The sequence below is a fragment of the Sinomicrobium oceani genome, assembly GCF_900119185.1.
Classification (GTDB): Bacteria; Bacteroidota; Bacteroidia; order Flavobacteriales; family Flavobacteriaceae; genus Sinomicrobium; species Sinomicrobium oceani.
This window is the reverse complement of sequence record NZ_FPJE01000005.1, coordinates 115343-173013: the sequence shown is the minus strand read 5'-3', so window position 1 is coordinate 173013 and position 57671 is coordinate 115343. Positions and strand designations below refer to the sequence as shown.

Here is a 57671-nt window from a genome sequence, read left to right as displayed (position 1 = left end):
CCGAGGGTTTTGGGGATCTCCTCGATAAATTCTTCCAGTTTGCTGTCTATAATAGGGTCGACCTTTCCTGCGAGTTCCGAACGGGTATGAAGGACCTCTTCCAAGGCCTTTATTTTGTTGGCAATGGTTTCTGCATACTCCCTGTCATCGGTAAGGAGAATATCTTTGAGGATGTTTAATTTGTCGTTCTCATTCATCATAAACATAAAGATAATTGCAGGTCAAACCTGTTGTAGTATACAAACTATCTGAAAACAGGTAATAGGCTCACCCCGGAAGATGGCCAGCTCGTTGTACGGATACCTACCGGAGTATGTATCTCCAAATTAATTATCCTTTATTTTTTCTCCAATTTGAATGAGGAGTTTTCCCAGCGTGGCTTTGTCCACTTTGTTCTGGTCAAGCGTATCTGCTTTTTCCTGTAGGGAATTCTCAAGTTCGGTGATCCTGATGTTGACATCCGTGCCGAGACTGTCAATAGTCTGCATAAGCTCTGTGCGGGTATCTTCGATCAAAGTCTCCAGTTCTTTTTTCTTCTGAAGGATGTCTTTTTTAACGGATTCGAATTCGGAATTATATTCCTGTATGTTCTCACCGAATATGAGATTCCTGATCGCGTCTATCTTCGACATAGGATCTACGGAAGCGCCATTGGCTTCAGGGTGATTTTTTTCCTTAGACATGGTTGTACGGTATGAATTTGGGGCAAAGTTAGCAAAAATCAGATAACAAAGAGTCAATTCCCTTTAAATATGGGACTTAACCATGAATTCTTCCAGTTTGTCAACCATTTTTGTACTTCCGCAGAAAAAAGGAGTGCGCTGATGAAGCTCGTCCGGTTGGATATCGAGGATTCTTCCGAAGCCGTCACTGGCTTTTCCGTTGGCCTGTTCCGCAATGAAAGCCATGGGGTTACATTCGTAGAGTAACCGCAATTTCCCGTTCTGAGATTTGCTGCTTTTTGGATAGAGGTAAATACCTCCTTTGATCATGTTCCGGTGAAAGTCGGAAACCAGCGAGCCGATATATCTCGAGGTGTAAGGGCGGTTGTCTTCCTCGGCCTGGCAATATTTGATGTAGTCTTTGACTCCCTGTGGGAAATGGATATAGTTGCCTTCGTTTACCGAATAGATATTACCGTTTTCGGGGAATTGCATGTTGGGATGAGACAGGTAAAAAGTGCCTATGGCAGGATTGAGCGTAAAACCGTTGACTCCGTGCCCGGTCGTATACACCAGCATGGTAGAGGTGCCGTAGACCACATAGCCTGCGGCAACCTGATTTCTGCCGGGTTGCAGGAAGTCTGCCATGGTAACCGGCGTGCCTATGGGAGTGATACGCCGGTAAATGGAAAAGATAGTGCCGACAGAGACATTGACATCAATGTTGCTGGAGCCATCAAGAGGGTCGATAAGCACAACATATTTGTTCTGATGGTTCTGGTCGTGGCTGTTTATAGTAATAAAATCGTCTTCCTCTTCGGAAGCTATACCACATACAATTTCTCGGTTGCTCAGGGTCTGAATGAATTTTTCATTCGCCATGACGTCCAGCTTCTGCTGGTCTTCGCCCTGAATATTAGTGTCTCCCGATGCGCCTATAATGTCTACCAATCCGGCTTTATTGACTTCGTGATTTACCACCTTGGCCGCGAGCCTGATCGCGTTGATGAGTTTCGACAATTCACCTGAGGAATATTTGAACTCAGCTTGCTTCTCAATGATAAACTCTCCTAAAGTCTTGTTTTTTTTCATAAGTATATGTTTCGAAATCAGTTTTGGTTTTACGGTTATCAATAACTGGTTAAACGGGAGAAGACGTCGGTAAGAATATAAAGGAGTCCGGGGCGTCGTCGTGGTTTTATCTTATTCTTAGGGGAATATTCGGTACACTTTGTACGCTCCATGTTTCCGTTTTATATTTTGGTTTTTCCGGACTTTGGGGTATGTGGAAATTACAAACGTCGATTAGGTCACAAATATCGGTAAAATTGTGAAACGAAAACGTTTTCGTTGGGTTTTTATTTCAGGTTAGAAAAACCTTATATAACTTTGTGTTATATTTGGAACACTTACAAAACGAACACAATAATATGGTATCACACACAATCAGGGATGCTGTTATCCGTGATATGCCAGGTGTGCTGGCATTGATACGGGAGCTGGCCCTGTATGAAAAAGAACCCGATGCCGTAGAGATTACGGTAGAAGACCTTGAGCGTGACGGTTTCGGGGACAATCCGGCCTTTCATTGCTTTATAGCGGAGGTCGATGGAGAGATTGCAGGGATTGCCCTGGTGTATCCGCGCTATTCCACGTGGAAAGGTATCGCTCTTCACCTGGAAGACCTTGTGGTTTCAGAAAAATACCGGGGGAAAGGTCTGGGAAAGGCACTCCTTTCGGAAGTGGTCCGGTACGGTAAGAAACTTGGTGTACGAAGGGTGAACTGGGAAGTGCTGGACTGGAATGAACCCGCGATAAAATTTTATGAGCAGCACGGAGCACAAGTCATGAGAGAATGGAATGTCGTTCAGCTCGATGAACAGGGGATAGAAAACTATCTGTCCGCATTGTAATGATACGGGCCAATAAGGTGTATTTAAAAAGTGATCCCCTGCAAACAGGCAATTACAGAGAGGGTTCACGAAGAATAAAGAGACGAGAAATCTATGAAAATATTTAAATTCGGAGGGGCATCGGTCAAAGATGCAAAAGGCGTAAAGAATGTGGTGAAAGTACTGGAAACAGTGGGGTATGACAATACGCTTCTGGTTGTTTCGGCCATGGGAAAAACAACAAATGCTTTAGAGGAGGTTATCAAAAATTATTTCCAGAATAAAGACGAATTACAGAGTTCCATTCAGGAAGTCAAAAAATATCATAATGAGATACTGCTGGAGCTTTTTGAAAAAGAAAGCCACCCGGTCTTCTGGAAAGTAGACGGCCTGTTCGCTGAGTTAAGTTCGTTTCTCGGAAGAAACAAGTCGCCTAACTACAATTTTGTCTATGATCAGGTTATTGGGTTTGGCGAGCTGATATCTACGACGATCATCAGCCAGTATCTTCTGGAAACGGGAATTAAAAACACCTGGCTCGATGTCCGGAATTTCATAAAGACTGATGCTACGTATCGCGATGCGAATGTGGACTGGGAGAGTACACAGCAGAATATCAACGAAGGTGTGAACAAAGGATTACTGAATATAACGCAGGGCTTTCTGGGCAGCGATCCCAATAATTTTACAACCACCCTGGGGCGGGAGGGCTCCGATTACACGGCAGCTATCTTTGCCTATTGTCTCAATGCGGAGAGCGTAACGATCTGGAAAGATGTTCCGGGGGTTTTAAATGCAGATCCAAGGTATTTTGAGAATGCACGCCTGCTCAACCAGATATCCTATACCGAAGCTATAGAGCTGGCTTTCTACGGGGCGTCCGTAATACACCCGAAAACCCTGCAACCGTTGCAGCGCAAAGAAATTCCGCTTTATGTTAAGTCGTTTATCAATCCCACGGGAGCAGGAACAAGTGTAAGTAAGGGGCAGGATCTGGAGCCTAAAGTACCCTGCTTTATCGTGAAAAAAGACCAGGTACTGATATCGCTTTCTTCACTGGATTTTTCTTTTATCGTAGAAGAGAATATCAGCGAGATCTTTAAGCTTCTGCACGATCACCGTATGAAAGTGGATGTCATTCAGAACTCCGCGATCAGTTTCTCGGTATGTGCGGACAACAAGTTCAACAATCTGAAGGACCTGCTCAATATCCTGAAGGCCAAGTTTAAGGTAGATTGTGAAGAAGGGGTTTCTCTGTATACGGTAAGACACGCTACCCAGGATTCTCTGGAAGAACTGGAAAACGGTAAGGACATTCTCTTAAAGCAACGGCTTCAAAACACCGTACAATTGGTCACCCGTTGATGTATTTCGGAGAGATTGCCGGGCCATTTGTTTTTGTACCTTTATGCAAAACAAATTTTGCAGCATCGTGAGAGTAGCTTATACCAATGCCCTGATTTTTACCGGAACTTCAATAGAAAAAGATAAAGCCGTCCTGGTCAGGGACGGCTTTATTATTGACCTCGTTCCGGACGGGGAAATACCTGCGGATTATACAAAAGATGACCTGGACGGGCACTATCTTGTTCCGTCTTTTATAGATCTCCAGATTTACGGCGGTGATGGCAAGCTGTTTTCCGACGAGCTGAGTGTGGCATCGCTGGAAGCTACATACCATTATGCCTTGCGGGGCGGATGTACCCGCTTTATGATCACACTTGCCACCAATACCCGGGAGAAATTTGTACATGGGCTGGAAGTGGCTGCAGCATATGTGAAGAACGGTGGAAGGGGATTGCTCGGTGTACACCTGGAAGGGCCTTATATTAACCCTGAAAAAAAAGGAGCGCACATAGAAGATTGTATAAGGGTACCCGACCCTGATGAAATACGGCTTTTTGCCGAAAAAGGCAAAGGGCTTTTCAGGATGATGACCCTGGCACCGGAGCAGTGTCGTGATGATATCATCGGGCTCCTGCAGGAGCTCGGTGTTGTGATTTCTGCCGGGCACAGCAACGCCACATATGCCCGGGCTATGAGAGGTTTTTCTGTGGGAATACCCGCCGCCACTCACCTGTTTAACGCCATGTCCCCTTTTCATCATCGGGATCCGGGGCTGCCTGGGGCTGTCATGGACCATCCTTCGGTTATGGCAAGCATTATCTGTGATGGAGTCCATGTGGATTATGCTACAGCCCGTATTGCGAAAAAAGTAATGGGAAACCGGCTGTTTTTTATAACCGATGCGGTTACCGCTGCCTCCGGGGGAGAGTATCCGCATCGTCTGCAGGGAGACCGGTATGTGTTGCCGGACGGAACGCTGTCCGGATCTGCACTCAGTATGGTACAATGCATCCGCAATGGCGTGCGGCATGTGGGAATACTTCCGGAAGAGGCCTTCCGGATGGCTTCGGCCTATCCTGCAAGACTTATCGGGGACGATACCCTGGGATATATTGCTCCGGGGTATCATGCCGAAATGGTCGTGCTCGATCATCAACTGGAAATTAGACGTGTTATCCTGTAAGCTCAGTAAGGAAGAAACCTCTAAAACAGAGAATATATTTTTTTAACGTTGCTTTTTATACCTTTGGTGAGGTTGTATGTGATGGACATAAAAGATCCGATCTTATACCTGTCGGTCATATAGTCTTTAATATCACTGAGCGGATCGGAGATAATGTATGTTTCTTTCTCATACCCCGACTTCAGACGCCCCACATTTCTCACTGATATTCCGACAGACAGGGTTATTCTTTCGTATTTGCCAAAGATTATACTCGGGCCTGCAAAGAAATTGCTTAGTTGTATTTTTCCGTTAACCACATCTATTCCCAGTCCTGCGCTGCCTCCCCAGGTAACGTATTCGGGGCTTCGGTGGCTGACTGTAAACATGCCTATGAGCGAGGGTACAGCCTGATAATCGCTTTGCTGTGTGATGATGATCTGATCATCGTCATTGCGTCCTAACTCATGGCGAGCCCTATGCCCAGGTCTGTCCGGATCCCGCCTTTGGTAAATTCCTCGTGACGGAATTTTCTGGGTTTCCGGGTGTCCTGGTGGTCATTGTTCTTTTTTTTGATCTCGACATCAAATATCACCACATCCTTGGTCGCCTGAAAAGGGGTAGAAATCCATTGGTAAGTATCTTCATGGGAAAGACTTCCGGCGGTGTACTGTATCCCGGCGATCTCTTTTTTGAGTTTGTCACCTTCCACCTTCGAATTCATGTTGTCGGCTCTTTTTTTCAATTGATTGACCCTGTCGTGCATCTTGTCCCAGCCCCCCTCTTTAAGCATATTTCGAAGTTCGTAGTTGTATTTCATTTCGTCATAATTATGGACCAGATCGTAATACACCTCTTTAAAGAGGTCGATTTCGTTGCTGAGCCATGGTAAGGAGCTGGTTATTTCGGTACAGTATTCCTTGTGTTTTTGGGTGAACCTGTCGTAAGTCAGTTGCGGGTCGTTGGCAATAGTGTACAGGCTATAGCTGTACTCCTTGATCCGGATTAAGTTCCGGTAATGGCCTCTTAACTTTTCGAAATTCTTTATTACAAGGTCAGCATTAGTCATAAAAATCTTTACGCCTTTTTCTGTAGTTTCCAATGATTTTAACTCTTCTTCCCGGGTTTTTATAAGGGAATCTTTCAGTAAGATATCTTGTAGCCTATTACGCAGTAAGACAAGACTGTCGTTTTCCTCAGCGCTCTTCGGGGATGCGATCTCCCGATCCAGTTCCTGAACGGATTGTTTCGGGTCGGTAAGGAGTGCAGCGTTTTGTGACAGCAGGCTTTCCTGTAATCGTTTGAGTTGTGAACGGAGTTCCTCGATGTAATTGCGTTCTGCCTGAGCCCTCAGTGCCTGATTAAGGAGTTTTACATAATCTCCCTTTTGTGTGGTGTTGTTTTTATCCGTATCATCCGATAAATCTTTTTCACTGAGTAGCGGAGAGCTTTCCTCGCCGGGTGAAGTATTTTTTTTCTCGCCGTCTTCGGGTAGGATGTTATCGTCCCTGGAAAGTTCCTTGCTGAGTTCTTCCATGGAATAGGAAAGTGCGAGTACGGAATCTCTGAGCTTTATATCGATATCATAGGCCCAGCGATTAATGTTTATAATCCTGAAAACTGTCGGAACATGAACTTTAAGCGGGATGTTGTTGTTTTCATAAACCCCGGTCCTGAAATTGTATGTCACCTCATACGTATTGGTTTTTGAGTGATCCACACTCCGGTTGACCTTATTCTCTTCCGTGTTTAACGGAGAGGTGTCTTTTGGTGATTTTTGGGTGTGCTGTGCCGAGCAGACTGAAGATAATAAAGCGGGCAAAAGAAGGAGTAGTAATTTTTTCATGATGTTGGTTTTAAGAGTTGTACCTGATTTATCGGTTATGCGTTGGTGAAGATCGTACCCGGTACTGCCAATAACCTTAAATACGGGTGTTTCCGTGCTGTTTCGGAGCACGCGGGTGTAGATCTTACGCGATAAAATGTCTGATGAATAAGGAAAAGGGGAGTGGGGAAAATATGAGATCGAAAACCGGGTATGCAGTTTTACATCTTTTGCTATCAGAAATTACAAACTTTATGACAAAGATTTTAAAATCATACGAGGTAATCAATACCCTTTTTAGGGTATTTTTTTACGGAAAAATTGTTTTTTATGCATTTTGCGATTATTTTAACATGCTCAACCAACCAACTCATACATTCATGGAAAGGCTTATTTTCGATGAAGCTCAGAAAATATGGAGTGAAATAGCTAAAAATAAGACACCTGGTGATTTTAAACTCGAAGTGGAACTTTACAGGAAGTTGCTCAACGTATTCCAGGTAGGGGAATATTATTATATGGTATTTAATCCTCCTGAAATGATTATCGAATATACCAGTCCGGGCATTGCCCGGGTGTTGGGTTATGAACCTGAAATGTTTTCACTGGAACTGCTCACGGAAATCATTCACCCGGACGATTTGCCTTATTTCATGGATTTCGAAGCTACGGTGACAGCGTTTTTTACACAGCTACCCCCGGAAAAAGTAATGAAATACAAATCGCGGTATGACTATCGTCTTCGGACCCGGGATGGTAGTTTTAAGCGTGTTCTTCAACAGATAGTAACCATTCAGAGCGATGAGGAGGGAGCCGTTCTCAGGACTTTCGTGGTGCATACCGATATTTCGCATTTAAAGAAAGATAACCGTATGGTACTGTCGTTCATCGGGCTTGAAGGAGAGCCCTCGTATGTGGATGTACAGCCTATCCGGAAATTTATACCCGCCGCAGAAATTTTTACCAGAAGAGAAAAGGAGATCGTATATTATCTTTCGGAAAACCGCAGGACCTCCGAAATAGCTGAACTATTACATATAAGTCCCCAGACCGTAGCTACACACCGGAAGAATATTTTCCGAAAAGCCGGAGTGAATTCGGTCTTTGATCTCATAGCACTTACGGTAGAAAAAGGCTGGTTGTGATATGCGGGTAGGGAAGACAGCTCCTGCAGCTCCCGTAATATAAGCGATTACCCTTTTATATACCAGTTTCGGGGGTGTCTTATTTTTTTTAGATTTGCGCCCCTGAAATAGGTATAATAACGCTATAAAGATCAAAGTGCAATTATGGGGATGTTCGTCATCAGTAAACGGTATAACGGTAACTATCAGTTTGTTTTTACATCCAGGAAGGGGAAACCTGTTTTTACCAGTATCAGTTGTAAACAGAAATCGGATTGTGAGATGATTATCCATGCAATCCGCGAACATATCGACGTATTTACGATCACCAGAAAGTGTACGGTTTCCGGAAAATTTTTTTTCAGGCTCTCCAAAGGTGGATTGGTCCTGGCAACCAGCCGGAAATACTCTACCGAATTAAGGCTCAGTAAAGGTATAGATGAAATTATGAGAAGTGTTTCGGAGGCGGAAACCCTGGATTTTTCGGTGGATGAACTTATTTTTCCTGAAGAAGAGGTCGCTGCATTGTAGTTGTGCCAATTTCAGAAGTTATGGTATAGCGGCTTTTAGAGGGGGAGATACGGAAAGAGAATCGGCTAAAGACCTGTAGACTGCAACGTATAATGTTTTTTACTCTGCATGGGACAACTTGCACTATGCGGGGTTGATGTATTGCTATTTAAAACTACCCTGGCTACTGCATAGGAGAATTGATATAGAAACCAATAAAAAAACCGTTCCAAATAATTTTAGAACGGTTTTTTTGTGGGCCCTACTGGATTCGAACCAGTGACCCCCTGCTTGTAAGGCAGGTGCTCTGAACCAGCTGAGCTAAGAGCCCGGAAATAATAGATCTGAAAAAAAAATGTGGGCCCTACTGGATTCGAACCAGTGACCCCCTGCTTGTAAGGCAGGTGCTCTGAACCAGCTGAGCTAAGAGCCCTCACATATTACGATCTGTCAAAATACGTATGAACTTTCAAGCACGCAGCGCCTTGAAACGGCTGCCCTTGTTGTAAATCGCGGATGCAAAAATACAATTGTTTTTTACACGTGCAAAATATTTATGCTATTTTTCTATAATATTTCAGCCACTACAAATGTGCTTCCGCCTACATAGATAAAATCCTTTTTTCCGGCCCTGGATAAGGCTGCTTTATAGGCTTGTTTTACAGAGGGGTATGAGGCTCCTTTCAGTCCGTATCCATGAGCCTGTGCCTGTAATTCCTCGGCGGGAAGCGCGCGGGAAATTTCGGGGGCGGCAAAATAATATTCGGCATTTTCGGGGAAAAGCGGGAGGATGAGTTTGAGATCTTTGTCGCGTACCACCCCGATGACTATATGCAATTTTTCAAAAACCTCGTTTTCTACCTGGTTCAAAACGAGTTTCAGCCCTTCCGCATTGTGTGCTGTGTCACAGATTACTTTAGGTTCGGTCCGCAATTGCTGCCACCGGCCTTTGAGTCCGGTGTTGCGTACGACATGAGATAGCCCGGAGACGATATGTGCTCGGGAGATATTGTAATGATCGAGTTGTTCTATAGCGGCGAGGACAGCCTTGATGTTCCGGGTCTGGTATATGCCTTTGAGATCGCTCATTATAGTTTCGGAAGGCAATGCTTCGGCAAGATGCAGCGTCGAACCGTTTTCTGCTGCGATCCGCTGAAAGACGGGAAAGGTCTCCGGATGGTGTTCACTGATCACTACCGGAATACCGGGTTTGATAATCCCTGCTTTTTCTAAGGCTATTTTTTCGAGGGTATCACCGAGTATATCCGTATGGTCATATCCGATATTGGTAATAACCGATACTTCGGGGGTAATGATGTTGGTCGAATCGAGCCGTCCACCCAGTCCTACTTCAATGATGGCTATATCGGTGTGTGCTCTGGCAAAAAAATCGAGAGCCATTCCAACGGTCATTTCAAAAAAAGAAAGTTCGTGGGCTTCGAGAAACGCTTTGTTCCGGGTGATAAACTCCACGACAAAATTTTCGGGAACGTCAATGCCGTCAATCTTGATCCTCTCCCTGAAATCCTTGAGGTGCGGAGAGGTGTAAAGTCCGGTTTTATATCCTGCTTCCTGTAATATGGAAGCCAGCATATGGCTTACCGATCCTTTTCCATTGGTTCCGGCAACGTGTATGGTTTTGAGTTGTTTTTCCGGATTTCCGAGGTGATCACAGAATTCACGGATATTGTCCAGTTTATGTTTTAATGCGGTTTTTCCCTGTTGCTGATACATAGGAAGTCTGCCAAACATCCATTGCAGTACTTGCTGGTATGTCATAAAAGGAAGATTTTTAGTGTTGAAGTCTTATTCTCCCAGTTTAAAGTTTATCACTACAAAACCGATCTGTCTTGAGGGAGCATCGGAGTCCTGGTTCCATTTAAACATCAATGCGGTTTTCTTGGCAGGTTCGAGCAGACAGGGATGATTGTTTGTGGTTCCTTTAACCCCGGGAGTTGCTTCTATAACGTTTCCGTTTTTATCTACTTCTATCCGGACCACTACACGTCCTTCTTCATTGCAGTCCTGTTGTACTTTTCCCCTCGATAATAAGGAGCGTCCGCTCAGTCCGTATCCGACGCCGCCGGACCCGGCGCCGGGTGTCCCGTAGTAACTGCTGGCATAAGGGTCTCCATCGGGATTCCCCTTGTCTCCGGGCTTGTCGTCATTGCCTTCGCCCTGCGTTTCTTTACCGTCCGATTTTTTGCTGTTGAGGATATTGGAAACAGCATCTGCAGTTGATTTTGAGGGTTTCTTAGGCTCTTCCTTAGGTTTTTCTTCTACAGGCTTGGGCGTGGTTTCTTTTACTACCGGTTTTTTAACTTCTTTTTTCGGGGGAATAACAGGAACGTCCTCGGCCTTATCATTGGTGAGGACTTCCTCCTGGGGCTTCTCTACTTCGGCTGGTGTTTCGTCCGCCGGTGTTTCCTGTGGTTGCTGCTCCTGAACCTTTTCCTGAGGGGCAGATTTTATTTTTTCGAGCGGTTGTACGTTACCCGAACCGTATTCGGTCATTCCGAAATTTACCGTGATACCGTTTTCGGGGGGAGGGTCCATATACCGGAGTCCCATAAAAAACAGCAGCACCACGAGCATGGCAAGCAATACCGTGGTAAGGGTGAAAGATTTCTTTTTATGTCTGGTATCGAGAAATGACATAGGTTCTATTTAGGTCTTACCGCCAGGATCACTTTATAGTTATTTCTGTTGGCTATATCCATAACGTCAACAGCCTTTTCTATCGGGACTCCTTCTTCGGCCCGGAGAATTATGGTAGGTGTTTCCTGGCCTTTCAGTTTTCGCTTGAGTTCGGTCTCCAGAAATTCCGGATTTACTTTCTGACTGTCCATGTAATACTCCAGCTTCTTGTTGATGCTAACCGATACGTTCTGTACGTTGGTAGATTTCCCTTTGGCCTTGGGCAGGAGCAGGTCGAGCGCATTGGGAACACTTGAAGTAAGCATGAAGAATATGAGCAGCAGGAATACGATGTCTGTCATAGAGGACATGCTGAATTCCGGTGACACTTTATTTCTTCCTTTTAATTTCATTTATTTAAATTTTTCTGACTGCAGAATGATCTGCCAAAAATTTATGCACCTTGAGACACCGTATGATGTTTGCCGGTTAAATCCTTTTGAGGATTTCTGTGAAAAAAAACATACGTATGGCTTTCATATTGTGCCGGACGTTCCGATGATATTCTCCGGGTCCGTACAGTATTGCAGCGTTGTCTATGCCGGTTCGTCGAGCAGGTCGAGAAACTCGACGGCATTGGCTTCCATCTGGTGGACCACCTTATCCGTACGTACCACGAGGTGGTTGTATCCTATGTAGGCTATAATCCCTACAACAAGTCCTGCAACGGTTGTGGTCATAGCTGTATAAATACCCGATGCCAATGCGCCTATCTCGGCCTGTCCGCCACTGGTGGCCATTTCGTGGAATGCAATAATCATACCTATAACCGTGCCGAGAAATCCTATCATCGGGGCCGCACCGGCTACCGTGGCAAGAATACTAACATTTTTTTCGAGTTTATAAACTTCGAGCGTACCGGCATTTTCTATGGCTTTATTGATATCTTCCAGGGGTTTCCCGATACGGGAAATGCCTTTTTCGATCAGCCTGGCTACAGGGGCATCGGTCTGGGCACACAGAATTTTGCCTGCTTCCAGTTTGCCGTTACTCACATGATCCCTGATCTGGTTCATGAAATTCTTATCGATCTTCGAAGCCGCCTTAATGGCAAATATCCGTTCGAAATAGATGTAAAGTGCGATGAAAAGCAGTATAAAAAGAATCAGCACGATTATAATACTCCCGGGGCCACCGCCTACGATGAGGTCGGCAATAGAGAGGGTCTTCTCCTCGGAAAGCGCTTCTTCAGCTACTTGCTGAGCAACGTCTTGAAATAGCATCATAGTTTATAAAGTATTTTTGATAATAAAACGATAAAGTGTGTATAAAATTATATATCCTGAAATATCCGGGATCACGATCCGGAAAACAGCAATAGTAAAGTTAATTATATACGACTTCCGTGGACCAAAGATAATTAAAAAGAATTGCCCCCGTACAGGTGCGGGGGCAATTCTTTCGATAGTGATGTTAGAATGAAAAAGTGCGTTACACCAACTGGCGCAGTGCGATTTCAAATGCCGTGCTGCTGATGTTGGTTTTGGCCGCACTTTGTCTGAAAGTTTGTAACAGGGCTTTTCTCACAATCCCGGAGGTATCTTCGAAAATGGCACGGTCATCCATAGCAACCCTTCTTTCCATAAAATACGCAAATACTCTGGCCATACCGCAATTCGAGATGAAGTCCGGTATAAGGCTTACCTGTTTGTCGGTGTATTCCATGATAGGGCCGAAGAAAATCTCTTGGTCTGCAAAGGGAACATTGGCACCACAGGAAATAACTTCGAGGCCTGATGTGATGAGTTGTGTGATCTGGTCTTTGGTGATGAGTCGTGATGCCGCGCATGGTGCAAAGATTTCGGCATGAAGTCCCCAGATCTTTTCGTCCATTTCTTCGAAAGAAATGGCTTCGGGGTGTACCAGGCTATTCCCGTTTTTGTCCAGGAACATAGACCTGATCTCTTCAAAAGAGAAGCCTTCTTCACGGATGACGCCCCCGGAGATATCCATAATCCCGACGATACGGGCTCCCATCTGTGAAAGGTAAAAGGCCGCCGCGGCGCCAACATTACCGAACCCCTGAACAATAGCTTTTTTGCCTTCTACGGTGCCACCGTAAATATCGTAATAATGCTTTACCGCTTCGGCCACGCCATAGCCGGTGATCATATCTGCAACAGTGTATTTCCGGCGTATATCCGGAGAAAAGGTGTCGCTCTCTATCACTTTGATAACGCCCTGGCGCAATTGGCCTATCCTGTTTATCTTATCGGCTTCGGACGGTTTGAAGTGCCCGTTGAATACACCTTCCTGCGGGTGCCATACTCCGCAATCTTCCGTAATGGGAATCACTTCATGGATTTCGTCTACATTGAGATCGCCACCCGTACCATAATAACTTTTCAGCAAGGGGGAAACAGCTTTGTACCATCTTTCCAGGACTCCTTTTTTTCTGGGATCTTTAGGGTCGAAGTTGATTCCCGATTTGGCTCCGCCTATGGCAGGGCCCGAGACGGTAAATTTCACTTCCATGGTTTTGGCCAGTGATAAGACTTCGTTGACGTCGAGCCCTTTTCGCATGCGGGTTCCGCCCCCGGCTGCTCCTCCCCTGAGAGAGTTGATAACGGTCCAGCCCTCTGCTTCCGTTTCCTGGTCCTGCCAGTGAAATACGATCTCAGGAGACTTATTCTCGTATTGTTTAAGTAATTCTTTCATATTATTTTTTGTGTAAGTGTTGATTGTGTATTAAAACTATAAAATTCTTTTGCAAACAGAAAATCCTTCTATTGTTCTTCTTTTCCGTAGGTTTTCCAGAAATCCGCATTACGGATACCGAGTTTTTCCGGATCGAAAACCGGGTCTTTCTTCTGTTTCCGCTGCCGTTCGTAATCTCTGAAAGCCTTTAAGGCGGGTTTTTGTAATATGAGGATGAATATCACATTGATCCAGGCCATCAGTCCCACACCGATATCACCCATAGCCCAGGCGAGTTTGGCACTTTTTATCGTGCCGTAAAATACGGCAAACAGCAAAACGCCACGTAATAACGTTAATCCTATGACCGATCCTTTTTTGTCGAGATAACTCAGGTTGGTCTCGGCAATATAGTAATAGGCCATAATAGTGGTAAAGGCAAAAAACATGAGAGAGATAGCGACAAACGGAGCACCCGCAGTAGGGAAGTGGTGGGCTATAGCGGTTTGGGTATATGCCGGTCCTGCCTTTACTGTAGCATCCAGGTTCTGAACAATGAATTGCCCTTCCCGCTCCGGTTCGGGATATTGCACGTTGTATGAGTTGGTAAAAAGGATCATCAGGGCTGTTGCCGTACAGACAAAGAGCGTATCTATATACACGGAAAACGCCTGTACGAGGCCTTGTTTTGCCGGATGGCTTACTTCGGCGGCTGCGGCTGCATGGGGAGCTGTTCCCTGCCCGGCTTCGTTGGAATAAATTCCCCTTTTGACGCCCCAGGCGATGGCAGACCCGAGAATTCCGCCGAAAATTTCTTCGGTACCGAAAGCCGACCTGAAAATCAGGGAAAACATTTCCGGTACTCTTTCCATATTCATCCCGATAATAATGACAGCCATAATCATATAGCCGAGGGCCATAAAGGGAACGACGATCTCAGCAACTTTACTGATCCTTTTTATTCCACCGAAAATAATAAGGGCGAGCATAACAGATATTCCTATACCGGTTATCCAGGTCGAAATTCCAAAGGCTTCCTGCATCCCTTGAGCTATACTGTTGCTTTGTACGCCTGGCAGAAAAAAAGCAGTTGAAATAATGGTGACAATGGCAAACAAGATGCCGAATGTTTTGGTATTCAGTCCTTTTTCGATATAAAAAGCCGGTCCTCCGCGATATTGTCCGTCCTTAACTTCCTTGTAGATCTGTCCCAGTGTGGCCTCTACGAAGGCAGAGGCGGCGCCGAGAAGCGCAATAACCCACATCCAGAAGATCGCCCCGGGACCTCCGGAAGCAATAGCAGTGGCAACCCCGGCAATATTACCGGTACCGACCCTCCCCGATATTGCTATGGCAAAAGCCTGAAATGAAGTAACGCCCTTCCCGGACGATTCTTTTGAAAAAAGCAGCCTCACCATTTCCCGGATGTACCGGATCTGTAAAAAGCGGGTGGCAACCGAAAAATATATTCCGGCTCCGAGACACAGAACAATAAGTGCATTGCTCCATACAATGCCATCAACGCTTTTGATAATTTCCTCCATATTTGATTCGTTAGTGTAGTTAGTTTTTACCCGGTTTCGTTAAAAAGAACAAAGGGATACTATTTTATATCTTATTTTTAGCAAGATGTAAAGCGGTTTTATTTTTTCCGGCCTAAAATAAAGAAATTTATGCCATATATCGGGATAAGTTCAAATGAGTTCTGTGTAAAAATACCCGTATTTTTTTGTGAAAAATTAATTTTGAAAGGGATGATTTGATATTTTTGTACATATTTTTCATTAATTTGTAAGGTTTGAAACAAAAAAGCAGTATATAAAAATGGATTTTACACTTACCGAAGAACAGGTTATGATCCGCGATGCAGCAAGAGATTTTGCTCGGAATGAGCTGCTGCCCGGTGTTATCGAAAGGGATGAAAAACAAATTTTTCCCGCGGAGCAAATTCGTAAAATGGGAGAACTGGGATTTTTGGGGATGATGGTTTCTCCGGAATATGGCGGTAGTGGCCTGGATACGATATCTTATGCATTGGCTATGGAAGAGATCTCTAAGATCGATGCATCTGCTTCGGTAGTGATGAGTGTGAACAATTCTCTGGTGTGTTGGGGATTGGAGCACTACGGTACCGAAGAACAAAAGCAGAAATATTTATCCCGTTTGGCTTCAGGCGAGGTCATAGGTGCTTTTTGTCTATCCGAACCCGAAGCAGGAAGTGATGCCACGTCCCAGAAAACTACAGCTATAGATAAAGGCGATCATTATATCCTTAACGGAACCAAAAACTGGATTACCAACGGGGGGACCGCAGACATTTATCTTGTGATCGCACAGACGGATACGGATAAAAAACATCGCGGTATCAACGCTCTTATCGTTGAAAAGGGTATGGACGGATTTGAGATCGGGCCGAAAGAACAGAAGCTTGGGATTCGCGGTAGCGATACACATTCCCTTATTTTTAACGATGTGAAAATCCCGAAGGAAAACAGGATAGGAGAAGATGGTTTCGGGTTTAAATTTGCGATGAAAACCCTGGCCGGAGGTCGTATAGGTATTGCCAGTCAGGCGCTTGGTATTGCTTCCGGGGCTTATGAACTGGCCAGGAAATATTCGAAAGAACGAAAGTCTTTCGGAACGGAAATCTGCAACCACCAGGCCATAGCGTTTAAACTGGCAGATATGCATACCCAAATCGAAGCCGCCCGTTACCTCGTGCTCAAAGCTGCGTGGGATAAGGATCAGGGGAAGAATTATGATATGTCCGGTGCCATGGCTAAATTATATGCTTCACAGGTGGCTATGGATACGACTATAGAGGCAGTGCAGATCCATGGAGGTAATGGTTATGTAAAAGAATATCATGTAGAGCGGTTGATGCGTGATGCCAAGATCACCCAGATTTATGAAGGGACCTCTGAAATTCAGAAAATTGTGATTTCGAGGGGACTTCTCCAGGATTAATGTTGGGAACATATAAAAAAACAGGTCGTTCGGAAGAACGACCTGTTTTTTACTGACTTACTCTAATACTGGGATACTTCTTATTTTTGTATCCACTCACCGTTTTCGTTGGCATAAAGTACTCCGGATTGTTCACCCATGGAAATCTCCAGTTTGTACTCTTTTGCTTCGTTCTTATATGCCTTATCTATAGAAGCTCCGGCATAATCTCTTTCTAAAGCCTCGGTAATAGCAGAGGGAACCTCATCAGCGGATATTTCAGTAAATTCTTCCTGGTTAACTGCAATGACAACATTTTCATTAGAATCTATGATTGTTGCTGCCTGGGTTGCAAATCCTCCAAAAACCAATGCTGCGGCTAAAACTAACTTTTTCATGACTATTAAGATTTATAGGTTAAACTTTGTTTGTGATTATTACATTGAAAATTTAATGCCATGACCGGAAGTCAGAGGTGTTTGTTTTTTAATTCATTGATATTCATTGTTTTAATTATTTTTGGGCTTATGCTGAGTATCCGGAAGTGTGTAGTTTTATGTGTATTTATTGTGAATTCGTGTAAAAAATATACAGTATTTTGTTGATTTTTAAATTTTCAAGCAGATGTGTTGTCAATTTTTCCGTAGCTACCTCCTGCCTTTTGTTTCGTTGTAATTATAAACGATGTTCACGTGCTGAAAAGAAAAAATTGTTTTTATCTTTATAACAGGAAAATGATGAGGCCTTGCCGAAGTGTTTTTATACCGGAGCAGGCAAATATATTCTGTCTGTTACGGTGTTGAATGTGGTTTCCCTTAATGAGGAATAAGTGCTCCAGGACTTGAAAATGTGTAAAAATTACCCATGTATTTCCGATCGTTTCCCAGTATTTATACACCGTATAAAATTTTCCTATGAATAGGATTTTTCGTAAATTGTTGTTTTTCAGTATATTTTATTAATATGTTAAAGGGTAGGTGTGGTATGGCACTTATCTTGTGTTTTAGATGAGCCTGAAATAGCCTTATACTCATATACATTAAAATGAAAAAGAATACTAACACCTTATTGGTAAACACCGGATTTTCTGCATTTGTAATGCTTCTGCTCACGCTTTTCGTTACAGGGTGCAAAGAAAAGGAAAAGGAAGACGAAGGAATCCCGCTTCCCGTAATTACACTGGAAGAAGAATCGGCTTCGGCAAAAACACATTATCTCGGATCTGTGGAGGGGGTGGAGGATGTAGATATCCGTCCTCAGGTCGATGGGATCCTGGAAGAGATCTATGTGGATGAGGGGGACTTCGTAGAAAAGGGGCAACCCATGTTCAAGATAAATCAGCAGCCCTATCTTGAAGATTTAAAAAATGCACAGGCTAATGTGCAACTGGAGAAAGCGAAACTCAGAAAAGCCAAGACAGAGCTCGATCGTCTGCAACCTCTCATTGATAATGAGGTGATCTCTGATGTACAGCAAAAAACAGCCCAGGCAGATTACGAGGTGGCCAAGTCCTCACTGGATCGTGCGGAAGCCATGGCGGCAAACATGCGTATTAAAATGGAGTTTACTACGATCAAGGCGCCGGTAAGCGGGTTCGTAGGACGATTTCCCAAATCTGTGGGTAATGTGGTGAAACAGACCGATAGTGAGCCATTAACCGTACTTTCCAATGTTAATGATGTATATGTGTACTTTTCCATGAGTGAATCCGATTACCTTTATTACGAAAGGATGAAAAAGGATTCCACTTCCCGCCGCATGAGTTCGGATGTAAAACTTGTGCTTGCAGACGGATCGATATACGACAGAGCCGGAGTTATAGATGCCACTTCAGGACAGATTAACCGCTCTACAGGCTCGATAACACTTCGTGCAAAATTCCAGAATCCCGATACGTTGTTGAGATCCGGGAATACCGGTAAGATATTAATGGAGCAGATTTATCCTAAGGCAGTGCTTATCCCTCAGGGGGCAGCTACATCGGTTCAGGATAAGAAATTTGTATATACCCTCAGGCAGGACAATACCGTCGAACGAAAAGAGATTGAGATCGAAGGCAGGTCCGGTAAAGAGTATATCATCAAGCGCGGAAGCCTTGTTCCGGGAGATCGTCTGGTAATTTCCGGTCTGGATAAGCTCACCGAAGGGGTCAAGGTGAAACCCATTCAGCAGGGAAGGTTGTTGTCCAGGAATGATCTGGAATAATTCCCGCATTTTTTCTTCTGTGCATCCCGTAATCTGTGCTTTCCTGATATCCTGTAACAAACAGGCCGGAAAACCATAATCTTAAAATAACAAACCCACAAGGTAATAATGATTAAAAAGATTCTTAAAAGGCCAGTACTGGCCATGGTGATATCCATACTCCTTGTACTGGCCGGGGCCGCGAGTATCTTAAAACTTCCCGTTGAACGTTTTCCGGAGATCGCTCCGCCGAGTGTGAGTGTGCAGGTGTATTATCCGGGTGCTAACGCCGAAACTGTGGCCAAATCCGTATTGGTGCCGCTGGAAGAGGCGATCAACGGGGCGGAAAATATGAGTTATATCAACTCCACCGCTACCAGCTCCGGTAGAGGGCGTTCTACCGTATATTTCGAGCCGGGAACAGACCCGAACACGGCAGCCGTAGAAGTCCAGAACCGTATTTCACAGGTTATGGAACAGATTCCTCCGGAGGTAGTGGAAGCAGGTATTGTAGTGCTCAAAAGGTTGAAGGGGACATTGATGACCATCAATATATACAGTGAGGACGGTACGTATGATGAGACTTTCCTGAATGCCTATACCCGTATGAAGATCCGGCGGGAGCTCAAAAGAGTAAGCGGTATCGCAGAGGCCTCCATATTACGTTCCCGGGATTATGCCATGAGGATATGGATCAATCCGGAAAAACTCGCTGTGTACGGGCTCACTCCCCGTGATGTCTACAACCAGGTAAGAGATCAGAGTTTTGAAGGAGCGCCGGGGAAGTTCGGAGAAAATTCCGATGAGGTATTTGAGATCGTATTAAAACACGACGGACGTTTTAGTGAGCCGGAGCAATATGAAAACCTGGTTATAAAAACAGAAAAGGACGGAACGCAGTTGCATCTTAAAGATGTGGCGCGACTGGAATTCGGAGCAACAAACTATGCCAGTGACAATAAACTGAACGGCAAATCGGCCGTGACTATCGATATCGTACAGCAACAGGGAGCAAATGCCGTGGAGATCGACGAAGGTGTACGTGCAGTTCTGGAAAAACAGGCGCAGGCCTTTCCCGAAGGTATGGATTACAGTATTTCTTATAGTGTCCGGGATCAGATCGACGAATCCATGCATCACGTGAAAAAAACCTTGGTGGAAGCCTTTATCCTGGTGTTTCTCGTAGTGTTTATCTTTTTGCAGGATTTTCGGGCCACCATTATTACGGCTATCTCAATTCCGGTCTCACTGGTTGGTACCTTTTTCTTCCTGCAGTTTATCGGGGCTACCATGAATGTCTTGAGTATGCTCTCTATAGTACTGGCTATCGGTATTGTGGTGGATGATGCCATTGTGGTCATCGAGGCCATTTACGAAAAAATGGAAGATCACGGTATGGGGGTTAAGCAGGCTGTAAATGCTGCTATGGATGAAATTACCGGAGCCATTATTTCCATTACTATTGTGATCGCTGCAGTATTCCTGCCCGTAGGGTTTCTCGAAGGACCGGTAGGGGTATTCTACAAGGAATTTGCCTATACCATTATTTTTGCGGTACTCATATCTGCGATAAACGCACTTACCCTCGTACCTGTACTAAGTGCACTGATCCTGAAAAACGGAGAAAAGGAAGAAAAGAATACAGGGAAGTCCACACTGATGCAACGTATCAGTAATTCCAGGAAATTACAAAAAGCCAAAAAAGTAAGAGATAAGGGGTTGAAGAAATTCGATTCGCTTTTCGATAAATTTACGGCCAAGTACCTGAGTATAGTCAAATGGTCCTTGGTACATAAATGGTGGACTATGGGAGCATTGCTCGTGGTAGCTTTGCTGACTGTCTTCCTGTCTGGCCGTACGCCCAAGGGATTTGTGCCTACGGAAGACGATAACTTCCTGATCTTTGCCCTTACCATGCCCGAGGGTTCTTCCCTGCACCGCACCAGTGAAGTGCTCAAAGAGATGGATTCCATATTACAGCAGGAAGAAGCCGTAGCCAGTGTTAACACGGTTTCCGGATACAATATCGTAGACGGGTCCGAAAGCTCCTCCACAGGTTTGGGATATGTGATGCTCAAGGATATTGCAGATCGTGGTAAAATAAGTGATATAGAAGAAGTAATACGGAGCCTTACCGAAAAAATGGGAGTGGTTAGCGAGGCTAAGGTAAATATGTATCCGAGGCCTACCGTTCAGGGATTTGGTGATTTCGACGGGGTGCAGATCGTACTCCAGGATATGAGCGACGGTGATATGGGAGAATTCGGCCTGCTGATCAATGAATTTATCCGTGAACTTACAGACCGTAAGGAGATTGAGAAGGCGTTTACCTCTTTTAACACCAATTTCCCCCAGTTGCGTATTGAAATTGATTATGATAAAGCCAAAGCGTTGGGAGTGAGTGTAAAAGAGATGATGTTTACCCTGCAATCGAACTTCGGACGTACAAGGGTAGGGGATTTCAACCGTTTTACCCGTCAGTATATGGTGTATATGCAATCTGATGTGCAATACAGAGAGACTCCGGAAGCCATCAATTCTATTATGGTTAAAAACGATAAAGGTGAGATGGTGCCCTTAAGTGCTTTCGTACGATTGGAACAGACATTCGGACCGGAAACCGTGTTCCGGTATAACCTCTATAACGCTGCGCGGATCAACATCTCTCCTGCCAAAGGATACAGTACCGGGGATGTGATGGGTGCCATAGAAGAATTGAGTGAGGAAAAACTGCCTGCTAACCTTGGTTTCGAGTGGACGGGGATGAGCCTGGAGGAACGAAAGTCCGGATCCGATACTATTCTGGTATTTATAGTGAGTATTGTATTGATTTACTTTATCCTGTCTGCGCAGTACGAAAGTTTCTGGTTGCCTATGGCGGTGATCCTTTCCCTTCCCGCAGGTATTCTCGGGGTATTTGCAGCCATTAATCTGGCAGGGGTTGATAATAATATTTATGTACAGATCGGTGTGATCATGCTTATCGGGTTGCTTGCCAAAAACGCTATTCTTATTGTGGAATTTGTCGCCCAGAAAAGAAGGGCCGGATTGCAGGTGAGCGATGCGGTCATAGAGGCCTGTGCCCTGCGTATACGCCCGATTATGATGACCTCTTTTGCCTTTACGGCCGGATTAGTGCCACTGATGTTTTCGGTAGGTTCATCCGCACAGGGTACAAGGTCCGTAAGTATAGGTACTGCAGGAGGGATGATATTCGGTATTTTCCTCGGTATCATTTTCATTCCAGTACTCGCTTATATCTTCCAGCAGCTGCAGGACAGGTTTAAGATGGAGATTAAGGATTAAGGATGACGAATAATATAAGCCCGTAGTGTAGTAGTTCCTGAAAAACTAATTGACGATAAAAACAATAAAATACATGTTTTCGAAAAATATAAAAAGATTAGGTGTTGTTGTTTTCCTCCTGGCAGCTGTAACAGGATGTAAGGTAGGAGACCCGTATGAAAGGCCCGATTTTGATGTGCTCCCGGAAGAATATCACGGAAGTTTGAGCAGGTTGGATAGTATTGCCACCGATAGTCTGGATAGCATTCCTATGGCACGTATGAAATGGATAGAATTTTTCGGGGATTATGATCTGGTTTCTCTGATTGATACGGCACTGATTAATAACCTGGATATGCAAAGAGCAGTTCAGGTCCTCGAAATGAGCCGGCAGGATTTGTTACAGGCACGAGCCAATTTTTATCCTTCGCTGGGAGGTGGGCCCGGATATACCAGGGATTACCGGGGTTTTTATCACAATAACTACGGCTCTAACCGCGGGCGTAGAATTCACGGAGAAAATCCGCCGAGAAGCCTGTACACAGAGCGGCTGTCTTATAATATAGGGGTTAGTACCAGTTGGGAGATAGGGCTTTGGGGAAAGCTTCGATGGAAAAAAGATGCTGCCCGTGCGGCCTATATGCAAAATGAGGAATTCAAGAAGGCCGTACAAACTGCACTCGTTGCAGAAGTAGCTTCTACATATTACGAATTGCTTAGACTAAAATCGGAACTGGCCGTGGCCAAAAGAAACCTCAGTCTCAATGAGAATACATTAAAAATCGTAGAACTGCAATACGATGCCGGAGAGGCTACTTCACTGGCGGTACGTCAAACCAAATCCCAAAAGCTGAGATTTGAAGCCCTGATACCACAGATAGAAAGAGAATATGCACTTCAGGAAAACAGGTTGAATGCCCTGTTGGGAAGGGAGCCGCAACCCATTGAAATCCGGGGACATCTGGACAACGCTGCATTTAATGGAAATTACAATACGGGAGTGCCTATGGAGTTGTTGCAAAACCGACCCGATGTTGCGGCTTCGGAATACGAGCTGATAGCGAGTAACGCTGAGGTAGGGATAGCACAGGCTCTGAAATACCCGACCCTGACCATCGATGCCAGTATGGGGCTCGATTCCTATCAGTCTAATAGATTGTTTTCCACCCCGGCCGAATCCCTGTTTGCCTTGATTAACGGGGCTATTTTCCAGCCCATATTTCAACAGCGAAAACTGAAGACTAATTACAAGAAAGCCCTGGCAAGGCGGCAAATGGCTCAGCTCGATTTTAAAGAGAAGATCATTGATGCGGTAAGAGAAGTTTCCGATGCCATGATCACACTCGACAAACTCGAAGAAGAATATGTACTTACAAAAGAACGTTTGAATACGACCCAGAGAGGAGTTACGGATGCCGCACTTCTCTTCAGAAGTGGTTTTGCCAATTACCTGGAAGTTATCACCGCACAAAGTGATGCGCTGGATAGTGAACTCGGACTTATCGATATCAAAATGCAAATACTACTTGCCAATATCGAATTGTACCGGAGCCTGGGAGGAGGTTGGCAATAAGTCACAGAGAAGTAGTATTTTTATCATATATTGGTGAGATAATACGACTTTTGAGATTTAATAATAAAGAAGGATCCATTCAAGTGGATAGTGAATCCTATGGAGAAAAGCAGGTGATTAATCATCGCTTTTCTCCCTTTTTATTTTTAGTAACCTCGTTTTGTTGAGGGGTTGTTGTGTTTTTAGTGTGTTTTTTAGGGGATTTTATTTTTTATTTATAGGGGGTGTTGGGTTTTATTTTGTTTTAAGGAGTGGTAAGTGGTGTTTTTTTGAGGGGTGGTGTTTAAAATGGGGTCTGAAATAGCATATCTGTAATTTCTTCTGTTTACAGTAATGTTTTTAGATTATCGTCAATGATATTTTAAGAAACTCCAATTAATTTGTGTCAATTTTATATTCGTATGCATATATTTATGTATATGTGTTAATTTCGTTGATGATTTTGTAACACCAATCACTCAGAAGATATGAAACTTAAACAGCAAGGACTTTATTCCCCGGAGTTTGAACATGACAATTGTGGAGCAGGTTTTATTTGTAACCTCAAAGGGAAAAGGACCAATGATATTATTCATAAGGCCCTTGATATCCTGATCCGGCTGGAACACAGGGGAGCTGTTAGTGCGGATGGTAAAACAGGAGATGGTGCAGGTATATTGATCGAAATACCCCATGATTTTTTCAAGAAAGCGTGTAGTTTTGAAATTCCTGAATCCAAGGAGTATGCCGTAGGAATGCTCTTCTTACCCAAATCGCCTAACCAGGTCAAGGTATGTACCAGGATATTCGAAGATAATATAGCAAAGCAGGGGTTGAATATCATAGGCTGGAGAAAAGTTCCCGTCGATCACGGTTGTATAGGAACCATTGCCGCAGAGTCAGAACCTACCGTAATGCAGGTATTCGTAGGCAAAAACGGGCAGGAGCTTTCCGAGAGCGAATTCAATGCCAAGCTATATGCGGCCCGGAAGATTGCGGAACACCAGGTTCTTCAGTCCAATTTTTCCGAAGCCGATTATTTTTACTTCGCAAGCCTTTCGACAACAACTATTATATATAAAGGATTGTTAATGCCTCAGGATATTAACAGGTACTATAAAGATCTTAACGAGCCCGATGTAGTTACCAAGCTCGCTCTGGTACACCAAAGGTTCTCTACCAATACCTTCCCTACCTGGGATCTTGCCCAGCCTTTCCGTTATATGTGTCACAATGGTGAGATCAATACCCTCAAAGGAAATCTCAGCCGCATGAAGGCAAGGGAAGAGCTTTTTAAAAGCGAGATTTTCGGGGATGACCTGAAAAATATTCCTCCGATCGTCCTGGAAGGAAAATCCGATTCCGCATCTATGGATATGGTACTGGAACTACTGTTGCAAACCGGGAGATCATTGCCGGAAGCTATGATGATGATGGTGCCGGAAGCCTGGGAGAAACATCAGTCGATGGATGATACCAAAAAGGCGTTTTATGAATACAATGCCTGTATTATGGAGCCCTGGGACGGACCTGCTTCCATACCGTTTACCGACGGAAATTATATCGGTGCACTGCTCGATAGAAACGGACTGAGGCCTTCGCGATACACGGTGACCAAAGACGGTTATGTGGTGATGTCTTCCGAAACCGGGGTTATTGATATAAAACCGGAAAATGTAGAGTATCACGGCCGTCTGGAACCCGGACGTATGTTTCTGGTAGACATGAATGAAGGACGTATCATTGGAGATGAAGAGGTGAAAAAGGAAATCACGTCGCAGCGACCTTACCGTCAGTGGCTGAATGATAACCTGCTGCCGCTTGCGAGTATTCCTTATACCGGAAATAAAACCCCGGTCGAGAAAGAAGATATTCATACCCGGCAAAAACTTTTCGGGTATACGCTGGAAGATATCAAGACCATCATTACCCCGATGGCAACCGAAGGTAAAGAAGCTATCGGATCTATGGGGTTTGATACGCCCCTGGCCGTACTTTCCGAAAAACCACAACTGCTATACAACTACTTTAAGCAACTTTTTGCGCAGGTTACCAACCCACCGCTCGATGGAATACGGGAAGAGATCGTCACCGATATCAGTTTGTCTATAGGAGGTGACCGCAATATATTTGATGTGGTTCCGGAGCAGGCCAAAAAGCTTCGTATACAGAACCCGGTGATTTCCAACGAAGACCTCGACAAAATAAAATATATAGAACATCCGGATTTTAAAGCCAGTTCGATATCCGCACTATACGATGTAGAGAAAGGGCTGAACGGGTTGGAATCAAGATTAGAAGCCATCATTTCCGAAATAGATGTCGCTATTCGCGAAGGGGCAAATGTGATCATTCTTTCCGACAGGAATATAGAAAAAGGCTATGCGCCTATCCCGGCGATACTCGTCTGTTCTTTTGTACATCACTCCCTGAAAAAACTGGGAAAAAGGTCTTCCGTAGGAATTATCGTAGAATCTGCGGAACCGAGAGAACCACATCATTTTGCAATGCTTTTCGGTTACGGGGCCAGTGCCATTAACCCGTATATGGTCAATGAGATCATCGCAGAACTTGTGGCCAATGAGGATATCGTGGCCGAAAGTGCAGAGAAAGCGGTTAAGAACTTTAACAAAGCCATAGGTAAGGGAATAGTGAAGATCATGAACAAGATCGGAATTTCTACGCTGCACTCATACAGAGGATCACAGATATTCGAAGCCCTTGGGCTCAATAAGAAGTTTGTCGATAAATACTTCTGTAATACGGCAACACGGGTAGAAGGTATAGGTCTTTACGAAATAGAGAAAGAAATACGCAAGCGTTACGACAAAGCGTTTGAAAAAGAAAAAATAGCCGCTGATCTCAGCCTGGATATAGGAGGAGATTACCGATGGAGAAGGAACGGGGAGCGCCACATGTTCAATCCTGCTTCCGTTGCAAAACTTCAACAGGCGGTACGGAATAACAAATACGAAAGTTTTAAGGAATACTCGGATATTATCAATGAGCAGAGCGAGCGTCTGATGACACTTCGTGGAATGTTCAAGTTCAGAAACCTGAATCCTATTCCGCTGGAAGAGGTAGAACCCTGGACAGAAATTGTAAAAAGGTTTAAAACCGGAGCGATGTCTTTCGGATCTATCAGTCAGGAAGCTCACGAGAACCTTGCTGTTGCGATGAACCGTATAGGGGGGAAAAGTAACTCCGGAGAAGGAGGAGAAGATCCGCAAAGGTTTCATAAAGATATGAACGGAACCTGGAAGAACAGTGCGATAAAGCAGGTTGCTTCGGGAAGGTTCGGAGTGTCTATAAACTATTTATCCAATGCCAAGGAGATACAGATAAAAATGGCCCAGGGTGCAAAACCCGGAGAAGGAGGGCAATTACCGGGGCCAAAAGTATACCCTTGGGTAGCCAAAGTAAGGAACTCGACCCCGTATGTAGGTCTGATTTCCCCGCCCCCGCATCACGACATCTATTCTATCGAAGACCTGGCGCAACTTATTTACGATCTCAAGAATGCCAACCGGGAAGCCAGGGTGAATGTAAAACTGGTGTCGGAAGTAGGAGTCGGTACTATTGCTGCGGGTGTGGCCAAAGCCAAAGCCGATGTTATCCTTGTTTCGGGATATGACGGAGGTACGGGGGCTTCACCACTTACTTCATTAAGGCATGCGGGGCTTCCATGGGAACTTGGTATTGCTGAAGCACAACAAACTCTGGTACTCAACGATTTGAGAAACAGGATCGTTCTGGAGTGTGACGGACAATTGAAAACCGGTCGCGATGTGGCTATCGCCTGTTTACTGGGGGCCGAAGAATTTGGTTTTGCTACCGCACCGCTGGTTGCTTCCGGCTGTATTATGATGAGAGCCTGCCATCTGAACACCTGTCCGGTAGGTATTGCTACGCAGGACCCCGAATTGCGTAAAAACTTTAAAGGGACCCCGGAACACGTGATCAATTTTATGTATTTCGTGGCTCAGGAACTTCGCCAGATCATGGCGGATCTCGGTTTCCGAAGTATTAATGAAATGGTCGGTAAGAGCGAGAAACTCGATATGAATAGTGCTGTAGAGCATTACAAGGCACAGGGACTTGACTTCTCCAAAATATTGTACAAACCTCAGGTAGGAGATCATGTAGCATTATACAATACCAAAAAACAGGATCACGAACTGGAAAACGTACTGGATTTTGATATTCTGAGCAAAGCACACCCAGCGGTCTACAGAAAAGAAAAAATGGAGCAATGCTTCATTATAAATAATACGAACCGTACTACGGGAGCTATACTGAGTAATGAGATCTCCAAGATACACGGGGCCGAGGGATTGCCTGAAGACACTTTAACTTTGAAGTTTACCGGGTCGGCCGGACAGAGTTTCGGAGCATTCGCTACACATGGACTCACCATGGTAGTAAACGGTAATACCAACGACTATTTCGGGAAAGGACTTTCCGGAGGTAAACTGGTAGTTCGTGTGCCGGAGAAAGCGACATTCAAACCCGAAGAAAACATTATTATCGGTAATGTGGCCTTGTATGGAGCCATAACCGGGGAAGCTTATATCAATGGCATTGCGGGAGAACGTTTCTGCGTAAGGAACTCGGGAGCAAAAGCCGTAGTGGAAGGTATCGGAGATCACGGTTGCGAATACATGACCGGAGGAACAGCAGTTATTCTCGGAAAAATAGGCAGGAACTTCGCTGCCGGAATGAGTGGAGGTATAGCCTATATATACAATGGTTCCAACGATATAGAAGAGCACAGTTTCAACATGGAAATGGTCGGGCTGGAAGAGCCCTCTGCCGATGACCTGACCGAGGTAAGGCAATTAGTGGAAAACCATTATGCCTATACCGAAAGTCCTCTGGCAAAGAGACTTCTGGAAGACTGGCAGGCGCAACAGGGCAAGTTTATCAAAGTGATGCCTGTAGAATACAAGAAAGCGCTTGAAAGACTCGCCAGGGAAAAGGCATTGGACAGTGAAGCATTAATGGCCAATGTAAACGGCTGATCGAAGTTAAACAAGTAAGGGCAAAAAAAGACAACGACCATGGGAAAACTAAAAGGCTTTTTAGAATACGACAGAAAAGTAGAAGATTATATAGAAGTTAAAAAAAGGGTACAGAATTACGAAGAGTTTACCGTAGACCTTACCGAAAGCGAACTCAATGAGCAGGGAGCACGATGTATGGATTGCGGGATTCCGTTCTGCCACAGCGGATGTCCGCTGGGTAACCTGATCCCCGATTTCAATGACGCTGTATACAGGAACAACTGGGTTAAAGCACTTAATATATTGCATTCCACCAATAATTTCCCGGAATTCACCGGAAGATTGTGCCCGGCACCCTGTGAATCCGCATGTGTTCTCGGGATTATCAATCCCCCGGTGTCTATAGAACTCATCGAAAAATACATTGTGGAGCGTGGCTTTAAAGAAGGCTGGATCAAACCCGAACCACCTCAGGAACGCACAGGTAAAACAGTAGCTGTTATCGGCTCCGGTCCGGCAGGGCTGGCTGCTGCTCAGCAGTTAAACAGGGCAGGACACATGGTCACTGTTTTTGAAAGAGATAAAAAAGTAGGTGGATTACTGCGTTATGGAATTCCCGATTTTAAACTCGAGAAACATATCATAGACCGAAGGGTCGAGGTTCTCGAAGAAGAGGGGATAACATTCAGTACGGGGGTTCATGTAGGCGTTAATTATGATGCGGAGAAGTTGAAGGAATTCGATGCTATAGTGCTTTGCGGAGGGGCTACTTCAAGGAGAGGATTGCCTATTCCCGGAGCAGATGCCAAAGGTGTCGTGCAGGCTATGGAATTTCTGAAGCGAAATAATGAAGTGGTGGATGGATTGGAGAAACCCGTAGAAGCACTTTATGCAGAAGGAAAACACGTTATCGTTATCGGTGGAGGAGATACGGGATCTGATTGTGTAGGGACTTCAAACCGTCACGGGGCTGCATCCGTTACCAATTTCGAGATACTTCCTATGCCTTCCAAGGAAAGGTCCGCCGAAAACCCATGGCCTTTCTGGCCGTTTACGCTGAAAAACAGTTCTTCGCACGAAGAAGGTTGTGAGCGTAACTGGAGTATCGCTACCAAAGAATTTATAAAAGATGCGGAGGGTAATCTCAAAGCCCTTAAGACCATAGAAGTGGAATGGGTGAAAGTTCCCGGGGGACGCCCGCAACTGAAGGAAGTAGAAGGTACGGAAAAAGAGTGGCCCTGCGACCTTGCCTTGCTGGCACTCGGATTTGCAGGACCTGAAAATACACTGGTAGACCAACTGGGTCTTGCCACGGATTTCAGAACTAATATAAAAGGTAATAATTACCAGACCAATGTGCCGAATGTCTTCGTAGCCGGAGATATGCGAAGAGGGCAGTCTCTTATCGTATGGGCGATATCCGAAGGCAGGGAAGCTGCACATCATGTAGATAAATTCCTTATGGGATCGTCTTCCCTTCCGGTTAAGGAAAAAGGAGACCTCCCCGCAGCGTAAGAAAGATTTTAATAGAGAGTTATTTTTCCTCTATTTTATTTGTGTTAGTGTAAGTGGAAAGGGCCGGATCATCCCGGCCTTTTTTTATTGCTTCAGCTTAGCTTTGACTACAACAGGCATATGATCGGAGTAGTCTTCTTTCGGAACATCGACCGACCTGATGTCCCATGCGCTGTTTTTATCCACCCATATATAATCTATTCTCGACTTCGGAGCATTTGCCGGAATGGTGTTTTCCGGGTTACCGAAAGCTTTGGCAGCATCGGTCCAGTGAGCTGCCAGAATATTATAGGGAGCAGAACCTTCCCTGAAATTAAGGTCGCCTGCAAGTACAACAGGATGTCCGAGTTTCAGGAGAAAATCGCTGATTACCCGGATCTGGGCAACACGGTTTTTTTCGTATTCGTGGCACAGATGTGTTGCGGCAAATGTTACTTTCTTGTTTCCGTCATAGGTATAAGTGGCATAGATGAGCGCACGTCCTTCCCCGCCTTCGGGAGTAGGCAGGTGAACAATGCCGCTCACTACCGGTTCGGCACTTAACAAACCTTCTCCGTAACCCCCTTCGTTATAGTCTATGGCCTTTCCGAATAAACCGTGCATCCGGGTCAGCTTTTCCAGTTCTTTCACGAGATCCTTTTTCAGGCCCTGGTTAAAGCCTGCCGTTCGCACTGTCATACTGTCTACTTCCTGCATGGCTATAAAATCGGGTTGTACACGGTTGATGACGGATGCAAGGCCTTTAAGGTTACTTTCGCCCCGGTTATAGTAGTGCTCTCCGTGGTATATATTATAGGTCATCAGGGTAAATTCGGTAGTACTTTCGTCGTCTTTACAGGCCAGGAGACACAATGTCAACAGGATGTATAAAATTTTTAAAGGTGAAGTTTTCATAATACTTGTGTTTACGTGGATACTATAGGCTAATAACGATGCGGAATATAGGTATTGGAGAAAGTCCCGTCCGAATAGAGTTCGATGATGGCATAGCCCGGAGGGGTTTCCTGGCAATATCCCTTTCCGGCGGAATAATCGTCCCCTTTCTCCCACCAAAACCCGCTCAGTGCCCCGTTGCAGAAGTATGAAGTTCCGTTGTACGTAACACTGTCAAGAAGATGCTGATGCCCGCTAAGACATAATTTTACGTTGTCTTTGTGTTTGTAAAACAAGGTTTTTAGCCTCTTGTAATCCGAATGCATCCCGCCTTCCCAATACGGGGTAACGCCCAGTATGGGGTAGTGAGACATCAGAAGTACAGGGGTGTTTGCGGGAAGTTGTGCCAGTTCGTTTTCCAGCCATCCGAATTGTTCTTCATCGAGGGAGACCGAAGGATTGTTGCCGTCCAGTATGATAAAGTGCCATCCCTTCGCAGAGAAACTGTAATACCGATGTGGGATGCCTAAAGATTGCACCACAAAGTCTTTACCATACATGGGATCGTCTTGATCCGGAGCATCCCACCATATATCGTGGTTGCCGATACAGCTATATACAGGGTAATCGCTGATTTCGATAAGACAGTCTTTCCATATTTTCCATTGCGCTCTGACCCGTTCCCGGGGAATGCCGTCGTAATCTGCGGCGTAGATAGCATCGCCTCCGTTAAGAAAAAAATCGATACCGAGTCCGCTGATTTCCCGCAGACATTTCCGGAAACGTAAGGGAGCATTTTCTTCCGGACGAATGTGTACATCGGTGATATGCGCAATTTTTAATACCGGTTTTTTCACAGTTTTCATGTCGGCAGTGACGCTGCCTGCAAATAGCGGTGCAGCGGATAAAGTTACCGATCCGGCGGAGGCAAGTCCGATAAAATTTCTTCGTTTCATGATCTGAAGATTGTTAACTAAGACCGTAATTTAAAAGATCAGGGCAGGAACGCACAAAATATTCCCACACCTGATCTCTACTCAACACACATGCTTTTATAAGATCGGGAACTTTTCCCGGTTTTTCTGTAAATTAAATGTGCACGAACACAATAAGTATAGCGAATATACTAAATTTTAATGAAGCACAAAATTATATTTTGGTTTCGCCGGTTTACGGGGCGTACACGATGTGTGGACGGAAAAGCGAAGGGAAACCGGGAAAACACCTGTGGTTATCTTCCCGGTGATATGCAAAAAAAGTTTTAATCTTCCAGGTTATAGATCTCCATAATATCCTTAAGCAGGCTATCGAGATTTATCTGAAGGTCGATGAGTTTACCACTGTGAATGTCAAATACCCAACCGTGAACTTTAAGTCCGCGTTCTTTATAAGCTTTTTGTACCGCGGCAGTTTTTATGAGGTTTACGCATTGCTCCTGCACGTTGAGCTCGACGAGCCTGTTGTATCGCTCGGTTTCGTCCGGGATGGCATTCAGTTCCTTTTTGTGAAGCCGGTAGACATCGCGTATATTGCGGAGCCAGGGATTGAGAATACCCAGGTCTTCCGCCTGCATAGCAGCCTTTACACCTCCACAGAAATAGTGTCCGCATACGACGACATGGTTAACTTTTAAATGGTTAACAGCGTAGTTGACCACCGACATGACGTTGAGGTCTATACTGATGACCATGTTGGCAATATTTCGGTGAACGAACACCTCACCCGGCTGTGCTCCCATCAGGTCTTCTGCCGTTACCCGGCTGTCGGAACAGCCGATATAAAGAATTTCCGGGTTCTGGCCTTTAGACAGGTTTTCAAAATAACCGGAATCCGTTTCCAGTTTTTTGGTAATCCAATTTTTGTTGTTTTCAAAAACTTTAGATAATTCCATTGGCGCTATTATATGTTACGTTAGTATTCCGTTTATCCCAGAGGGTATGACCATTGCTATGACAAACTTAAAGGAAATTGAATTAAAATACTATGTAAGCCGCCGGAAAAGAGAAATGAAGAGCTGTTGTTTTTTGAGAAATCCGGGAGAACCCGCATCTGGTTACTTGGCTTGCGGAAGAGCTGTATCCGGAAAGATCCGTAACCCGTTATCCGAATAATGATACTGTATTAAAAAAACAAGGCGGGCAACGGGACCCGCCTTGTTTGGTTAAGAATTACCGGGTGGTATATCCGCCATTTGCAAAAATGGTTTGCCCCGTAATCCACCAGCCGTCCGTTGCCAGAAACTTTACGATAGGTACGATGTCCTCGATAACGGTGAGGAAGCCGTTCATAGCCTGAGACTTGTGAAACTCTACCCGTTCCGGAGTCTCTTCGCCATAAAAGAACGGTGTATCCATAGGTCCGGGGCCAATAGCAGTTACAGAGATTCCTTTGGTGCCGAACTCTTTGGCTGCTGCACGGGTAAAATGTTCTACGGGGGCTTTACCTCCGGCATAGGTGGAGTATCCATCGGTGAAAGCGGCCAGCAGGGAAGTGACTATGGTAATGATTTTTCCGTCTTTCTCCAGGTTTTTCCCGGCCTCTTTAATGAAAAAATACGCGGCCTTGGAGTTAACTCCGAACATGATGTCATAATCTTCTTCCGTGGTTTCCGAGATAGGCTTTCTAAGTACCATACCTACGGTATTGACCGCGATGTCCACCCGTCCGAACTCTGCCCTGGCGACCTCAAATAATCTGGTGACATTGTCGGGTTTGGTCAGATCTGCCTGGAAAATTACCGCTTTCCGTCCGAGAGCTTCTACTTCTTTCCGGGTTTCTTCTGCAGCTTGCTTCGTGGAGTCGCTGTTATAATGGATTAATATATCCGATCCTTCCCGGGCAAACGTGGTACTGATAAGACCGCCGAGGTTTTTGGCACCACCGGCCACTACCGTTACTTTGTCTTTTAATGCAATTTTAGCCATGCGTATAGTGTTTTTAATTAGACGTGTAACCAAAATTAAGAGGGACAGACTGAATATTCGTTCAGTATTTGTTAAAGAAAAGTTAAAGGTTTTAGTCTTGTTTTTTAATGGAGTCCCATGCCATTTGCAGAAATTGTTCTTTGAGATGGTCGTTAATCAAAAGGCCGAGTTCCGAAGCACATTTTAACCAATAACACAACGAACCGAATACAAAATACGTAAGCTGTTGCGGTTTGATATCTTTAAAAAGTCCCCGGGCATGCCCACGGGCATACATGTCATCAAAAGGATAAAAAAGCGACATGGCTTCCTGCTGCGTTTTTTTCTCAATAACAGGAGAAAAAGCATACTGACTGATAAAATTAAATTTTAACGGGTTTTCCAGGAAATAGGCAATCATTCTCCCGTAAACATCTCTGAATGTTTCGGCAACACCGAGCTTTTCGTCGTAGTTAACGAAGATTATTTCCGCTTCTTCGGTCTTGATCTTTACATAGATACCATTGACAATATCTTCCTTGTTCCTGAAACGTTTGTAGACGCTTCCCATGCCAACTCCGGCTGTCTCGGCGATCTGTGACATCGGGGTATGCTGTAAACCCTGTTTTATGATAAGGTTCAGGGCGGCGTAGAGTATTCGTTCTCTTTTTTCCATACGTAGAATATAGTACTACAAGTGTTCCGGGTCAGGCAAAAGTATTCAATTTTTGGTTGGCATAACGTATGAGCAATGTCTGTTCTGATGAATGGGATATAGGTTTGGACTATATAGGTACATCAGCTAAGCAAGGGGAAGCTTGTCGTGTTGATGACTTCGTTCATCACAAAATGACTTTCCATGTGGCGGACATTTTTTATGGAAGCCAGTTTTTTAAAGTTAAACTCATGAAAATGGTCTATATCCCGGGCATACACCTTTAGTAAAAAATCATATGCGCCTGTAATGTGCAGACATTCCACCACTTCGGGATACTTTTTTATGCCGTTCATAAAAGTAAGTGCTCCTTCATCCGAATGTTTTTCGAGATTTACAAAGACCAACGCCATAACACTTAGCCCGAGCTTTTTTCTGTCGAGTATAAATACCTTCTTTTTAAGTAGTGACAAGGAATGCAGCTTTTTGATGCGTTCATATACCGGTGTTACAGTCAGCCCTGTAGCTGCTGCGAGTTCCTTGTTACTGATGTTGGCGTCTTCCTGTAAAAGAGACAATATCTTCAGGTCTTTATCGTCCAGTTTCATATCGTAGTAGTTTTATTCTGAATTTAAAGTGTTTGCGGGTTTTATTTGGTTTTTATGAACTTATATAGTTAAATAAATAGATTTATATTCTAAAAATAGTAAAAAATATGGTTATAATTGTTGTTTAATCGCATTTTGTGGTAGTTTTACACGGGATCGATAGCTGAGAGGCTTCAAAAAGGAGAGGTGTGTTACCTGATGCTCCCGGAATTACGGATGAAGCTCTTTATTGTTTGGAAAGGATTCTGAAAAACAATATCGGGCAGAAAGAACATTTTGAAAGCCCTGAGCCTGGAATTTTGCATGATAATCAACCGGAAACGGTAAATTAATAACCAACCATGAGTGAAGTTCAGTTGAATAAGGCTCTGACCCCTTTGATGTTATGGGGGCTGGGAGTAGGGTATGTCATTTCCGGAATGTATTTCGGATGGAATCTCGGATTGGAAAAAGGAGGAACATACGGCCTGGCCATCGCTACCTTTTTCATTATTATCATGTACTGCACCTTTACTTTTAGTTATACCGAGATGGCATGTGCCATTCCGAAAGCGGGAGGAGCTTTTGAGTATGCCAATCGCGGGCTGGGACGTCATCTGGGTTTTGTTGCCGGCATTGCACAGAATATCGAATTTGTGTTTGCCCCTCCTGCTATTGCGGCAGCTATCGGTGCTTACCTGAACCTGTTGTATCCATCTGTAGATCTTTTGGTTTTTGCTATCGGGGCATATATCATATTCACCGGTATTAATATTCTCGGGGTAAAATTTGCGGCATCTTTCGAACTTGTCATTACTGTACTGGCTATTATCGAACTCCTGATCTTTGCAGGAGTGGCCCTTCCGGAATTTGATATTACCCATTTACAGATCAACCCCATGCCCAATGGTTTTGCGGGTATCTTCGCAGCCATTCCATTTGCTATATGGTTTTTTCTTGCCATAGAAGGTGTCGCGAATGTTGCCGAAGAAACGATCAATCCGCAACGTAATGTGCTGCTCGGATTTGGTTCTGCCATTGTTACACTGGTCCTCTTATGTGTACTTACCTTTGTTTCTGCCGTAGGGGTGGCGGGATGGGAAGCTATCGTATATCCCCAGGGCAGTAACATAGCATCCGATTCTCCGCTTCCCCTGGCTTTATCCCGGATCATTGCAGAAGGACATGTGCTGTACAAATTACTTATCGGTATAGGCCTGTTGGGCCTCGTAGCATCTTTTCACGGTATCATCCTGGCGGGGGGAAGGGCCACTTTCGAGTTTGGCCGGGTAGGATATGCACCGCAATTGCTTGGAAAAGTAAATACTAAATTCCGGACTCCGGCCAATGCCTTGATAGCCAATATGCTGGTAGGGATCGTGGCATTGATTACAGGAAAAACAGGCGATATCATAACCATTGCCTGCTTTGGTGCGCTGGGGCTGTATATCGTATCTATGATCTCTTTTTTTGCACTCCGGAAGAAGGAACCGGAAATGGAGCGTCCGTTCCGTGTACCTCTTTATCCTCTGTTTCCGTTAACAGCACTGGTCATTGCTGTTATTGCCCTCATAGCAATGTCTTATAATTATCCCGTTCTCGCCCTGATCTTCTTTGGCATCGTAGGACTTTCCTATGTATATTTTCTAGTATTCCTCAACAAAAAAATGAGTTATTCAGCATTATGAACAAACAAGAGCTAATTACCCGACTAAAAGAAAGTAAACATACCAAGGTGAAAGTTGCCATCACGGATATAGACGGTGTGCTCCGTGGAAAATTTATGCATCGCGACAAATTTATTTCCGCTTTAGAGAATGGCTTCGGATTCTGTTCGGTAGTATTCGGGTGGGATGTCAATGACGGCGCATACGATAATACCGGGGCGGTAGGCTGGCACATGGGATACGGTGATTTCGATGCCCGGATAGATCCGGATACGGAGCGGACCGTGCCGTGGGAGGGGAATATTCCTTTATTTCTCGCAGATTTTGATCTGGATGGCCCCGGGCGGGCTTTGTGTCCCCGCAGCCTGCTCAGAAAAATAACTGCCGAGGCCGAAGGTCTGGGATATAAACCTATGTATTCACAGGAATTCGAATGGTTTAATTACCGCGAAACCACCGACGCGTTGCACGAAAAGGATTTTAAGCATCCACAGGCCATGATGCCCGGGATGTTCGGATATTCCGTATTAAAAATGTCTGAAAACAGTAGTTTTTTTCACGACCTGTTCGATTTGCTCGAAAGTTTCGGTGTGCCTCTCGAAGGGTTACATACCGAAACGGGACCGGGGGTTACGGAAGCAGCTATTTTGTACGGGGATATCGTCGAATCGGCGGACAGGGCAACACTGTTTAAGGCGGCCACTAAAGAAATTGCCTGTAGACACGGTATTATAGCGAGCTTCATGGCCAAGCAGTCCAGGCAATTGCCGGGGTGCAGCGGACATATACATCAGAGTCTGTGGGATGCTGATAAGAAGAAAAACCTGTTTTTCGAAGCTTCCGATCCTGCCAATATGAGTGATCTTATGAAGAGTTTTCTGGCCGGACAACTCCATTGTCTTCCTGAAATACTGCCCTTGTTCGCCCCAACCATAAACAGCTATAAGCGACTGGTAGAGGGAGCCTGGGCGCCCACCACCGTAACCTGGGGCGAAGATAACCGTACCGTAGCACTTCGGACCCTGACAGCTTCCGAGAAATCGGCCCGTATAGAGCACAGGGTAGTAGGATCGGATGTCAATCCGTATCTCGCTATGGCCGGTTGCCTGGCCAGCGGGCTATACGGGATTAAAAAGGGATTGAAACTCGAAATTCCCGCAACAACAGGTAATGGTTACGAGGATAAGAAGCACGGGGTACTCCCTGCAAACCTGTATGAAGCGACACAACGCATGAAGAATTCCGCGTTGGCCAGGGAAATGTTCGGGACAGATTTTATAGCACATTTTACCGGAACCAGGGAATGGGAATGGAGGCAATTTTCTGCCGAAGTTACCGATTGGGAAACAAAACGATATTTTGAGATTATTTAACGTAATATGATAGATATAAATAAAATTTGCGGATTTAACTTTCCTGCCCCTATCCGTTTTGGTGCCGGTGCGGTTAGTGAGCTCGGAGCCTATTTGAAAGCGAATGATCTTCGCAGTCCGCTGCTGGTTACGGATCCGGTTGTGAAAGAACTCGGTTTTTTCAAGAGCATCATCCGAGATCTTGCACAGGCAGGGCTGAGTGTGGAAGTATTTAGTGAGATGCATAAAAACCCGGTAAAATCGGATGTGCTCAAGGGAGGGGATATGTACGAGAAGACCGGTAGGGACAGTGTTGTGGGGATCGGGGGAGGTGTTGCTCTCGATGTTGCCCGGGCCATCGTGTTGCGGGTAAACCATCGAAGGGATCTTTTTGATTATGATGATCTTATCGGGGGAGACCGGTATGTAACCGGAGAAGTCCCTCATTTTGTAGCCATACCTACTACGGCCGGAACCGGTAGTGAAGTAGGAAGGAGTGCTATTATATCTGAAGACCAATCCAAAAAGAAAAGAATTCTTTTCAGTCCGAAACTGATGGCAAAAACAGTCTTTGCCGATCCTTTACTTACTATGGAATTACCCCCTTTTGTTACTGCAGCAACAGGTATGGATGCCCTGACACATAATCTGGAAGCGTACCTCGCCAGGGGATTTCACCCCATGTGTGACGGTATAGCCCTGGAAGGGATGAGGTTGATTGCAGGCGCAATCGAAAAGGCCACTAAAGGTCCCGATGTGGAATCGCGTGCGCACATGCTGCTGGCATCTCTTATGGGAGCAGTAGCTTTTCAGAAAGGCCTTGGCGTTGTACACAGCCTGGCACATCCGCTTTCCGGTTTGCTCGATACGCACCACGGGCTGGCCAATGCCGTGAACCTGCCCTATGGTATGAAATTTAATTATAACGGTTTCGAAGACCGGTTTGATAACATGGCTTATGCCCTGGGAATCGGAGCCGGAAAGGGAGACCAGGTTGTGACTTACCTTTTTGAGCTCAATGACAAACTCGGATTACCGTCAAAACTTTCCCAAATAGGGGTCGGGGAACAACATCTGGAAACGCTCTCCGATCTGGCCATAGCCGATTTTTGTCACCCCAATAATCCGAAGCCAGTGACAAGGGAAGATTTCAGAAGCCTGTATAAAGAAGCGTTTTAAATATGAGAAAGATAGGGATTTCCTCCTGCTTTATGTATCCGGACAAACAACGTAATGTTTTCGGACCGAAATCGCTGAATTACCTGGAGAACGATATGGCACGCTATATTACGCGGAAAGGGATATTGCCGGTGCTGATCCCCGACGTAAAAAAGGATTTTCTGGATGATATTTTATCCGAAATGGACGGTTTTGTATTTCAGGGAGGAACGGATCTCGCTCCGGAAACTTATGGGGAAACCCCTGTAGGTCCTTGGAAAGGAGATGCCTACAGGGACCGGTATGAGTTGTATATGCTCGACTTTGCGATGAAAAACAGCAAACCTGTTTTCGGGATTTGCCGTGGGATGCAACTGATGAATGTATATTTCGGAGGTAGCTTATACCAGGATATTGCGACCCAGACGACCGGGAAGGATATTCACCGTTCGGCCGAACGCTACGATACCATAAAACATCGTATAGAATTTGTGCCGGGGACCTACCTGGATACATTGTATCGGGATGTACCGGAACCTTATGTCAATACCGTGCATCACCAGGCTGTGAAAGATCTGGGGAAAAACCTGGAGATCTATGCCACATCCCGGGACGGGCTTGTAGAGGCTTTCGGATATAAAAAAGCACCGGAAGGTAAGGTACTCGGTGTACAATGGCATCCGGAATTTACACATACCCTTCGGGGAGAACTGATCAGTGAAGATACGCTGTACAATGCATTTCTCGAACACGTAAAATCTTAATTATGAAAATATGTAATCCTGCAACGGAAGCAATCATTGCCGAATATCAGGAAGATACTGCCGAGACGCTTTCCGGTAAGTTCAGTGCCTTGAAGGCCGGTCAGAAAGCATGGGCATTGCGTACCCCGGGGGAGCGCCTGGAGTGTATCCGGAAATTCGGAGATCTGGTAAGAACAAATAAGAATGAGCTTGCCGCTGTGCTTACGGCCGAGACCGGTAAGCCCATACAGCAGTCGTTAAACGAAATAAACGGTGCCCATAACAGGATAGAACACCTGTCGGAATATGCCGTGCGTGTACTTGCGGATGAGGTGATGACCGATACGGGAAATACACATGAGAAAATTACCTACGAACCTTTGGGGGTGATAGCAAATATATCTGCCTGGAATTTCCCGTATAATGTAGGATACAATGTGTTCTTATATGCTCTTGTTGCAGGAAATGCCGTCATGTACAAACCTTCGGAATATGCGGCGATGACGGGAAAGCAGTTTGAAAAGTACATGCATTTATCCGGAGTTCCCCGGGATGTCTTTCAATGTGTTATCGGTGATGGAAAATTGGGGCAGTCCATGCTGGAGCTGAACTTTGACGGTTACTTTTTTACCGGGTCCTATAAGACCGGGGTCCATATTGCAGAAACGGTCGCCCGTAAACTTGTTCCGCTACAACTGGAACTGGGAGGGAAAGACCCGTTGTACATCGCAGATGATGTGGCAGATGTGAAACAGGCTGCAATCCATGCTGCCGAAGGGGCTTTTTATAACAACGGACAAAGTTGTTGTGCTGTAGAGCGGATCTATGTTGCCGAAAGTATTTATAATGAATTCGTAGAAGCTTTTGTGCAGGAGGTGGGAACCTACACTATGGGAGACCCCGCGTCGCCCGATACCTTTATCGGCCCCGTGACCCGCGAAGCACAACTCGAAGTGCTTGCCAAACAGGTGGAAGATGCCGTGCATAAAGGAGCAACGCTCAGAACAGGAGGAGAGCGTGTTCCGGGAAAAGGCTATTATATAGAGCCTGCCGTACTCATAAACTGTAATCACGAAATGGATATTATGAAAGAGGAGTCTTTTGGTCCGGTCATAGGGATACAGAAAGTAAGCTCAGACGAAGAGGCTGTAAGGCTCATGCAGGATACCGGTTACGGACTTACGGCAGCCGTTTTCTGCGCAGACGAACAACGGGCCAAGGCCATTCTTGATGTCATGGATACAGGTACCGTGTACTGGAACTGCTGTGATCGGGTGAGTCCTTATGTTCCCTGGTCGGGACGAAGGAATTCCGGACTCGGAGCGACACTTTCCGTACAAGGGATCAGGGCATTTACACGGCCCAAAGCATATCATTGGAGAAAACCTTCGTAAAGACCGTGTTAACCGAATATTAAGAAGAAAAAAGGGTGAGAAAACAGAATAACCTGTTTGTGTTGTTGATTTTTAGTGGGTTTGCATAACAGATTAACGTCCGTAAGGAAGATGATTGCAATGAGGAGTGATGTAATCGTAACTTTTTGATCACTTTAAGAAAACCCGGAAAACAGGGATTTATAGACACCTTTGCGGGGGAAATTAAAGCATCATTTATACTTGTAACCAGAAGGAAAATTCTTATAGGTGTTATCGATAACACCTATAAGAATAATGCTATCGGGCTGTTTTTTGTGCGGGCAAACCGGCCGATACGGAAACAGTAATAGCAGAGGACTAATTAATGCTAATTAACTAAAACCAAATTAAAGATGAGAAACAAAACTAAACGAGGGATCCTGTTTTGGGGAAAGACAGGTTTTCTACTGGCCTCGTTGCTGCATGTCGCCTTGTTGTTTGCTGCAAAAGGTGAACGTGGCAACGGGTATGAACAGGCAGATCAGGGAATTCAGGTTAGCGGACAGGTAACCTCAGAGGGAGACGGGTTTCCCCTGCCGGGTGTGTCTGTCTTCGTGAAAAACGGGACACAGGGAGCTATTACCGATATGGATGGTAAATACGAACTGATTGTTCCGGATACGGAGAGCATTCTGGTGTTCAGTTACATCGGTTTTCAACGAAAAGAAGAAACCGTGGGGACACGTACATCCATCAACGTAGCGATGCAGGAGGACGTACAGGCTCTCGAGAATGTAGTGGTTACTGCGCTGGGTATCAAAAGAGAAGAGAAAAAACTCGGGTATGCGGTACAGCGTGTGAGCGGAGATGCTGTTCAGGAAGTGAAAGGCGTTGATGTGGCTACGTCACTTACCGGAAAGGTAGCAGGACTTCGTATACAGAATAGTACGGAGTTTAACCAGGCGCCCCAGATACGCCTTCGGGGAGGAACTCAGAATCCGTTACTTGTGGTAGATGGCGTTCCGTATAGTAATATGACACTTCAGCAGATCGCACCTGACGATATAGAAAGTATGGATGTACTCAAAGGGGCAACGGCATCCGCCTTATATGGTATACGTGGAGGCGGAGGAGCTATAGTGATTACGACCAAGAGCGGAGGTAACGGGATTTCCGTAAACAGCAACAATATGATGTTTGCCGGTTATCTCGCACTTCCCAAAGTACAGCATTCTTACAGTGCTGGTATCGGCGGAGAATACAATGCTGTAGATTATGTTTGGGGGAACAAACTCGATGCGGGAATTATGGAAGAGCAATGGAATCCCGAAACCAAGCAACTCGAGGTTATGGAGCTGACCTCAAGGGGGAAAAATAATTTTAAGAATTTCCTCGAACCCGGTTTTATAGCCAACAATAACGTAAGTTTTGCCCGAACCGGTGATATCGGGTCCATACGCACCTCCATCACCCACGTGTATAATAAAGGACAGTATCCCAACCTGCGTCTCAACAGGCTCAATGCCAACGTAACCGGGAAGCTGAAACTCGGCGATGATTTCGAACTTCAAAGTACCCTGGGATATAATCGCAGCACGGCTCCGCAGACTACAGGAGCGGGATACGGAGACCAGGGGTATATCTATCAGTTGTTGATGTGGACCGGCCCCGAATACGATGTCAGGAAGTTCCGGGATTATTGGGTGGTTCCAAACCAGGAGCAGAACTGGCATTACAAAGCCTGGTACGATAATCCTTATCTCATCGCTTACGAAAAACTGAACGGGCAGGAGAATAATATGCTTAATGGTAATATAACGTCTTCGTACAAACCTTTCTCGGGAGCGAAAATTACAGCTCGTGTAGGTTACGATTTTTATTCCAATACCAACAGGAGGAGAAATCCGCCCGGGATCAACTCTACCCGCGGCTGGCATGCCAACGGAATGTATAGTGTGAACCAATATAAAGGATACAGTCTGAATACGGACCTGCTCTTCAATTACGAGAAAAAAGATGTATGGACCGATTTTGATATCGATCTGACTGCAGGGGCATCCATGTTTAAATGGGAAAACGAATACCTTGGTAGTTCTACCAGGAACGGATTGGTGGTTCCGGGAATATACTCCCTGAATAATTCCAAAGAAAGGCCTAATGTGTCTTCGTCCAGAACAGAAAAACAGGTAAACAGTTTGTTGGGGCTGGCTTCTTTTTCCTGGAAAGATGCCGTTTTTGTCGATGTTACCGGACGTAATGACTGGAGTTCATCCCTGCCGGCTTCCACCAGGTCTTTCTTTTATCCGTCGGTAGCGGGAAGTGTACTGATCAATGAACTGGCTACCCTGCCCGAATGGATGGATCTCTGGAAAGTAAGAGGGTCCTGGACACAGTCCAAAGAAGATCTCGATGTATATGATACCAATATCAATTACAGTTTGAATATCGGTACCTGGGGAGATTATAACAGTGCCTCCTATACGAGAAACATCCGAAGAGATGAAGATATCTCTCCGGAGATAAAAAGGACCTGGGAGATCGGAACAGCAGCCTATTTTTTACAGAACCGCCTGAACGTGGATGTCGCTTACTACAACGTTTATAATTACGACAGGCAGATATATGCGTCTATAGCAGGTTCTTCCGGATTTTCGGGGATCCTTGTAAATACCAAAGAAACCCTGTTGAGAAAAGGGTTGGAAATAACGCTGAATGCAGGGATAATCAAAAAAGAAGACTTCACCTGGGATATGAGTATCAACTGGTCGAAGACACATCTGTACTACAAAGATCTCGATCCGGATTATTCGGCAAACAATCTTTGGACAAAATCCGGAGGAAGGGTAGATGTTTATACCGGAAATGCTTGGTTACGGGATCCGGATGGCAATGTGATCCATAATACCGGGGGGCTTCCTGTACGGAGTGATTATGGTTCGGTTTTCGGATATACGGACCCCGATTTTATCTGGGGTTTTACCAACGCGCTGACCTGGAAGGACTTTGATTTTCATCTTAGCTTTGACGGTCGCGTAGGCGGTACATTGTACAACTATACATCGTATAAAATGTGGGATACCGGATCGCATCCCGATAGTGATAACCAATGGCGGTACGATGAAGTGGTGAACGGAAATACGTCTTATGTGGGTAATGGGGTGCAGGTGGTCTCCGGTACTGTTACTTACGATCAATACGGTCGCATTACAGAGGATACCCGTACGTATGCTTCCAACGATACCAAGGTGTCTTACGAAACGTATGCCCGTAGGTATGGAGACGGAACGCTCGGTGCTTCGGACGCGACCTTTTTCAAGTTGCGTGAAATAGCTATCGGGTACACGCTTCCGAAATCGGTTAGCGAACGTTGGGGGATGAGCAGGGCGAGAGTATCCCTGACGGCGCAGAACGTATTTTTGTGGACCAAGGATTTCCGTTTTGCAGATCCGGATTCCAATAACGACAGTGAGCTTTCTTCCCCTTCACAACGGTTTGTAGGGTTGAATATTAATCTGCATATAGCCAATCCCGATAAATCCAAAAAATAGAAAACATGAAAAGTATATATAAAAAAGCGGCTTTGGGGAGTGCTTTGTTACTTCTTCTTCATACCGCATGTACAGGCGATTTTGATGAAATCAATACCAATCCGGACGGAATCACTTCCGGAAGTCCGGAGACTCTGGCCTCACAGGTTATCCTCAATATAACCAGAGAAGACATTGCGAGTAATTTTATGGGGCAACACATGTATAGCAAATATATTCTGTGGAGCGAGTTTCCCCGAAACGAACAGTATAACAGGTTCAGCCGGACAGATTTTAATAAGATGAGCCGGTTGGTCGATGCAGACAAGATGGTGGAATATGCAGAATCTACCGAAGGGCTGGGCGAAGGTATAGTCAATTCGTACCGGGCGTTACGACATTTCGTCAGAGCTGTCAATTTTTTTAATATGTCTATAGAGGTCGGGGATATTCCGTATAGCGATGCCCTTAAAGGAGAGAGCGAGAGCAATCTTCGCCCTTTATACGATACTCAGAAGGAGGTATTTGCAGGGATCCTGGACGAATTGGATGAAGCAGATGCCCTTTTCGCAGCCGGGGAAGATTTTACAGGTGATATGATCTATGAAGGAAATGTCGGGCAATGGCGAAAAGCGGTAAATGCTTTCGAATTGAAGGTCTTGCTATACTTGTATAAGAAAACTGCCGACACGGACCTGAGGGTGCGGGAACGTTTTGCGGATATAGTCGCTAATCGCCCGTTAATACAGGGAAATGAGGATAATTTTGAGTTGAATTATGTCAATGCTGCCAACCAGATGTATCCTTTTTATAAGCTGGGAAACCAGTCGGTCATATATCCGATGGTGTCCAGTGTTATTATCGATAAGTTAAAAGAATTCGAAGACTTTCGCCTGTTCTACTATGCTGCTCCTTCACCCGTAGCGATAGAAGGAGGCGCCGATGTTTCGGATTATGATGCTTATAAAGGAACGGACCCCTCCATGCCTTATGCCGATATGCAGTCTATTCACGCTACCGATGATTATTCGGATATCAATGACAGGTATAAGGAGATCCCGGAAGGAGAACCGGTATTTATAATGAGTTATGCACAAGTACAGTTTATGCTTGCCGAAGGGAATATTCGCGGATGGATTTCCGGGAATGCCGAAAGTTTTTATCGGGAAGGTATTCGGGCTGCCATGAGTTTTGTAGCTGAAAATACGCCGGAAAGAGCAGCATTCAATCACGGTCGCCTCATGGATGCGGATTATATTGATAATTATTATGACAATACCCCTGCCGTACAGTTTGCAGGGACTTTTGAAGCGCAGCTGGAGCAGATTATTACGCAAAAATATATTTGTACATTTATGCAGGCGCCGAGGGAAGGGTTTTACGAAAACCGCAGAACGGGATATCCGGAATTTCCTGTCAATCCTGCAACCAACGAAAATATACCTTCAGACAGGCTACCAGTTCGGTGGCTATACCCGCAGAATGAACTGGATTACAACAGTACCCATCTGAATGAAGCTATAGACAGGCAGTACAGCGGTAATGACAATGTGAATGAGCTGATGTGGATATTGCAATAATATAATGTGATGAGTCGGGGAATGCCGGGAGGATGCAAAATGTTGGTCTCCGGCATTTCCTGATTTCATATATAAGACGATATGAAATGGATACGAGAAGAGATTTTTTGAAAAAAGCCGCTCTGCTTACTGGAGGAGTGGGGGTAACCATGGCATTCCCACCTTCTATCCAGAAAGCCCTGGCTATTAACCCGGACGAAGGCACTTCTTTTGAAGATGCGGAACACGTAGTATTGCTGATGCAGGAAAACAGGTCGTTTGATCATTGTTTCGGCACGTTGAAAGGAGTCAGGGGATACAACGATCCGCGAGCCATAGCATTGCCCGATAAAAATCCTGTTTGGATGCAGCGGAACAGCAAAGGAGAGACCTATGTGCCGTTCCGTCTGAACATGCAGGAAACCAAAGCAACCTGGATGGGCGACCTGCCACATTCATGGGAAAACCAGGTAGATGCCCGTAATCATGGAAAATACGATAAATGGCTGGTTGCAAAACAAACCTGGAGAAAAGCATATAAGGACATTCCTTTTACGCTCGGATATTACAACAGGGAAGATATTCCGTTTTACTATGCCTTTGCCGATGCTTTTACGGTTTTCGACCAGCATTTTTGCTCATCACTGACAGGAACTACGACCAATCGTCTTTTTTTCTGGAGCGGAACGCACAGGGCATCCCCAACGGCATCGCCCAATGTAAGGAACTCGGAGGTGTACTATACTAAAGAGGCGAATTGGAAAACCTTTCCGGAACGGCTGGAGGAAAACGGAGTATCCTGGCGGGTGTACCAAAATGAGATCAGTCTGCAAACCGAACTGGAAGGTGAGGACGAATCGCTTCTGGCCAATTTTACAGACAACAACCTGGAGTGGTTCTCCCAGTTTAATGTACGATATAGCAAGGGCCACCAGCAGTTTTTGAAGAAGAGAAGGGAAGAACTTCCGGGCGAGATCGAAGCGTTGCAGAAAGAGATCGGCAGACTGCCGGCCGCACAGACACAGAAGCTTCGCAATACGCTGGATCAGAAAAAGAACCAGCTCGAAAAAATTACGGAAGAACTCCGGGTGTGGAACCCCGATAATTTTGAAAAGCTTTCCGATTTTCAGAAAAACCTGCATAGAAAAGCTTTTACCACTAATATTGAAGATCCGGATTATCACAAGACCGAAACCATTACGTATTCCGAAAAAGGGGAGGAACGTACGCTGAAAATCCCGAAGGGAGACATCCTGCATCAATTCCGGACCGATGTGAATAACGGGGAGCTGCCTGCCGTTTCCTGGCTGGTCGCCCCGCAGAAGTTTTCGGACCATCCCAGCGCACCCTGGTACGGTGCATGGTATGTGTCGGAAGTGCTGGATATCCTTACCAGGAACCCGGAAGTATGGAAAAAGACCGTTTTTATACTTACCTATGATGAGAACGACGGGTATTTCGATCATGTACCTCCTTTTGTAGCCCCTGACCCAAGGCATAAAAATGCGTATTCCGAAGGTTTGGATACGGCACAGGATTTCGTGACGATGGAAGAGGAGCTCCGGAAAGAAGGTATGAAGCCCGAAGATGCGCGGGAGAGTCCTGCAGGGCTCGGATACAGGGTGCCGCTGATCGTGGCCTCTCCATGGACACGGGGAGGCTGGGTGAATTCCGAGGTCTGTGATATAACTTCTACCCTGATGTTTATGGAACAGTGGTTGGAGAAACGCATGGGGAAACAGGTGCGGGAAACCAATATCAGCTCCTGGCGGCGTGCCATATGCAGCGATCTGACCTCGGCATTCCGACCCTATGATCCTTCCGGTTTTCGTTATGATGAATTCGTAGACCGGAACCTGTGGATGCAGAAAGTATATAATGCATCTTTTAAAGATGTGCCTTCTAATTTCAGTCCCTTGTCCGATGCGCAGATACGTGAAGCCAGGGAAAATCCGGATGTACCTTATATGCCTGTGCAGGAAAAAGGGACTAAGGAGTCCTGTGCATTACCATACGAGCTTTATGCAGACGGTAAACTCGGAAAGGATCGTAAGACTTTTGAGATCGCATTCCGGGCGGCCGATGCCGTTTTTGGAAATAGGGCCGCAGGAGCACCTTTTCACGTCTATGCACCCGGAAAGTACAAACAGGAGGTCCAGGACGGCAGCGTCTCTATGGAAGCCGTAAAAGCATGGCCTTTTGCAGTAAAGGCGGGAGACACTATACGGGAAGAATGGCCCCTGGATCATTTCGAAAATGAAAATTATCATCTTAGGGTTTACGGGCCGAATGGATTTTACCGGGAGTTTACCGGTGATGCAAATGATCCCGGAGTGGCGCTTTGCTGCATGTATGAAAAAAGTGGAAGGTTTCTCAAAAAACTGTCCGGAAATATAGTACTGGAAGTACAGAACCGTTCGGACAGGAATATTGTGGTTACACTGACGGACAATGCGTACAAGAAAACTGAAATCCGCAGCGGAGTGGCGAAAAACAGTTCCGGTGAGATTGTTGTGCCTGCATCCGAAAGTTTCGGATGGTACGATTTTACCGTGAGCATTTCGGGTGTGGCAGCCTATGCGAGACGCTATGCGGGTCGTGTGGAGACAGGCAACCCTTCCAGAACAGACCCTCTGATGGGACGGGAAGTGTAATGCATAAACAAAAATATCCCGTTGCATGTACGTAGGAGACGTGCAACGGGTTTGTAGGTTTTTATACTCCTAAAGTAAATCCAGCACCCTTTCCAGGGCCATGCCTCTTGAGCCTTTGATGAACAATGTTGTTCCGGGGATTGAAATCTCGGAGAAATGCATGCTCAGGGCTTCGAAATTTCGGAATTTGAGATGCTTGGACTTCGTCAGAAAAAAGTTTTCACCGACAAGGATTACACTTCCTTCCGGTAATTCCGAGATCTGGTCAGCAATATGTTGATGCTCTGTTTCTGCTTCTTTTCCCAGTTCGAACATATCGCCTATGATGATCGTTTTATCGGGATATGGCAGTGCGGTAAAATTCTCCAGGGCCACTTTCATACTGCTTGGGTTGGCATTGTAAGCGTCAAGAATGATCTTGCGGCCGTTTTTAGTGATGATCTGAGACCGGTTATTGGCCGGAATATACGAAGCAATAGCTTCTTTGATCGCTTCTGCGGAAATACCGAAATAGGCCCCCATGGTCATAGCTACAGCGATATTATTCACGTTATACCGCCCTATAAGTGAGGAATGGACAAGCATCCCGGCATATTCGAGAGTAACAAAAGGATCGGCTTCGACAAAACGGAATTTTACATCGGAATGGCCCAGCGTATCAAACCCGAAAATATGCGGATATCCCTTTAGCCTTTCGGTTTGTATGGGATCTTCGGCGTTATAGAAAACAAGCTTTTCCCTTTTCATCAGGCTGGTGTACAGTTCGCTTTTCCCCTTAATCACGCCTTCGATACCACCGAACCCTTCGAGATGTGCTTTTCCGAAATTGGTGATATACCCGTAATCCGGTTCGGCAATATTACAGAGAAATTCGATCTCTTTTAAATGATTGGCACCCATCTCGACGATTCCCATTTCGGTATCCTTATCCATGGAGAGCAGGGTGAGCGGTACACCGATATGATTATTGAGGTTCCCCTGCGTGGCGACGGTGCGGAATTTTTTAGAGAGGACCGCATTGATCAGCTCTTTAGTAGTTGTTTTTCCGTTACTTCCGGTTAGCCCTATGATAGGAATACCTGTCTCCTTTCTGTGAAAACGGGCCAGTTGCTGTAGGGTGTGCAATACGTTATCTACTACTATGGTTTCCGGCCCGGTCCGGTACTTGCTTTCGTCGATAACCGCATAGGAGGCGCCGTTTTTCAGGGCTTGTCCGGCAAATTCATTGCCGTTGAAACGATCTCCTTTCAAGGCGAAGAATAGGTCTCCTTTCTGGATTTTCCGGGTGTCCGTACAAACTTTGTTACAAGACAGATATATGGTGTAGAGTTCTGCTGTGTTCATAGGGTAAAAATAACAAAAAGCCCCGACCTGTTTAAGGAGCCGGGGCTTATAATACGTTATTATTTTGGCAGATTAACCTTTTGGTCTTTTCCGTCTTTGTTTTGCTTTAGATCCAACCCGCGACATCGCACATCGGAAACCGATGTAATCCGTGGCCATATACTGCGGCAGGAAGCGTCTTTGTGCCGGGTCGAGCCAGTAGGCACGGTCTCTCCATGAACCTCCTTTATATACACGGACGTCATCGCCGATAAGTGTGGTTCTTCTGTTGGATTTGTCGTATTCCATAACCATTTTACCTTCTTCATCCACTTCGATATTGTGCTTGGGCGAATTGTACATTTTCCGGGTATCTCCACTTGCGGTAGCTTCACTTTCATCGTAGAACCTGTCGAAATAACGGGACGAGCTGAAATCCCCGTCGCGATAGTTCCTGTTATCACTCTTGGAGAAATTAGGTCTCAGGTAGGCATCTTCTTCCGTAATAGGCACCTTAACTACGGAACCAGGGAGGTTTTTGGCGATGATCTTTCCGTTGGGAAGCGTGTCATAAACTACCTGGTCCGGATCGAGTACGGTTACGGTACCATCGTCGTTCATTGCGGTTTTGGTATATACGTTACCTCTGTAATAGTTGAAATCATTCGCTTCGTCATCAACTACCGGGCGATACACGTCTGCAACCCATTCCGCTACGTTTCCGGCCATATCATAAAGGCCGAAATCATTGGGGGGATAAGATTTTACTTCCGCAGTAATATCGGCACCATCGTCTGACCATCCGGCTATACCACCATAGTCTCCGCGTCCCTGTTTGAAGTTGGCCAGTTGGTCTCCCTTGGCTGACTTCCGGGAAGAGCGGGTATATTCTCCGTCCCACGGATATTTTTTTCTTCCACGTATGTTGTTGTACTCCCGGTTACCTACAATAGCTATGGCGGCATATTCCCACTCTGCTTCCGTGGGTAATCGGTATCCCGGAAGGATAACGCCGGAAGTAAGTTTGGCGTACACATTGGTACTGTCATTAGCTTTTTTCCGCTTACCCTGCAGGCTGTCTACATTACCACCGTAAGCAGCTCTGGGGTTCATGAGGTAAGTGCCGGTACTGAAAGTTCCGCTGACCTCACCTACGGTAACGGAATTTTTGGTGCCTTGTGCGATGTAACCTTCTTTCTCAAGAGCCAACTCGTTTACGCGGTCGGTCCTCCATTCGCTGAACTGTACGGCCTGAACCCAGTTTACACCCACTACGGGATAATTGGCATAAGCAGGGTGACGAAGATAATTATCGGTCATCACTTCGTTATATCCGAGTCGGTTTCTCCATACCATAGTGTCCGGCAGCGCTCCGCTGTATACGTTTTCGTACATAGGTGTTCCCGGAGGGAAGACTTTCTTGAGCCAGTCGAGATACTCCAGGTACATCAGATTGGTCACTTCGGTTTCATCCATGTAGAAAGACTGTACGTGTTGTTGAGTAGGCGTATTATTCCAGTCGTGCATAATGTCGTCCTGTACCTTACCCATAGTAAAGGTACCACCTTCTATAAATACCAGGCCCGGAGCGGTTTCCTGTTCTTTAAAGTTCGTATTGTATTCAAAGCCCCCGTCACCGTCATTTATTTTCCATCCGGTAGCTCTGGACGTATTCTTGTAGTCCGATTTGGAGTTTTTACATCCTGTAAACCCGCCGGTGATAGCAATGCACAATACCAACAGTTTAAAATTAATCTTCATAGAAAAAAGATTTGAGTTGTCCGAGAAATATGCGTGCAATATAGCAATTAACGAAATATTTTAGTTTGTTATGCCGAAATTCTTTTTGCAAAAACTTGCGACAATAAGACACTTGTAATAACGACAAAGCCCCTTGATTATTATATAGAGAGGTTAAAAAATATAATACTTGCCGGCTTCTGTCCGGGGATGGTTAGAGGCAGTAAGAATGATGCCCGGGAGGACTGTGAGGTGCACCAGCTTAAAATTATCTTAAAAAAGAAAGAAAATATATACAAGATTTTGTTAAAAATGACGTTAAAAAATGTATAATTGTGTTGTGAAACGGACTTGTTTAACTGTAATTATGGACTATATTTGTTACAAATCTACCAATCCTGACATGAAAAAAATATATACCCTTATTATCTTTACTTTTCTTACACTGTCCGTGCTACGGGCTCAGAATAACGAATATCGCCCCATAAATCCTGCCATGCCTTTTCTTCGGGTTGCGGCCGATGCCAGATCTGCCGGTATGGCTGATGTCGGAATCGCTACTTCGCCGGATGTTTTCTCGCAGCAATGGAATCCTGCGAAATACGTTTTTTCCGAAACCCAGTACGGGGTAGCTATGAGTTATACGCCATATCTGACCGAACTGGTAGATGATATGGGATTGCTCAACCTGAATTTTTACAAAAGGGTGAACGAGCGGAGTGCGTTTGCTTTCAGTTTACGTTATTACGGATTGGGAGGTTTTGAGTTCCGGCAGACTGCGTTCGACCAGGCTCGGGAGGTTAAACCCAATGAAATAGCATTGGACGGATCGTATGCTTTGAAACTCAGTGAGCAATTTTCGATGGCAGTGGCAGGGAGATACCTGCGTTCCGATTTGCGCCTTTCCGAAGTAGAAGGAGCTGTAGATGCCAGGGCAGCCAATTCTTTTGCCGTGGATATTGCCGGTTATTATCAGTCGCCCGAGATTGCCTATGCCAATTTTAACGGTAGATGGCGGGGAGGATTCAATATTTCTAATGTAGGCCCCAAGATCAGTTACAGCAGTGATAATACGCAGGAGGAATTTTTACCGACAAATCTGGGGATCGGTGCCGGTTTCGATTTTATTTTTGATGCCGATAACAGGTTGATGACATCTTTGGAATTTAATAAATATCTCGTGCCCACGCCGAGCGATTCCAATGGTGATGGTGTTATAAATATGGAAGATGATTATTATAACAAAGGTTTTGTAGGCGGAATATTCGATTCGTTCGGGGATGCCCCGGGCGGGTTCAGCGAGGAACTCAAAGAAATTACCTGGGGGTTGGGGCTGGAGTATATGTACCAGCAGGTCTTCGCTTTGCGTACCGGGTATTTTAATGAGAGTAATGATAAGGGGGCGCGGAAATTCTTTTCCCTCGGCGCCGGTTTTACATTCAATTCCACGACGATCGACCTGTCTTACCTGTTTTCGACATCCAGGGTGCAAAATCCTTTGGAAAATACCCTGCGTTTCTCGTTACGGTTTAATTTTGGGGACAACTTTACCGAATTTTAAAGAACTATTATGAAAGAAGTGGAGATAACATCCAGACTGGTTGTGTATGATGATGCCGATGAGCTTCCCGAGCATATTCGTATTCTTATGCAAAAGGCCGTAGAGGCCCGGAAAAAAGCGTATGCGCCGTATTCCCGTTTCAAGGTAGGTGCGGCGTTGCTCCTGGATAACGAAGAAGTCGTTATCGGTAGTAATCAGGAGAATGCATCTTATCCTTCGGGCTTATGTGCGGAGCGTGTTGCGGTCTTTCAGGCCGGGGCGCTGTACCCGGAAGTGAAAATCCGTGCCATAGCTATTTCGGCGGCTTCGGACAACCGTACGGTACTTACCCCGATACCACCTTGCGGAGCCTGCAGGCAAAGCCTGGCGGAGTACGAAGTGAAACAGTCAGAGTTTATCGAGTTGTACTTTATGGGGGAAGCCGGAAAAGTGGTAAAATCACTTTCCGTAAAAGATCTTTTGCCATTGTTGTTCGATAAATCGAACCTTTAGAGTAGCGACTGAAAGTCCCGCCTTTTCGTACAAAATTCACGGCCTTTTCGGGCTATATTTTTCTTTCCGGGAGCTTCCGCTGGGAACTTTTCCTAATTTAACAAAAAAGGAAAATAAAACTCTTCTTTTCGTTTTTTCACTTTTATCGAAAATGTTACTTTTGTAACTCGCAATTAAAAAGTCCCTTTTTAAGAATTTGGGGCGCGACATCAATTTAAAGACTAATTAAGATATTTGATGAAGCGGACGTGGATTTTTTTTGACCTGTACGATCGCAGTCAAGAAGAATTTGTGTGCGTAGAGCAATCCCGGATACGCAAACCCTCCCGACACCAGCAGGCATAGTGTATTCTGATCGCTAAAAAAATTAAACACATGAAAAAGATCACAAAAGAAGTGTACCTGAAGTGGTACGAAGACATGCTGTTCTGGAGAAAGTTCGAAGATAAGCTGGCGGCGGTTTACATTCAACAAAAAGTTAGAGGATTTCTTCATTTATACAACGGTCAGGAAGCCGTCCTTGCAGGATCGCTCCATGCTATAGACCTTTCGAAAGACAAAATGATAACGGCGTACCGGAACCACGTTCAGCCCATCGGTATGGGAGTAGATCCCAAAAGGGTAATGGCGGAACTTTACGGTAAGGGTACAGGTACTTCTCAGGGTCTCGGAGGATCTATGCACATCTTCTCCAAAGAAAAAGGTTTCTACGGTGGCCACGGTATCGTAGGAGGACAGATCCCGCTGGGGGCAGGTATGGCTTTTGCCGATAAATACTTCAAAAGAGATGCGGTAACGCTTTGCTATATGGGAGATGGAGCTGTCCGTCAAGGATCGCTTCACGAAACCTTTAACCTGGCTATGTTGTGGCAACTCCCCGTCGTTTTTATATGTGAGAACAACGGTTACGCCATGGGAACTTCCGTAGCGAGGACTGCACATACTACCGATATCTGGAAACTCGGCCTCGGGTACGAGATGCCTTGCGGTCCGGTAGACGGAATGAACCCCGTAAAAGTGGCAGAAGCTGTGGACGAAGCTGTAGAAAGAGCCCGAAGCGGCGGAGGACCTACTTTCCTGGAGATGAAAACATACCGCTACAGAGGGCATTCCATGAGTGATGCCCAGCACTACAGAACCAAAGAAGAGGTGGAGGAGTACAAGAAAATAGACCCTATTACCCAGGTGCTGGATGTGATCAAAGAGAAGAAATACGCTACTGAAGAAGAGATCGAAGCAATAGATAAAAAGGTGAAAGACCTGGTGAAAGAATGTGAGAAATTTGCAGAAGAGTCACCGTATCCGGATAAGAATGTGATGTACGATGTGGTGTACGCCCAGGAAGATTATCCGTTTTTACCTCATAAATTATAGTTCTTATGGCTGAAGTAATTAACATGCCGAGATTGAGCGATACCATGGAAGAGGGTGTCGTGGCAAAATGGCTGAAAAAAGTAGGAGACAAAATAGAAGAAGGCGATATCCTGGCCGAAATAGAAACCGATAAGGCTACGATGGAGTTCGAGTCATTCTATTCGGGCACGTTGTTGCACATCGGAATAGAAGAAGGTGACGGGGCTCCCGTAGATTCGTTGCTCGCTATCGTGGGAGAAGAAGGTGAAGATATCTCTTCCCTGATCGACGGTGGCGGTTCGTCTGAGGCTAAATCTGAAGCTAAGGAGGATAAAGAAACCAAGGAAGAGGCCTCTTCTGAAAAAGAAGCTGAAGCCGGGGATGGAGCACCTGAAGAAACATCCGGAGAAATTCCGGAAGGCGTTGAAGTTGTAGCTATGCCAAGACTGAGCGATACTATGGAAGAAGGTACCGTAGCAAGCTGGTTAAAGAAAGTAGGTGATAAGGTCGAGGAAGGTGATATTCTTGCCGAGATCGAAACCGATAAGGCTACGATGGAATTCGAATCGTTCTATTCAGGGACCCTGTTGCATATAGGAATACAGGAAGGTGAGTCGGCTCCGGTAGATGCAGTGCTTGCTGTTATAGGTCCTGACGGGACGGATGTGGACGCGGTTCTTGCTGCTGTTTCCGGTGGAGGTGCCAAAAAAGGTAAAGCTGCCAAAAAAGAATCAGAAGACAAGGCTTCCGGAAAAGAAGAAACTAAAGATGATTCCGGGGAAAAATCGCAAAGTACTTCAGACGGAGGACGGATATTTGCTTCTCCGCTTGCCAAGAAAATGGCAGAAGACAAGGGAATTGACCTGTCTAAGGTTAAAGGAAGCGGTGAGAACGGAAGAATCGTCAAGAAGGATATAGAAGGGTATAAGGAAGAAGCTGCACCGGCTGCTCCTGCTGCATCCGAATCCAAAGGACAAGCTGCTGCACCGGCTGCCAAAGCTATGCCTTTTGTGCCCGCAGGAGAAGAAAGTGTTGAAGAGGTGAAGAATTCGCAAATGCGGAAAACTATTGCCAAACGTCTGGCAGAGTCCAAATTTACCGCACCGCATTATTACCTCACTATCGAAGTGGATATGGACAATGCCATGGCTTCGAGAGGACAGATCAACGCACTGCCCGATACCAAAGTTTCTTTTAATGACATGGTTGTGAAAGCATGCGCCATGGCGTTGAAAAAACATCCGCAGGTAAATACCTCGTGGAAAGGCGATACTACGGTATACAATCATCACGTACATGTCGGGGTGGCCGTAGCTGTAGAAGAAGGTCTTGTAGTGCCCGTAGTGCGCTTTACGGATCAGATGACCCTAAGCCAGATCGGAGCGCAGGTAAAAGAACTTGCCGGAAAAGCCAGAAACAAAAAGCTGACTCCTCAGGAAATGGAAGGAAGTACGTTTACTGTTTCCAATCTCGGAATGTTTGGTATTCAGGAGTTTACTTCCATTATCAACCAACCTAATTCCGCGATCCTTTCCGTAGGTTCGATCGTGCAGAAACCGGTGGTTAAGAATGGACAGATCGTTGTAGGTAACACGATGAAAGTAACACTTGCATGTGATCACCGCACTGTAGATGGCGCAACAGGAGCACAGTTCCTGCAGACTCTACAGCATTACCTGGAAAATCCGGTAACGATGCTGGCGTAGTAGCCTTAAAGATAAAATAATTACGAGAAATCCCGTTCCACGATTTATAAGGAACGGGATTTTTTATATATTTTAGCCAGTACAACTATAAAAATTTTCTACATGAAAAAATATCTTTATGC

Annotated in this window: 44 protein-coding genes and 2 tRNA genes (2 of these 46 running past the window's edge); 24 read left to right on the top strand and 22 right to left on the bottom strand. The window is 45.3% G+C overall.

The window, feature by feature from the left end:
* The 3 genes from BT112_RS06235 to fbp form a co-directional block, all read right to left on the bottom strand.
* Window positions 1-200, bottom strand: partial view of a cell envelope biogenesis protein OmpA gene (locus BT112_RS06235; protein WP_245776994.1) — the 5' end (the start) only. 631 nt of this gene lie to the left of the window's left edge; 200 of the gene's 831 nt are visible here — the first part of the coding sequence; the start codon lies at window positions 198-200; its stop codon lies beyond the left edge, outside the window.
* Between the two features lie 126 nt (window positions 201-326).
* Complete coding sequence (locus tag BT112_RS06230) at window positions 327-683, bottom strand: fructose 1,6-bisphosphatase (RefSeq protein WP_072316493.1); 357 nt, start codon at window positions 681-683, stop codon at window positions 327-329.
* Between the two features lie 63 nt (window positions 684-746).
* Window positions 747-1754 carry a class 1 fructose-bisphosphatase gene (fbp, locus tag BT112_RS06225; protein WP_072316492.1) on the bottom strand — a complete coding sequence of 336 codons (1008 nt, stop codon included), beginning with the start codon at window positions 1752-1754 and terminating at the stop codon, window positions 747-749.
* Window positions 1755-2092: 338 nt separating this feature from the next.
* Here fbp and BT112_RS06220 point away from each other — a divergent pair, with 338 nt between their 5' ends.
* The 3 genes from BT112_RS06220 to nagA all read left to right on the top strand — a co-directional run bounded on the left by BT112_RS06220 (window position 2093) and on the right by nagA (window position 5084).
* Window positions 2093-2575 (top strand): GNAT family N-acetyltransferase, encoded by a 483-nt coding sequence (locus tag BT112_RS06220; RefSeq protein ID WP_072316551.1) that lies wholly within the window; start codon window positions 2093-2095, stop codon window positions 2573-2575.
* A 93-nt stretch (window positions 2576-2668) separates the two neighbouring features.
* Window positions 2669-3919 carry an aspartate kinase gene (locus BT112_RS06215; protein WP_072316491.1) on the top strand — a complete coding sequence of 417 codons (1251 nt, stop codon included), beginning with the start codon at window positions 2669-2671 and terminating at the stop codon, window positions 3917-3919.
* Between the two features lie 67 nt (window positions 3920-3986).
* Window positions 3987-5084 (top strand): N-acetylglucosamine-6-phosphate deacetylase, encoded by a 1098-nt coding sequence (nagA, locus tag BT112_RS06210; protein WP_175545756.1) that lies wholly within the window; start codon window positions 3987-3989, stop codon window positions 5082-5084.
* 20 nt (window positions 5085-5104) lie between these two features.
* Here the strand turns inward: nagA and BT112_RS06205 are convergent, their stop codons facing one another.
* Together BT112_RS06205 and BT112_RS06200 are read right to left on the bottom strand one after the other, a co-directional pair.
* Window positions 5105-5452 carry a hypothetical protein gene (locus BT112_RS06205; protein ID WP_072316489.1) on the bottom strand — a complete coding sequence of 116 codons (348 nt, stop codon included), beginning with the start codon at window positions 5450-5452 and terminating at the stop codon, window positions 5105-5107.
* A gap of 71 nt (window positions 5453-5523) precedes the next feature.
* Window positions 5524-6909, bottom strand: coding sequence for a hypothetical protein (locus BT112_RS06200; protein WP_072316488.1), 1386 nt, complete (start codon window positions 6907-6909; stop codon window positions 5524-5526).
* Window positions 6910-7268: 359 nt separating this feature from the next.
* Here BT112_RS06200 and BT112_RS21480 point away from each other — a divergent pair, with 359 nt between their 5' ends.
* Window positions 7269-8033, top strand: a complete 765-nt coding sequence (locus BT112_RS21480; RefSeq protein ID WP_175545755.1) for a LuxR C-terminal-related transcriptional regulator — start codon at window positions 7269-7271, stop codon at window positions 8031-8033.
* A 261-nt stretch (window positions 8034-8294) separates the two neighbouring features.
* The gene (locus BT112_RS06190) at window positions 8295-8543 is read left to right on the top strand and encodes a DUF1508 domain-containing protein (protein ID WP_317039579.1); all 249 of its coding nucleotides are present in this window, start codon (window positions 8295-8297) and stop codon (window positions 8541-8543) included.
* Window positions 8544-8778: 235 nt separating this feature from the next.
* On the opposite strand, the gene BT112_RS06185 is transcribed toward BT112_RS06190, so the two are convergent.
* The 8 genes from BT112_RS06185 to BT112_RS06150 all read right to left on the bottom strand — a co-directional run bounded on the left by BT112_RS06185 (window position 8779) and on the right by BT112_RS06150 (window position 15400).
* Window positions 8779-8853, bottom strand: a tRNA-Val gene (locus BT112_RS06185).
* Window positions 8854-8880: 27 nt separating this feature from the next.
* A tRNA-Val gene (locus tag BT112_RS06180) sits at window positions 8881-8955 on the bottom strand.
* A gap of 134 nt (window positions 8956-9089) precedes the next feature.
* Window positions 9090-10301: a bifunctional folylpolyglutamate synthase/dihydrofolate synthase gene (locus tag BT112_RS06175; protein WP_072316486.1), complete on the bottom strand. Its 1212-nt coding sequence runs from the start codon at window positions 10299-10301 to the stop codon at window positions 9090-9092.
* 27 nt (window positions 10302-10328) lie between these two features.
* Window positions 10329-11180, bottom strand: coding sequence for an energy transducer TonB (locus BT112_RS06170; protein WP_072316485.1), 852 nt, complete (start codon window positions 11178-11180; stop codon window positions 10329-10331).
* A gap of 5 nt (window positions 11181-11185) precedes the next feature.
* Window positions 11186-11572 carry an ExbD/TolR family protein gene (locus BT112_RS06165; protein ID WP_072316484.1) on the bottom strand — a complete coding sequence of 129 codons (387 nt, stop codon included), beginning with the start codon at window positions 11570-11572 and terminating at the stop codon, window positions 11186-11188.
* 183 nt (window positions 11573-11755) lie between these two features.
* Entirely contained in the window at window positions 11756-12445 is a 690-nt protein-coding gene (locus BT112_RS06160; protein ID WP_072316483.1) for a MotA/TolQ/ExbB proton channel family protein, read from the bottom strand.
* A 205-nt stretch (window positions 12446-12650) separates the two neighbouring features.
* Entirely contained in the window at window positions 12651-13877 is a 1227-nt protein-coding gene (locus tag BT112_RS06155; protein WP_072316482.1) for a Glu/Leu/Phe/Val dehydrogenase dimerization domain-containing protein, read from the bottom strand.
* A gap of 68 nt (window positions 13878-13945) precedes the next feature.
* Window positions 13946-15400, bottom strand: coding sequence for an alanine/glycine:cation symporter family protein (locus tag BT112_RS06150; RefSeq protein WP_072316481.1), 1455 nt, complete (start codon window positions 15398-15400; stop codon window positions 13946-13948).
* 280 nt (window positions 15401-15680) lie between these two features.
* Here BT112_RS06150 and BT112_RS06145 point away from each other — a divergent pair, with 280 nt between their 5' ends.
* Window positions 15681-16823: an acyl-CoA dehydrogenase gene (locus tag BT112_RS06145; RefSeq protein WP_072316480.1), complete on the top strand. Its 1143-nt coding sequence runs from the start codon at window positions 15681-15683 to the stop codon at window positions 16821-16823.
* A gap of 80 nt (window positions 16824-16903) precedes the next feature.
* Here BT112_RS06145 and BT112_RS06140 read toward each other — a convergent pair whose 3' ends face one another.
* Complete coding sequence (locus BT112_RS06140) at window positions 16904-17200, bottom strand: hypothetical protein (protein WP_072316479.1); 297 nt, start codon at window positions 17198-17200, stop codon at window positions 16904-16906.
* A gap of 646 nt (window positions 17201-17846) precedes the next feature.
* Between BT112_RS06140 and BT112_RS06135 the strand changes: the two genes are divergently transcribed.
* The 5 genes from BT112_RS06135 (at window position 17847) to BT112_RS06115 (ending at window position 30341) form a co-directional block, all read left to right on the top strand.
* Window positions 17847-19007, top strand: a complete 1161-nt coding sequence (locus BT112_RS06135) for an efflux RND transporter periplasmic adaptor subunit (RefSeq protein WP_072316478.1) — start codon at window positions 17847-17849, stop codon at window positions 19005-19007.
* Between the two features lie 108 nt (window positions 19008-19115).
* Window positions 19116-22292, top strand: a complete 3177-nt coding sequence (locus BT112_RS06130; RefSeq protein WP_072316477.1) for an efflux RND transporter permease subunit — start codon at window positions 19116-19118, stop codon at window positions 22290-22292.
* A gap of 73 nt (window positions 22293-22365) precedes the next feature.
* Entirely contained in the window at window positions 22366-23844 is a 1479-nt protein-coding gene (locus tag BT112_RS06125) for an efflux transporter outer membrane subunit (protein WP_072316476.1), read from the top strand.
* A gap of 467 nt (window positions 23845-24311) precedes the next feature.
* A complete protein-coding gene (gltB, locus tag BT112_RS06120; RefSeq protein WP_072316475.1) occupies window positions 24312-28844 on the top strand; it encodes a glutamate synthase large subunit in 4533 nt (1510 codons plus the stop codon).
* A gap of 39 nt (window positions 28845-28883) precedes the next feature.
* On the top strand, window positions 28884-30341 hold the full coding sequence (locus BT112_RS06115) for a glutamate synthase subunit beta (protein WP_072316474.1): 1458 nt from the start codon (window positions 28884-28886) through the stop codon (window positions 30339-30341).
* Window positions 30342-30425: 84 nt separating this feature from the next.
* Here BT112_RS06115 and BT112_RS06110 read toward each other — a convergent pair whose 3' ends face one another.
* The 6 genes from BT112_RS06110 to BT112_RS06085 all read right to left on the bottom strand — a co-directional run bounded on the left by BT112_RS06110 (window position 30426) and on the right by BT112_RS06085 (window position 35380).
* Window positions 30426-31235: an endonuclease/exonuclease/phosphatase family protein gene (locus BT112_RS06110; protein WP_072316473.1), complete on the bottom strand. Its 810-nt coding sequence runs from the start codon at window positions 31233-31235 to the stop codon at window positions 30426-30428.
* Between the two features lie 29 nt (window positions 31236-31264).
* Window positions 31265-32170 (bottom strand): metallophosphoesterase family protein, encoded by a 906-nt coding sequence (locus BT112_RS06105; protein WP_072316472.1) that lies wholly within the window; start codon window positions 32168-32170, stop codon window positions 31265-31267.
* Between the two features lie 305 nt (window positions 32171-32475).
* Window positions 32476-33105, bottom strand: coding sequence for a carbonic anhydrase (locus tag BT112_RS06100; protein ID WP_072316471.1), 630 nt, complete (start codon window positions 33103-33105; stop codon window positions 32476-32478).
* A gap of 277 nt (window positions 33106-33382) precedes the next feature.
* A complete protein-coding gene (locus tag BT112_RS06095; RefSeq protein ID WP_072316470.1) occupies window positions 33383-34138 on the bottom strand; it encodes an SDR family oxidoreductase in 756 nt (251 codons plus the stop codon).
* A 91-nt stretch (window positions 34139-34229) separates the two neighbouring features.
* Entirely contained in the window at window positions 34230-34793 is a 564-nt protein-coding gene (locus BT112_RS06090; RefSeq protein ID WP_072316469.1) for a TetR/AcrR family transcriptional regulator, read from the bottom strand.
* 122 nt (window positions 34794-34915) lie between these two features.
* Window positions 34916-35380: an Lrp/AsnC family transcriptional regulator gene (locus BT112_RS06085; protein ID WP_072316468.1), complete on the bottom strand. Its 465-nt coding sequence runs from the start codon at window positions 35378-35380 to the stop codon at window positions 34916-34918.
* A 341-nt stretch (window positions 35381-35721) separates the two neighbouring features.
* On the opposite strand from BT112_RS06085, the gene eat reads away from it, so the two are divergent.
* The 8 genes from eat (at window position 35722) to BT112_RS06040 (ending at window position 49374) form a co-directional block, all read left to right on the top strand.
* Window positions 35722-37047 carry an ethanolamine permease gene (gene eat, locus BT112_RS06080; RefSeq protein WP_072316467.1) on the top strand — a complete coding sequence of 442 codons (1326 nt, stop codon included), beginning with the start codon at window positions 35722-35724 and terminating at the stop codon, window positions 37045-37047.
* A complete protein-coding gene (locus tag BT112_RS06075; RefSeq protein WP_072316466.1) occupies window positions 37044-38399 on the top strand; it encodes a glutamine synthetase family protein in 1356 nt (451 codons plus the stop codon). The genes eat and BT112_RS06075 overlap by 4 nt, the downstream gene beginning before the upstream one ends.
* Before the next feature lie 6 nt (window positions 38400-38405).
* Complete coding sequence (locus tag BT112_RS06070; RefSeq protein WP_072316465.1) at window positions 38406-39557, top strand: iron-containing alcohol dehydrogenase; 1152 nt, start codon at window positions 38406-38408, stop codon at window positions 39555-39557.
* 2 nt (window positions 39558-39559) lie between these two features.
* The gene (locus tag BT112_RS06065) at window positions 39560-40300 is read left to right on the top strand and encodes a gamma-glutamyl-gamma-aminobutyrate hydrolase family protein (RefSeq protein ID WP_072316464.1); all 741 of its coding nucleotides are present in this window, start codon (window positions 39560-39562) and stop codon (window positions 40298-40300) included.
* A 2-nt stretch (window positions 40301-40302) separates the two neighbouring features.
* Window positions 40303-41673 carry an aldehyde dehydrogenase family protein gene (locus BT112_RS06060; RefSeq protein ID WP_072316463.1) on the top strand — a complete coding sequence of 457 codons (1371 nt, stop codon included), beginning with the start codon at window positions 40303-40305 and terminating at the stop codon, window positions 41671-41673.
* A 374-nt stretch (window positions 41674-42047) separates the two neighbouring features.
* Window positions 42048-45182 (top strand): SusC/RagA family TonB-linked outer membrane protein, encoded by a 3135-nt coding sequence (locus BT112_RS06050; protein WP_072316461.1) that lies wholly within the window; start codon window positions 42048-42050, stop codon window positions 45180-45182.
* Between the two features lie 5 nt (window positions 45183-45187).
* On the top strand, window positions 45188-46741 hold the full coding sequence (locus BT112_RS06045) for a SusD/RagB family nutrient-binding outer membrane lipoprotein (RefSeq protein WP_072316460.1): 1554 nt from the start codon (window positions 45188-45190) through the stop codon (window positions 46739-46741).
* Window positions 46742-46827: 86 nt separating this feature from the next.
* Complete coding sequence (locus BT112_RS06040) at window positions 46828-49374, top strand: phosphocholine-specific phospholipase C (RefSeq protein WP_072316549.1); 2547 nt, start codon at window positions 46828-46830, stop codon at window positions 49372-49374.
* Window positions 49375-49443: 69 nt separating this feature from the next.
* On the opposite strand, the gene BT112_RS06035 is transcribed toward BT112_RS06040, so the two are convergent.
* Both BT112_RS06035 and gldJ read right to left on the bottom strand, forming a co-directional pair.
* Complete coding sequence (locus BT112_RS06035) at window positions 49444-50718, bottom strand: UDP-N-acetylmuramoyl-tripeptide--D-alanyl-D-alanine ligase (RefSeq protein ID WP_072316459.1); 1275 nt, start codon at window positions 50716-50718, stop codon at window positions 49444-49446.
* 72 nt (window positions 50719-50790) lie between these two features.
* Entirely contained in the window at window positions 50791-52458 is a 1668-nt protein-coding gene (gldJ, locus tag BT112_RS06030; RefSeq protein ID WP_072316458.1) for a gliding motility lipoprotein GldJ, read from the bottom strand.
* A 382-nt stretch (window positions 52459-52840) separates the two neighbouring features.
* Between gldJ and porV the strand changes: the two genes are divergently transcribed.
* The 5 genes from porV to BT112_RS06005 form a co-directional block, all read left to right on the top strand.
* On the top strand, window positions 52841-53998 hold the full coding sequence (gene porV, locus BT112_RS06025; RefSeq protein WP_072316548.1) for a type IX secretion system outer membrane channel protein PorV: 1158 nt from the start codon (window positions 52841-52843) through the stop codon (window positions 53996-53998).
* Window positions 53999-54007: 9 nt separating this feature from the next.
* Window positions 54008-54490, top strand: a complete 483-nt coding sequence (gene cdd, locus BT112_RS06020) for a cytidine deaminase (protein WP_072316457.1) — start codon at window positions 54008-54010, stop codon at window positions 54488-54490.
* A 375-nt stretch (window positions 54491-54865) separates the two neighbouring features.
* Window positions 54866-55864: a pyruvate dehydrogenase (acetyl-transferring) E1 component subunit alpha gene (pdhA, locus tag BT112_RS06015; protein ID WP_072316456.1), complete on the top strand. Its 999-nt coding sequence runs from the start codon at window positions 54866-54868 to the stop codon at window positions 55862-55864.
* 5 nt (window positions 55865-55869) lie between these two features.
* The gene (locus BT112_RS06010) at window positions 55870-57549 is read left to right on the top strand and encodes a pyruvate dehydrogenase complex dihydrolipoamide acetyltransferase (protein WP_072316455.1); all 1680 of its coding nucleotides are present in this window, start codon (window positions 55870-55872) and stop codon (window positions 57547-57549) included.
* 102 nt (window positions 57550-57651) lie between these two features.
* A protein-coding gene (locus BT112_RS06005; protein WP_072316454.1) for a M28 family metallopeptidase crosses the window boundary here: on the top strand, window positions 57652-57671 show its 5' end (the start). The gene runs 937 nt beyond the window's last position; 20 of the gene's 957 nt are visible here — the first part of the coding sequence; it begins with the start codon at window positions 57652-57654; its stop codon lies beyond the right edge, outside the window.

Bases quoted from the DNA above. Each gene is read 5' to 3' on its own strand.
- BT112_RS06230 (WP_072316493.1), bottom strand. From the start codon at position 683: ATGTCTAAGGAAAAAAATCACCCTGAAGCCAATGGCGCTTCCGTAGAT.
- fbp (WP_072316492.1), bottom strand. From the start codon at position 1,754: ATGAAAAAAAACAAGACTTTAGGAGAGTTTATCATTGAGAAGCAAGCT.
- BT112_RS06220 (WP_072316551.1), top strand. From the start codon at position 2,093: ATGGTATCACACACAATCAGGGATGCTGTTATCCGTGATATGCCAGGT.
- BT112_RS06215 (WP_072316491.1), top strand. From the start codon at position 2,669: ATGAAAATATTTAAATTCGGAGGGGCATCGGTCAAAGATGCAAAAGGC.
- BT112_RS06205 (WP_072316489.1), bottom strand. From the start codon at position 5,452: ATGTTTACAGTCAGCCACCGAAGCCCCGAATACGTTACCTGGGGAGGC.
- BT112_RS06200 (WP_072316488.1), bottom strand. From the start codon at position 6,909: ATGAAAAAATTACTACTCCTTCTTTTGCCCGCTTTATTATCTTCAGTC.
- BT112_RS21480 (WP_175545755.1), top strand. From the start codon at position 7,269: ATGGAAAGGCTTATTTTCGATGAAGCTCAGAAAATATGGAGTGAAATA.
- BT112_RS06190 (WP_317039579.1), top strand. From the start codon at position 8,295: ATGATTATCCATGCAATCCGCGAACATATCGACGTATTTACGATCACC.
- BT112_RS06175 (WP_072316486.1), bottom strand. From the start codon at position 10,301: ATGACATACCAGCAAGTACTGCAATGGATGTTTGGCAGACTTCCTATG.
- BT112_RS06170 (WP_072316485.1), bottom strand. From the start codon at position 11,180: ATGTCATTTCTCGATACCAGACATAAAAAGAAATCTTTCACCCTTACC.
- BT112_RS06165 (WP_072316484.1), bottom strand. From the start codon at position 11,572: ATGAAATTAAAAGGAAGAAATAAAGTGTCACCGGAATTCAGCATGTCC.
- BT112_RS06160 (WP_072316483.1), bottom strand. From the start codon at position 12,445: ATGATGCTATTTCAAGACGTTGCTCAGCAAGTAGCTGAAGAAGCGCTT.
- BT112_RS06155 (WP_072316482.1), bottom strand. From the start codon at position 13,877: ATGAAAGAATTACTTAAACAATACGAGAATAAGTCTCCTGAGATCGTA.
- BT112_RS06150 (WP_072316481.1), bottom strand. From the start codon at position 15,400: ATGGAGGAAATTATCAAAAGCGTTGATGGCATTGTATGGAGCAATGCA.
- BT112_RS06145 (WP_072316480.1), top strand. From the start codon at position 15,681: ATGGATTTTACACTTACCGAAGAACAGGTTATGATCCGCGATGCAGCA.
- BT112_RS06140 (WP_072316479.1), bottom strand. From the start codon at position 17,200: ATGAAAAAGTTAGTTTTAGCCGCAGCATTGGTTTTTGGAGGATTTGCA.
- BT112_RS06135 (WP_072316478.1), top strand. From the start codon at position 17,847: ATGAAAAAGAATACTAACACCTTATTGGTAAACACCGGATTTTCTGCA.
- BT112_RS06130 (WP_072316477.1), top strand. From the start codon at position 19,116: ATGATTAAAAAGATTCTTAAAAGGCCAGTACTGGCCATGGTGATATCC.
- BT112_RS06125 (WP_072316476.1), top strand. From the start codon at position 22,366: ATGTTTTCGAAAAATATAAAAAGATTAGGTGTTGTTGTTTTCCTCCTG.
- gltB (WP_072316475.1), top strand. From the start codon at position 24,312: ATGAAACTTAAACAGCAAGGACTTTATTCCCCGGAGTTTGAACATGAC.
- BT112_RS06115 (WP_072316474.1), top strand. From the start codon at position 28,884: ATGGGAAAACTAAAAGGCTTTTTAGAATACGACAGAAAAGTAGAAGAT.
- BT112_RS06110 (WP_072316473.1), bottom strand. From the start codon at position 31,235: ATGAAAACTTCACCTTTAAAAATTTTATACATCCTGTTGACATTGTGT.
- BT112_RS06105 (WP_072316472.1), bottom strand. From the start codon at position 32,170: ATGAAACGAAGAAATTTTATCGGACTTGCCTCCGCCGGATCGGTAACT.
- BT112_RS06100 (WP_072316471.1), bottom strand. From the start codon at position 33,105: ATGGAATTATCTAAAGTTTTTGAAAACAACAAAAATTGGATTACCAAA.
- BT112_RS06095 (WP_072316470.1), bottom strand. From the start codon at position 34,138: ATGGCTAAAATTGCATTAAAAGACAAAGTAACGGTAGTGGCCGGTGGT.
- BT112_RS06090 (WP_072316469.1), bottom strand. From the start codon at position 34,793: ATGGAAAAAAGAGAACGAATACTCTACGCCGCCCTGAACCTTATCATA.
- BT112_RS06085 (WP_072316468.1), bottom strand. From the start codon at position 35,380: ATGAAACTGGACGATAAAGACCTGAAGATATTGTCTCTTTTACAGGAA.
- eat (WP_072316467.1), top strand. From the start codon at position 35,722: ATGAGTGAAGTTCAGTTGAATAAGGCTCTGACCCCTTTGATGTTATGG.
- BT112_RS06075 (WP_072316466.1), top strand. From the start codon at position 37,044: ATGAACAAACAAGAGCTAATTACCCGACTAAAAGAAAGTAAACATACC.
- BT112_RS06070 (WP_072316465.1), top strand. From the start codon at position 38,406: ATGATAGATATAAATAAAATTTGCGGATTTAACTTTCCTGCCCCTATC.
- BT112_RS06065 (WP_072316464.1), top strand. From the start codon at position 39,560: ATGAGAAAGATAGGGATTTCCTCCTGCTTTATGTATCCGGACAAACAA.
- BT112_RS06060 (WP_072316463.1), top strand. From the start codon at position 40,303: ATGAAAATATGTAATCCTGCAACGGAAGCAATCATTGCCGAATATCAG.
- BT112_RS06050 (WP_072316461.1), top strand. From the start codon at position 42,048: ATGAGAAACAAAACTAAACGAGGGATCCTGTTTTGGGGAAAGACAGGT.
- BT112_RS06045 (WP_072316460.1), top strand. From the start codon at position 45,188: ATGAAAAGTATATATAAAAAAGCGGCTTTGGGGAGTGCTTTGTTACTT.
- BT112_RS06040 (WP_072316549.1), top strand. From the start codon at position 46,828: ATGGATACGAGAAGAGATTTTTTGAAAAAAGCCGCTCTGCTTACTGGA.
- BT112_RS06035 (WP_072316459.1), bottom strand. From the start codon at position 50,718: ATGAACACAGCAGAACTCTACACCATATATCTGTCTTGTAACAAAGTT.
- gldJ (WP_072316458.1), bottom strand. From the start codon at position 52,458: ATGAAGATTAATTTTAAACTGTTGGTATTGTGCATTGCTATCACCGGC.
- porV (WP_072316548.1), top strand. From the start codon at position 52,841: ATGAAAAAAATATATACCCTTATTATCTTTACTTTTCTTACACTGTCC.
- cdd (WP_072316457.1), top strand. From the start codon at position 54,008: ATGAAAGAAGTGGAGATAACATCCAGACTGGTTGTGTATGATGATGCC.
- pdhA (WP_072316456.1), top strand. From the start codon at position 54,866: ATGAAAAAGATCACAAAAGAAGTGTACCTGAAGTGGTACGAAGACATG.
- BT112_RS06010 (WP_072316455.1), top strand. From the start codon at position 55,870: ATGGCTGAAGTAATTAACATGCCGAGATTGAGCGATACCATGGAAGAG.